At 71.0% G+C, this 43,855-nt stretch carries 59 protein-coding genes, 1 tRNA gene and 2 pseudogenes; 28 read left to right on the top strand and 34 right to left on the bottom strand.

Translation table 11 applies throughout. The features are described 5' to 3' along the window. Positions 1 to 902 (bottom strand): EamA family transporter (locus EDM22_RS12460; RefSeq protein WP_122937395.1); only part of this gene is annotated, 902 nt, incomplete at its 3' end. 92 nt (positions 903 to 994) lie between these two features. Between EDM22_RS12460 and EDM22_RS20175 the strand changes: the two are divergent. The 10 genes and pseudogenes from EDM22_RS20175 to EDM22_RS12415 form a co-directional block, all read left to right on the top strand. Continuing rightward, positions 995 to 1,147: pseudogene (locus EDM22_RS20175) on the top strand (helix-turn-helix domain-containing protein); the annotation flags it as partial. A gap of 39 nt (positions 1,148 to 1,186) precedes the next feature. Further along, positions 1,187 to 1,855: a LysR family substrate-binding domain-containing protein gene (locus tag EDM22_RS12455; protein WP_281274084.1), complete on the top strand. Its 669-nt coding sequence runs from the start codon at positions 1,187 to 1,189 to the stop codon at positions 1,853 to 1,855. A gap of 16 nt (positions 1,856 to 1,871) precedes the next feature. Beyond that, the gene (gene murI, locus EDM22_RS12450) at positions 1,872 to 2,720 is read left to right on the top strand and encodes a glutamate racemase (RefSeq protein ID WP_122937393.1); all 849 of its coding nucleotides are present in this window, start codon (positions 1,872 to 1,874) and stop codon (positions 2,718 to 2,720) included. A 79-nt stretch (positions 2,721 to 2,799) separates the two neighbouring features. Further along, the gene (rph, locus tag EDM22_RS12445; protein ID WP_122937391.1) at positions 2,800 to 3,576 is read left to right on the top strand and encodes a ribonuclease PH; all 777 of its coding nucleotides are present in this window, start codon (positions 2,800 to 2,802) and stop codon (positions 3,574 to 3,576) included. A gap of 11 nt (positions 3,577 to 3,587) precedes the next feature. Then, positions 3,588 to 4,220 carry an RdgB/HAM1 family non-canonical purine NTP pyrophosphatase gene (gene rdgB / locus EDM22_RS12440; RefSeq protein ID WP_122937405.1) on the top strand — a complete coding sequence of 211 codons (633 nt, stop codon included), beginning with the start codon at positions 3,588 to 3,590 and terminating at the stop codon, positions 4,218 to 4,220. Positions 4,221 to 4,399: 179 nt separating this feature from the next. Then, positions 4,400 to 5,316: pseudogene (locus EDM22_RS12435) on the top strand (ABC transporter ATP-binding protein). 35 nt (positions 5,317 to 5,351) lie between these two features. Next, a complete protein-coding gene (locus tag EDM22_RS12430) occupies positions 5,352 to 6,206 on the top strand; it encodes an ABC-2 transporter permease (protein WP_122937389.1) in 855 nt (284 codons plus the stop codon). Further along, positions 6,206 to 7,507, top strand: coding sequence for a sensor histidine kinase (locus EDM22_RS12425; protein WP_122937388.1), 1,302 nt, complete (start codon positions 6,206 to 6,208; stop codon positions 7,505 to 7,507). Before EDM22_RS12430 ends, EDM22_RS12425 begins: the two co-directional genes overlap by 1 nt. Continuing rightward, positions 7,500 to 8,330 (top strand): response regulator transcription factor, encoded by an 831-nt coding sequence (locus EDM22_RS12420; protein WP_122937386.1) that lies wholly within the window; start codon positions 7,500 to 7,502, stop codon positions 8,328 to 8,330. The genes EDM22_RS12425 and EDM22_RS12420 overlap by 8 nt, the downstream gene beginning before the upstream one ends. 60 nt (positions 8,331 to 8,390) lie before the next feature. Next, positions 8,391 to 9,308 carry a cation diffusion facilitator family transporter gene (locus EDM22_RS12415; RefSeq protein WP_122937384.1) on the top strand — a complete coding sequence of 306 codons (918 nt, stop codon included), beginning with the start codon at positions 8,391 to 8,393 and terminating at the stop codon, positions 9,306 to 9,308. Positions 9,309 to 9,368: 60 nt separating this feature from the next. Here EDM22_RS12415 and EDM22_RS12410 read toward each other — a convergent pair whose 3' ends face one another. The 3 genes from EDM22_RS12410 to EDM22_RS12400 are packed head-to-tail and all read right to left on the bottom strand — an operon-like array spanning position 9,369 to position 11,693. Continuing rightward, the gene (locus tag EDM22_RS12410) at positions 9,369 to 9,908 is read right to left on the bottom strand and encodes a hypothetical protein (protein WP_138708086.1); all 540 of its coding nucleotides are present in this window, start codon (positions 9,906 to 9,908) and stop codon (positions 9,369 to 9,371) included. A gap of 53 nt (positions 9,909 to 9,961) precedes the next feature. Then, positions 9,962 to 11,332, bottom strand: coding sequence for an FAD-binding oxidoreductase (locus EDM22_RS12405; RefSeq protein WP_122937381.1), 1,371 nt, complete (start codon positions 11,330 to 11,332; stop codon positions 9,962 to 9,964). A 1-nt stretch (position 11,333) separates the two neighbouring features. Continuing rightward, the gene (locus EDM22_RS12400) at positions 11,334 to 11,693 is read right to left on the bottom strand and encodes a Rid family hydrolase (protein WP_170964118.1); all 360 of its coding nucleotides are present in this window, start codon (positions 11,691 to 11,693) and stop codon (positions 11,334 to 11,336) included. A 112-nt stretch (positions 11,694 to 11,805) separates the two neighbouring features. Here EDM22_RS12400 and EDM22_RS12395 point away from each other — a divergent pair, with 112 nt between their 5' ends. Further along, positions 11,806 to 12,939, top strand: coding sequence for a helix-turn-helix transcriptional regulator (locus tag EDM22_RS12395; protein ID WP_170964117.1), 1,134 nt, complete (start codon positions 11,806 to 11,808; stop codon positions 12,937 to 12,939). A 21-nt stretch (positions 12,940 to 12,960) separates the two neighbouring features. Here the strand turns inward: EDM22_RS12395 and EDM22_RS12390 are convergent, their stop codons facing one another. The 4 genes from EDM22_RS12390 to EDM22_RS12375 form a co-directional block, all read right to left on the bottom strand. Continuing rightward, complete coding sequence (locus EDM22_RS12390) at positions 12,961 to 13,773, bottom strand: DedA family protein (protein ID WP_122937400.1); 813 nt, start codon at positions 13,771 to 13,773, stop codon at positions 12,961 to 12,963. 232 nt (positions 13,774 to 14,005) lie between these two features. After that, on the bottom strand, positions 14,006 to 14,776 hold the full coding sequence (locus EDM22_RS12385; protein ID WP_138708085.1) for a type 1 periplasmic-binding domain-containing protein: 771 nt from the start codon (positions 14,774 to 14,776) through the stop codon (positions 14,006 to 14,008). A 117-nt stretch (positions 14,777 to 14,893) separates the two neighbouring features. Then, complete coding sequence (locus EDM22_RS12380) at positions 14,894 to 15,601, bottom strand: response regulator (RefSeq protein ID WP_122937377.1); 708 nt, start codon at positions 15,599 to 15,601, stop codon at positions 14,894 to 14,896. Then, positions 15,594 to 17,309: an ATP-binding protein gene (locus EDM22_RS12375; RefSeq protein WP_122937376.1), complete on the bottom strand. Its 1,716-nt coding sequence runs from the start codon at positions 17,307 to 17,309 to the stop codon at positions 15,594 to 15,596. The genes EDM22_RS12380 and EDM22_RS12375 overlap by 8 nt, the downstream gene beginning before the upstream one ends. Positions 17,310 to 17,502: 193 nt before the next feature. On the opposite strand from EDM22_RS12375, the gene EDM22_RS12370 reads away from it, so the two are divergent. The 4 genes from EDM22_RS12370 to EDM22_RS12355 all read left to right on the top strand — a co-directional run bounded on the left by EDM22_RS12370 (position 17,503) and on the right by EDM22_RS12355 (position 22,095). Then, positions 17,503 to 18,930 (top strand): cation:dicarboxylate symporter family transporter, encoded by a 1,428-nt coding sequence (locus tag EDM22_RS12370; protein WP_122937375.1) that lies wholly within the window; start codon positions 17,503 to 17,505, stop codon positions 18,928 to 18,930. After that, positions 18,920 to 19,822: an HpcH/HpaI aldolase/citrate lyase family protein gene (locus EDM22_RS12365; RefSeq protein ID WP_245989349.1), complete on the top strand. Its 903-nt coding sequence runs from the start codon at positions 18,920 to 18,922 to the stop codon at positions 19,820 to 19,822. The genes EDM22_RS12370 and EDM22_RS12365 overlap by 11 nt, the downstream gene beginning before the upstream one ends. 125 nt (positions 19,823 to 19,947) lie before the next feature. Next, positions 19,948 to 20,922 carry an acyltransferase family protein gene (locus tag EDM22_RS12360; RefSeq protein WP_122937373.1) on the top strand — a complete coding sequence of 325 codons (975 nt, stop codon included), beginning with the start codon at positions 19,948 to 19,950 and terminating at the stop codon, positions 20,920 to 20,922. Positions 20,923 to 21,024: 102 nt separating this feature from the next. Beyond that, positions 21,025 to 22,095, top strand: a complete 1,071-nt coding sequence (locus tag EDM22_RS12355; protein ID WP_122937371.1) for a pentapeptide repeat-containing protein — start codon at positions 21,025 to 21,027, stop codon at positions 22,093 to 22,095. A gap of 244 nt (positions 22,096 to 22,339) precedes the next feature. Here the strand turns inward: EDM22_RS12355 and EDM22_RS12350 are convergent, their stop codons facing one another. Next, positions 22,340 to 22,564: a DUF2188 domain-containing protein gene (locus EDM22_RS12350; protein ID WP_122937369.1), complete on the bottom strand. Its 225-nt coding sequence runs from the start codon at positions 22,562 to 22,564 to the stop codon at positions 22,340 to 22,342. Between the two features lie 214 nt (positions 22,565 to 22,778). Further along, the gene (locus EDM22_RS19595) at positions 22,779 to 22,952 is read right to left on the bottom strand and encodes a hypothetical protein (protein ID WP_170964116.1); all 174 of its coding nucleotides are present in this window, start codon (positions 22,950 to 22,952) and stop codon (positions 22,779 to 22,781) included. A gap of 554 nt (positions 22,953 to 23,506) precedes the next feature. Between EDM22_RS19595 and EDM22_RS12345 the strand changes: the two genes are divergently transcribed. Then, positions 23,507 to 23,704, top strand: coding sequence for a hypothetical protein (locus EDM22_RS12345; RefSeq protein WP_122937368.1), 198 nt, complete (start codon positions 23,507 to 23,509; stop codon positions 23,702 to 23,704). 29 nt (positions 23,705 to 23,733) lie between these two features. On the opposite strand, the gene EDM22_RS12340 is transcribed toward EDM22_RS12345, so the two are convergent. The 17 genes from EDM22_RS12340 to EDM22_RS12265 form a co-directional block, all read right to left on the bottom strand. Beyond that, entirely contained in the window at positions 23,734 to 24,225 is a 492-nt protein-coding gene (locus EDM22_RS12340) for an N-acetyltransferase (RefSeq protein ID WP_122937366.1), read from the bottom strand. Further along, positions 24,209 to 24,373, bottom strand: coding sequence for a hypothetical protein (locus tag EDM22_RS19590; RefSeq protein WP_170964115.1), 165 nt, complete (start codon positions 24,371 to 24,373; stop codon positions 24,209 to 24,211). Before EDM22_RS19590 ends, EDM22_RS12340 begins: the two co-directional genes overlap by 17 nt. Positions 24,374 to 24,484: 111 nt before the next feature. Further along, positions 24,485 to 24,952, bottom strand: a complete 468-nt coding sequence (locus EDM22_RS12335) for a hypothetical protein (RefSeq protein ID WP_122937363.1) — start codon at positions 24,950 to 24,952, stop codon at positions 24,485 to 24,487. 3 nt (positions 24,953 to 24,955) lie between these two features. Continuing rightward, positions 24,956 to 25,138, bottom strand: coding sequence for a hypothetical protein (locus EDM22_RS12330; RefSeq protein WP_122937361.1), 183 nt, complete (start codon positions 25,136 to 25,138; stop codon positions 24,956 to 24,958). Between the two features lie 18 nt (positions 25,139 to 25,156). Continuing rightward, positions 25,157 to 25,627, bottom strand: a complete 471-nt coding sequence (locus EDM22_RS12325; RefSeq protein WP_122937359.1) for a hypothetical protein — start codon at positions 25,625 to 25,627, stop codon at positions 25,157 to 25,159. A gap of 51 nt (positions 25,628 to 25,678) precedes the next feature. Then, on the bottom strand, positions 25,679 to 26,236 hold the full coding sequence (locus EDM22_RS12320) for a hypothetical protein (RefSeq protein ID WP_138708084.1): 558 nt from the start codon (positions 26,234 to 26,236) through the stop codon (positions 25,679 to 25,681). A 111-nt stretch (positions 26,237 to 26,347) separates the two neighbouring features. Beyond that, the gene (locus EDM22_RS12315; protein WP_122937355.1) at positions 26,348 to 26,722 is read right to left on the bottom strand and encodes a hypothetical protein; all 375 of its coding nucleotides are present in this window, start codon (positions 26,720 to 26,722) and stop codon (positions 26,348 to 26,350) included. A gap of 455 nt (positions 26,723 to 27,177) precedes the next feature. After that, positions 27,178 to 27,993: a hypothetical protein gene (locus tag EDM22_RS12310; RefSeq protein ID WP_122937353.1), complete on the bottom strand. Its 816-nt coding sequence runs from the start codon at positions 27,991 to 27,993 to the stop codon at positions 27,178 to 27,180. Continuing rightward, positions 27,993 to 28,187, bottom strand: coding sequence for a hypothetical protein (locus EDM22_RS12305; RefSeq protein ID WP_122937351.1), 195 nt, complete (start codon positions 28,185 to 28,187; stop codon positions 27,993 to 27,995). Before EDM22_RS12305 ends, EDM22_RS12310 begins: the two co-directional genes overlap by 1 nt. 1 nt (position 28,188) lies before the next feature. After that, positions 28,189 to 28,566 (bottom strand): NAD(P)-dependent oxidoreductase, encoded by a 378-nt coding sequence (locus tag EDM22_RS12300; RefSeq protein WP_122937350.1) that lies wholly within the window; start codon positions 28,564 to 28,566, stop codon positions 28,189 to 28,191. A 130-nt stretch (positions 28,567 to 28,696) separates the two neighbouring features. Further along, positions 28,697 to 29,059, bottom strand: a complete 363-nt coding sequence (locus EDM22_RS12295) for a hypothetical protein (protein WP_138708083.1) — start codon at positions 29,057 to 29,059, stop codon at positions 28,697 to 28,699. Positions 29,060 to 29,070: 11 nt separating this feature from the next. Continuing rightward, positions 29,071 to 29,313: a WhiB family transcriptional regulator gene (locus EDM22_RS12290; RefSeq protein WP_170964114.1), complete on the bottom strand. Its 243-nt coding sequence runs from the start codon at positions 29,311 to 29,313 to the stop codon at positions 29,071 to 29,073. Continuing rightward, positions 29,310 to 30,065, bottom strand: a complete 756-nt coding sequence (locus EDM22_RS12285) for a helix-turn-helix domain-containing protein (protein WP_122937345.1) — start codon at positions 30,063 to 30,065, stop codon at positions 29,310 to 29,312. The genes EDM22_RS12290 and EDM22_RS12285 overlap by 4 nt, the downstream gene beginning before the upstream one ends. Before the next feature lie 3 nt (positions 30,066 to 30,068). Continuing rightward, positions 30,069 to 30,251, bottom strand: coding sequence for a hypothetical protein (locus EDM22_RS12280; RefSeq protein ID WP_122937343.1), 183 nt, complete (start codon positions 30,249 to 30,251; stop codon positions 30,069 to 30,071). After that, positions 30,251 to 30,844 carry a hypothetical protein gene (locus EDM22_RS12275; protein WP_122937341.1) on the bottom strand — a complete coding sequence of 198 codons (594 nt, stop codon included), beginning with the start codon at positions 30,842 to 30,844 and terminating at the stop codon, positions 30,251 to 30,253. Before EDM22_RS12275 ends, EDM22_RS12280 begins: the two co-directional genes overlap by 1 nt. Further along, positions 30,841 to 31,029 (bottom strand): HPF/RaiA family ribosome-associated protein, encoded by a 189-nt coding sequence (locus EDM22_RS12270; RefSeq protein ID WP_122937340.1) that lies wholly within the window; start codon positions 31,027 to 31,029, stop codon positions 30,841 to 30,843. The genes EDM22_RS12275 and EDM22_RS12270 overlap by 4 nt, the downstream gene beginning before the upstream one ends. Next, complete coding sequence (locus EDM22_RS12265) at positions 31,029 to 31,235, bottom strand: helix-turn-helix transcriptional regulator (protein WP_122937339.1); 207 nt, start codon at positions 31,233 to 31,235, stop codon at positions 31,029 to 31,031. The genes EDM22_RS12270 and EDM22_RS12265 overlap by 1 nt, the downstream gene beginning before the upstream one ends. Positions 31,236 to 31,337: 102 nt before the next feature. Here EDM22_RS12265 and EDM22_RS12260 point away from each other — a divergent pair, with 102 nt between their 5' ends. Continuing rightward, the gene (locus EDM22_RS12260; protein WP_122937338.1) at positions 31,338 to 31,883 is read left to right on the top strand and encodes a hypothetical protein; all 546 of its coding nucleotides are present in this window, start codon (positions 31,338 to 31,340) and stop codon (positions 31,881 to 31,883) included. Continuing rightward, positions 31,876 to 33,045 carry a site-specific integrase gene (locus EDM22_RS12255; RefSeq protein WP_122937337.1) on the top strand — a complete coding sequence of 390 codons (1,170 nt, stop codon included), beginning with the start codon at positions 31,876 to 31,878 and terminating at the stop codon, positions 33,043 to 33,045. The genes EDM22_RS12260 and EDM22_RS12255 overlap by 8 nt, the downstream gene beginning before the upstream one ends. A 1-nt stretch (position 33,046) precedes the next feature. On the opposite strand, the gene EDM22_RS12250 is transcribed toward EDM22_RS12255, so the two are convergent. The 4 genes from EDM22_RS12250 to EDM22_RS12235 form a co-directional block, all read right to left on the bottom strand. After that, a tRNA-Leu gene (locus EDM22_RS12250) sits at positions 33,047 to 33,127 on the bottom strand. Between the two features lie 91 nt (positions 33,128 to 33,218). Then, the gene (locus EDM22_RS12245) at positions 33,219 to 33,614 is read right to left on the bottom strand and encodes a hypothetical protein (protein WP_122937336.1); all 396 of its coding nucleotides are present in this window, start codon (positions 33,612 to 33,614) and stop codon (positions 33,219 to 33,221) included. Positions 33,615 to 33,736: 122 nt separating this feature from the next. Continuing rightward, positions 33,737 to 35,416 (bottom strand): alkaline phosphatase D family protein, encoded by a 1,680-nt coding sequence (locus tag EDM22_RS12240; protein WP_122937335.1) that lies wholly within the window; start codon positions 35,414 to 35,416, stop codon positions 33,737 to 33,739. Between the two features lie 82 nt (positions 35,417 to 35,498). Next, positions 35,499 to 35,696 (bottom strand): hypothetical protein, encoded by a 198-nt coding sequence (locus EDM22_RS12235; protein ID WP_138708082.1) that lies wholly within the window; start codon positions 35,694 to 35,696, stop codon positions 35,499 to 35,501. 136 nt (positions 35,697 to 35,832) lie between these two features. On the opposite strand from EDM22_RS12235, the gene EDM22_RS12230 reads away from it, so the two are divergent. Genes EDM22_RS12230 through EDM22_RS12205 form a run of 7 tightly spaced genes read left to right on the top strand, consistent with a single transcriptional unit; the run spans position 35,833 to position 40,362 of the window. Beyond that, on the top strand, positions 35,833 to 37,074 hold the full coding sequence (locus EDM22_RS12230; protein WP_122937333.1) for a TadA family conjugal transfer-associated ATPase: 1,242 nt from the start codon (positions 35,833 to 35,835) through the stop codon (positions 37,072 to 37,074). Next, positions 37,071 to 37,931, top strand: a complete 861-nt coding sequence (locus tag EDM22_RS12225) for a type II secretion system F family protein (RefSeq protein WP_122937332.1) — start codon at positions 37,071 to 37,073, stop codon at positions 37,929 to 37,931. The genes EDM22_RS12230 and EDM22_RS12225 overlap by 4 nt, the downstream gene beginning before the upstream one ends. Continuing rightward, positions 37,919 to 38,866 (top strand): type II secretion system F family protein, encoded by a 948-nt coding sequence (locus EDM22_RS12220; protein ID WP_122937331.1) that lies wholly within the window; start codon positions 37,919 to 37,921, stop codon positions 38,864 to 38,866. Before EDM22_RS12225 ends, EDM22_RS12220 begins: the two co-directional genes overlap by 13 nt. A 42-nt stretch (positions 38,867 to 38,908) precedes the next feature. Continuing rightward, positions 38,909 to 39,076, top strand: a complete 168-nt coding sequence (locus tag EDM22_RS19585; protein ID WP_170964113.1) for a hypothetical protein — start codon at positions 38,909 to 38,911, stop codon at positions 39,074 to 39,076. Next, positions 39,070 to 39,462 (top strand): TadE/TadG family type IV pilus assembly protein, encoded by a 393-nt coding sequence (locus EDM22_RS12215; RefSeq protein WP_342768522.1) that lies wholly within the window; start codon positions 39,070 to 39,072, stop codon positions 39,460 to 39,462. The genes EDM22_RS19585 and EDM22_RS12215 overlap by 7 nt, the downstream gene beginning before the upstream one ends. 55 nt (positions 39,463 to 39,517) lie before the next feature. Beyond that, positions 39,518 to 39,913 carry a hypothetical protein gene (locus EDM22_RS20045; protein ID WP_138708081.1) on the top strand — a complete coding sequence of 132 codons (396 nt, stop codon included), beginning with the start codon at positions 39,518 to 39,520 and terminating at the stop codon, positions 39,911 to 39,913. Beyond that, positions 39,910 to 40,362: a pilus assembly protein TadG-related protein gene (locus EDM22_RS12205; RefSeq protein WP_122937329.1), complete on the top strand. Its 453-nt coding sequence runs from the start codon at positions 39,910 to 39,912 to the stop codon at positions 40,360 to 40,362. Before EDM22_RS20045 ends, EDM22_RS12205 begins: the two co-directional genes overlap by 4 nt. 40 nt (positions 40,363 to 40,402) lie before the next feature. Here EDM22_RS12205 and EDM22_RS12200 read toward each other — a convergent pair whose 3' ends face one another. The 3 genes from EDM22_RS12200 to EDM22_RS12190 form a co-directional block, all read right to left on the bottom strand. Further along, positions 40,403 to 40,642: a DUF1653 domain-containing protein gene (locus EDM22_RS12200; RefSeq protein ID WP_122937328.1), complete on the bottom strand. Its 240-nt coding sequence runs from the start codon at positions 40,640 to 40,642 to the stop codon at positions 40,403 to 40,405. A gap of 24 nt (positions 40,643 to 40,666) precedes the next feature. Continuing rightward, on the bottom strand, positions 40,667 to 41,347 hold the full coding sequence (locus tag EDM22_RS12195) for an HdeD family acid-resistance protein (RefSeq protein ID WP_122937327.1): 681 nt from the start codon (positions 41,345 to 41,347) through the stop codon (positions 40,667 to 40,669). Positions 41,348 to 41,466: 119 nt separating this feature from the next. Next, a complete protein-coding gene (locus EDM22_RS12190) occupies positions 41,467 to 42,108 on the bottom strand; it encodes a hypothetical protein (protein ID WP_122937326.1) in 642 nt (213 codons plus the stop codon). Between the two features lie 301 nt (positions 42,109 to 42,409). On the opposite strand from EDM22_RS12190, the gene EDM22_RS12185 reads away from it, so the two are divergent. From EDM22_RS12185 to EDM22_RS12175, 3 genes are all read left to right on the top strand, one after another. After that, a complete protein-coding gene (locus EDM22_RS12185) occupies positions 42,410 to 42,802 on the top strand; it encodes a PPOX class F420-dependent oxidoreductase (protein ID WP_122937325.1) in 393 nt (130 codons plus the stop codon). Beyond that, on the top strand, positions 42,799 to 43,077 hold the full coding sequence (locus EDM22_RS12180; protein ID WP_122937324.1) for a hypothetical protein: 279 nt from the start codon (positions 42,799 to 42,801) through the stop codon (positions 43,075 to 43,077). The genes EDM22_RS12185 and EDM22_RS12180 overlap by 4 nt, the downstream gene beginning before the upstream one ends. A gap of 70 nt (positions 43,078 to 43,147) precedes the next feature. Further along, positions 43,148 to 43,855: hypothetical protein (locus EDM22_RS12175; protein ID WP_138708080.1), on the top strand; the 708-nt coding region annotated here is incomplete at its 3' end.

The raw sequence follows: 43,855 nt of genomic DNA, 5'->3' as shown, positions 1-43,855 counted from the left end.
CGGCGACCGGGGCGCGCCCCGGCGGCGACAGGGCGGTCGGATGCCGCGGCCCCCTGCCCGGCGGCCCGGCCGGCGCGCCCGACGGCGACCACGTTGCCCAGCGTGATGAGCGCGAGCCCGACGACCTGCCACGCGCCGAGCGTCTGCCCGAGCACGACGAGCCCGGCGAGGGCCGCTGCGGCGGGATGCACGCTCTGCAGCACGCCGAAGAGCTGTCGCGGGAGCCGGCGCAGCACCAGCAGGTCGATCGAGTAGGGCACCGCCGACGAGAGGATGCCGGCGGCGAGCCCGACCAGGACGACGTGGAGGAGTTGCCGCGGGTCGAGTCCGAGCAGGGCGACGACGAGGAGCGGCGACGTGAGCACCGCCGCGACGAGACTCGCGATGGCGGTGCCGTCGACGCCGGGCAGGTCGCGGCCCGCGCGCTGGCTCAGGACGATGTACGCCGCCCATGCCGCGGCCGCGGTGAGCGCGAGCAGGACCCCGATCGGGTCGAGCCCGGGCACGGTGCCCGTGAGCAGCGCCACGCCGATGCCCGCGATCGCCGCGCAGGCGAGGTCGAGCCTGCGGCGCGAGCCGACGAGGGCGAGCGTGAGCGGTCCGAGGAACTCGAGTGTCACGGCGAGCCCGAGTCCGATGCGCTCGACGGCGCCGTACACGGTGAGGTTCATCACGACGAGCACGAGCCCGAGCAGCAGCGCGGGCCGAACGCGCGCCCAGCCCAGGGACCTGAACGACGGGCGGGCGACGGAGAGGAGCGCCGCGGCCGCGACCGCCTGCCGGAGGGCGACGACGCCGCCCGGGCCGACGAGGGGGAAGATCGTGGCGCCGATCGCGGCGCCGGCCTGCACCGAGACGGCGCCGCCGACGGCGGCACCCGCTGCGATCCGCTCTCGTGTCATGTCCCCGACGCTACGACGGTATTGGTGCAATCAGAAATGCAATGGGTGCGGATTGATACGCTCTACGTATGGACATCTAGCTCCGCCAACTCCGGGCCCTCGTCGCGATCGACGACGAACGTTCGTTCACGGCGGCCGCCGACGTGCTGGGGATGTCGCAGGCGTCGGTCTCCCGCGCGCTCGCCGCGCTCGAGCACGCGCTCGGCACGCCGCTCATGCACCGCACGACCCGCCGAGTCGAGCCCACCGACGCGGGCGCCGACTTCGCGGGCACCGCCCGCCGGGTGCTCGCCGAGCTCGACCGCGCCGTCGCCCAGGTGCGCGGGGAGCGCTCGGTCATCCGCCTCGGCTACGCGTGGGCGGCGCTCGGCGCCCAGACGACGCCGGTGCTCCGCGACTGGAATCGCCGACACGAATCGACCCCCATCCGCCTCGTGCGCGTCAACCTGCGCGATGCCGGGCTCGTCGACGGCCTCGTCGACCTCGCGGTGGTGCGGCACCCGATCGACCGTGCCGACCTCGACTCGGAGGTCGTCGGCGTGGAGCCGCGCTTCGTCGTGCTGCCCGTCGACCACCCGCTGGCCGACGATGACTCGGTGGGGCTCGCCGACCTCGTAGCCGACGTGGTGGGCGTCGACCGCCGAGCCGGAACGACCACGCCGGAGCTGTGGACCGCGGCCGGACTGGCCGCCCCCCGCATGACCGAGACGGGCGACGTCGAGGAGTGGCTCGACCTCATCGCCGCGGGCGACGCGGTCGGCGTCACGGCCGAGGCGACGGCCCACCACTATCCCCGTCCCGGCGTGGTGTTCGTGCGGCTGCGCGACGCGCCGCCCATCGAGGTGCGCCTCGCCTGGCACCGCCGGTACCGCCACCCCGCCGCCGGACGCATCGCCCGCGCGATCCGGGCCGCCTACGAGGGCGGCGGATCGGCGCCGACGACGGCGGCCTGATCTAGGCTGGGTTCCCGTGGCAGACGCACCGATCGGGATCTTCGACTCCGGAGTCGGCGGGCTCACCGTCGCCCGCGCGGTCAAGGACCAGCTGCCCAACGAATCGATCCTCTACGTGGGCGACCTCGAGCACTCGCCGTACGGACCGAAGCCCATCGCCGACGTGCGCCGCTACGCGCTCGCCGTGCTCGACGACCTCGTCGACCAGGGCGTGAAGATGCTCGTGATCGCCTGCAACACCGCATCGGCGGCGATGCTGCGCGACGCGCGCGAGCGCTACGACGTGCCCGTCGTCGAGGTCATCCAGCCCGCCGTCCGGCGTGCCGTGGCCACCACGCGCAGCGGCCGGGTGGGCGTGATCGGCACCGCCGGCACGATCCAGTCGCGCGCGTACGACGACGCCTTCGCCGCCGCGCCGCACCTGCGGCTCTTCTCGCAGGCCTGCCCGCGCTTCGTGGAGTTCGTCGAGGCCGGCGTGACCACGGGCGACGAACTGCTCGCGATCACCGAGGAGTACCTCGCGCCGCTGCGGGCGGCGGACATCGACACCCTCGTGCTGGGCTGCACCCACTATCCGTTCCTCAAGGGCGCGATCTCGTACGTGATGGGCGAGCGCGTCACGCTCGTCTCGAGCGACGTCGAGACGGCGAACGACGTCTACCGGGTGCTCGTCTCGAGCGGGCTCGAACGCCGCACGCCGACGCCGCCGACCACGCACTACGAGGCCACGGGGGAGTCCACGACCGCGTTCCTCGACCTCGCGCACCGGCTCCTCGGCGGCGGCGTGTCGGCCGTCGAGCTCGTGCAGACCGGAGCCGTCACCCTGCCGCACCGAACTCCGGCGCACCGCGCGCCGTCCCGCTGACCGCGGGGGCCCACGCGGCATCCGCCCACCCGAACACCACCGCCGACCACCACCGACCGCCCTTCCGACAGGAGACCACGTGACCGAGACATCCGCCCCCGACCTGGTGCGCGCCGACGGCCGCACGCCCGACGCCCTGCGCGAGGTCACCATCGAGCGCGGCTGGAGCGCCCACGCCGAGGGCAGCGCCCTCATCTCGTTCGGCCGCACGAAGGTGCTCTGCACGGCGTCGTTCACGAACGGCGTGCCGCGCTGGATGAACGGCACGGGCAAGGGCTGGGTCACCGCCGAGTACGCGATGCTGCCGCGCGCCACGAACACCCGCAACGACCGCGAGGCCGTGAAGGGCCGCATCGGCGGGCGCACGCACGAGATCAGCCGCCTCATCGGCCGCAGCCTGCGCGCCGTCGTCGACACCAAGGCGCTCGGCGAGAACACCATCCAGATCGACTGCGACGTGCTGCAGGCCGACGGCGGCACCCGCACGGCCGCCATCACCGGCGCCTACGTCGCGCTCGCCGACGCGATCGAGTGGTCTCGCACGAAGAAGTTCATCGGCCAGAAGGCGACGCCGCTGCTCGACACCGTCTCGGCCGTCTCCGTCGGCATCGTCGACGGCACGCCCATGCTCGACCTCGCCTACACCGAGGACGTGCGCGCCGAGACCGACATGAACGTCGTCGCCACCGGCCGCGGCCTCTTCGTCGAGGTGCAGGGCACCGCCGAGGGTGCGCCGTTCGACCGTCGCGAGCTCGACCAGCTGCTCGACCTCGCGCTCGCGGGCACCGCCTCGCTCGCCGAGATCCAGCGTGCGGTGCTCGCCGAGGCGCGGGCGACGGCGACGGCGACGGCCTGAGCATGGCCGCGATGCCCCTGGAGGTCGTGCTCGCGACCCACAATGCGCACAAGGTCGCCGAGTTCCAGCACATCCTCGGCGAGCGGATGCCCGGGCTCACCGTGCTGCCCTACGACGGCCCCGAGCCGGTCGAGGACGGCACGAGCTTCGACGAGAACGCGTTCATCAAGGCCCGCGCCGCGGCATCCCACACCGGACGGATCGCACTCGCCGACGACTCGGGCATCGCGGTCGACGTCATGGGCGGGTCGCCCGGCATCTTCTCGGCACGGTGGGCCGGGCCCGGCCGCGGCGCCGAGGCGAACCTCGAGCTGCTGCTCGCGCAGCTCGGCGACATCCGCGACCCGCATCGCACCGCGCGCTTCCACTGCACGATCGCAGTGGTGGTGCCGGATGCCGCGGGCACGCCGCTCGAGTACGCCGCCGTGGGCGAATGGCCCGGCCGCGTCGCCACCGAGCGCGCAGGCATGAACGGCTTCGGCTACGACCCGATCTTCCTGCCCGACGGATTCGACGTGTCGGCCGCGGAGCTCGCGCCCGAGGTGAAGAACGCGCACAGCCACCGAGCGCGGGCGTTCCGGGCGCTCATTCCGCAGCTCGAGCGGCTGCTCGACGGAGTTGCGGGATCGGGCGCACCCGCCTGAGCGCCGCACCCGGTCGACCTCGCCGTCGTCTCGGGGACTCGTACCACGGTACGAGCCGGCCGTCCGAGGTCGGCACCACGGTCTGACGACGCCGGTGGCGCGACTGCCTACCTTCGACTCATGCACTCCCGCCGGAACCTCCGGCCGGGGCACGAGATTCGAAGGAATGGTCGATCACCATGATCGAAGCAGCACATCTCACCAAGCGATTCGGGGCGACCACCGCGGTCGACGACCTCTCGTTCACGGTGAAGCCGGGAACCGTCACGGGGTTCCTCGGTCCCAACGGCGCGGGCAAGTCCACGGCCATGCGCGCCATCGCCGGCCTCATCCGCCCGACGTCGGGCACCACCCGCGTCAACGGCCGGGCCATCGCGGAGCACGCCGCCCCGCTCACCGAGATCGGCACCCTGCTGGGCCGGGCACGATGCACCCCGGGCGCTCCGCGCGATCCCACCTGCTCGCCCTCGCCGCGACGCACGGCATCGGCCGCGCCCGCGTGCAGGAGGTGCTCGAGCTCACGGGGATCGAGGCGGTCGCGGGCAAGCGGGTCGGCACGTTCTCGATGGGCATGGGGCAGCGCCTCGGCCTCGCCGCCGCCCTGCTCGGCGACCCGCAGACCGTGATGCTCGACGAGCCGATCAACGGGCTCGACCCCGACGGCATCGTGTGGGTGCGGCACTTCCTCCGCAGCCTCGCCGCCGAGGGGCGCACCGTGTTCCTCTCGTCCCACCTCATGAGCGAGATGGCGCAGACCGCCGACCACCTCATCGTCATCGGCCGCGGCCGGCTCATCGCCGACGCGCCCATGGCCGACGTGCTCGCCGGTGTCGGGACGACCCGCGTCTCGGTGAAGACGCCTGATGCCGATCGGCTCGCGGCCGCGCTCTCGGGGCCCGGTGTCACGGTCACGAGCGTCGCGCGCGACGAGCTCGAGATCACCGGACTCGACGCGGAGGCGATCGCCGTCGCCGCCCGCGACCGGGGCGTGCTCCTGCATGAGCTCGCCACGCACACCGCCTCGCTCGAGGAGGCGTACCTCTCACTCACCGACACCGCGCTCGACTACGCGGCGGTGCCGGCGGCGACCCGCTGAGCCGGGCGCACCGACTTCCGAAGGGATCCTCCACCATGTCCGCACTCACCACCACCGACCCCGCCGCCGACGCGCGCGAGCGCACGTCGGCGCCCCGCGTCACGTTCGCCCGGGTCGTCCGCTCCGAACGGATCAAGGCCACCTCCGTTCGTTCGACCTACTGGACGGCCGCCGTCACGGTGGCGTTCACCCTGCTGTTCGCCGGCGGGATCATGTTCGCGGTCGCGTTCGCGCCCACCGCCGACGTCCCCGATCCGGTCGCCGTCATCACCGACAACTACGGCGCCACGCCGAGCCTCGGCGTGCTCGGCATCGCGTTGCTGTTCGCGTACGCACTGGTGGCCGTCTTCGGCGTGCTGCTCATCGGCCCCGAGCGATCGTCGGGGCTGCTCACCGCCACGCTGGCCGCCGTGCCGCGGCGCACGCCCGTCTACGCGGCGAAGCTGCTCGTGTCGGCCATCGCCGGCGCCGCGATCGGCCTCATCGGTTCCGTCGCCTCGTTCCTCGTCGTGCAGCCGGTGCTCGCGGGATTCGGGCTCGGTTCCACACTCGCCGACCCGGAGGTGCTGCAGGTGCTGGCGGGTGGCACCGTGTTCCTGGCACTCATCGCCGTGCTGTCGACCGCGATCGGCTCGCTCTTCCGCAGCACCGCGGCGGCCATGGGCGCCGTGCTCGGGCTGCTGCTCGTGGCGCCGGGGCTCCTGCCGATCATTCGCGGGATCGGCGGCCAGCTCGCCGGATTCCTGCCCAGCACCGCCGGTATGATGCTGGTGCAGTCGGCCGCCCAGTCCGGCTGGCAGCCGATCCTGACCGGCGGGCTCGTGCTGGTCGGGTGGACCGCCGGGGCCGTCGTCCTGGGCGGGGTGCGCTTCACGAGACGAGACGTGTGATGGCTGAGCGGGGACCCTCCACCGGCCGGGCGGTCGACCCGGTCGACGCCGGGTCCCCGCCTGCCGCCGCTCCACCGCTCCGCCGCCTGCTCGGGTCCCGCCCGTGGCTCGTCGACGTGGCGGTCTCGGTCGTCTTCACGACCATCGTCCTGGTCACGCTGGCCTCCGAGGTCATCACGGGCGACACCGAGTTCTCGCCCTGGCAGCTGCTCCCCATCGCCGGCACGGCGATCGCGCTGCTGTTCCGCCGGCGCGCTCCGGTCACGGTGCTCGTCGTCGTGACGCTCCTCACGACCGTGCTGACGTTCGCCGCCGAATCCAACCTCGTGCTCGCGGTGCCCATCGCCCTGTACGCGGTCGCCGCATTCCGGTCTCCGACGGCAGGGTGGATCGCCGGAGCGGCCGCATTCGCCGCCACCGCCGCGAGCCTCTTCCTCTGGCTTCCCGAGCTCGAGCGGCGCCTCGGCAGCCCGTCGGCACTCGACGTGCCCCTCGTGCTGCTCACCCTCGGGATGGCCGACGCCGTCGGTGTGCTGCTCGGCGCGAACACCTGGCAGCGCGGCGAACGGGTGCGGGCGCTCACCGAGCGGGCCGAGCAGCTCGCGCGCGAGCGCGACAACCAGGCGCAGATCGCCACCCTCGCCGAGCGCGGCCGCATCGCGCGCGAGATGCACGACATCGTGGCGCACAGCCTCTCGGTCATGATCGCGCTCGCCGACGGGGCGAGCGCCTCGCTCGACCGGGACCCCGCGACGGCGCGGCGCGCGCTCGACCAGCTGGGCGAGACCGGCCGGGGCGCCCTGCACGACATGCGGCAGCTGCTGTCGGTGCTCGGTGAGACTTCGGATGCCGCTCAGGCACGTGAGCCCGCGCCGGGCCACTCGGACCTCGCCGAGCTCGTCGCCCGGTTCCGCGACGCCGGACTCCCGGTGCGGTTCTCCGTCACGGGCGCCCCCGTCTACGACGCGGCACTCGAGCTCGCCGTGTACCGCATCGTGCAGGAGGCGCTCACGAATGCGCTGCGCTACGCGCAGGAGCCGAAGCTCGTGACGGTCTCGGTGGCCTACGCCGGCGACGCCACCGTGATCACGGTCACCGACGACGGCCGTACGGCGCCGGGCGTCGCATCCGGCGCGCCCTCGGTCGGAGCGGGTCGCGGCATCATCGGCATCGGCGAGCGGGCAGCCGTGTTCGGCGGCACCGTCGAGGCGGGGCCGCTCCCGGCGGGCGGGTGGCGCGTGCGAGCGGTGCTGCCGGTCGGGCGCGACGATGCGCAGACGGGCGGGCACGACGATGAGTGACGACTCGGGGCGCGGCGCGCGGGGCGACGAGCAGGCGTCGCCCCGCGGCATCCGCGTGCTGCTCGTCGACGACCAGTCGCTCATCCGCATGGGGTTCCGGATGGTGCTCGAGAGCGAGGACGACCTTATGGTGGTCGGCGAGGCCGACGACGGCGCCGAGGCGGTGGCCCTCGCCACCGAGCTCCGGCCCGACGTGGTGATCATGGACGTGCGCATGCCCGGGATGGACGGCATCACGGCCACCGAGCGCATCGCCGAGCTCCTGCCCGGCGTGCGGGTGCTCATCGTGACCACGTACGACCTCGACGAGTACGCGTTCGCGGGGCTGCGGGCGGGTGCGAGCGGCTTCCTGCTCAAGAACGCGCGGCCCGCGGAGCTCGTGCGAGCGGTGCGGACGGTCGCCGCCGGCGACGCGATCGTCGAACCGCGCGTCACGCGGCGCCTGCTCGACCTGTTCGGCGCGCAGCTCCCGGCGGGCGGCACGGCTGCCTCGGCGGGGCCCGGGTCGGTCGGGGCGTCGGATGCCTCGACCGCGACTGCGACACCGCCCGTCGCGGACCCCTTCGGCGACCCCCGCCTCGCGTCGCTCACCGAGCGCGAGGCGGAGGTGTTCACGGCGATCGCCCGCGGCATGAGCAACGCCGAGATCTCCGCGGCGTTCTACCTCTCGGAGTCCACGGTGAAGACGCACGTGGGCCGCATCCTGCTCAAGCTCGGGCTCCGCGACCGCATCCACGCCGTGGTGCTCGGCTACGAGACGGGCGTCGTCACCCCGGGCGAGCACGGCGAGCACGGCGAGCACGGCGGGCGCGGCGCGCGCTGAGAACGCGACTCATTCCCGTCAGCGGCGGCCGGGCGGCATCCGGCCTACCCTTGAAGTGACATGGGACACGGACACGACCACGCCCGCCAGGCGGCGGGCGACCGCCGGCGCCTCGGCATCGCGATCGCGATCGTCGCGTCGGTGCTCGTGGTGGAGGTGCTCGGGGCCTGGCTGAGCGGATCGCTCGCGCTGCTCGCCGACGCCGGCCACATGCTGAGCGACCTCATCGGGCTCGTGATCGCGCTCATCGCGGCGTTCGTCGCAGCGCGGCCGGCGACCGACCGGCAGACCTACGGCTACCAGCGGGTCGAGGTGTTCGCGGCGCTCATCAACGGCGTGATCCTGCTCGTCGTCGCGGCATCCGTCACCGTCGAGGCGGTGGGCCGGCTCGTCGCGGCTGCGCCTCCCGAGGTGCAGAGCGGTCCGATGCTCGTCATCGCGGTGATCGGCCTCGTGGCGAACTTCGCGGCGCTGCTCGTGCTGCGCGGCGGGTCGCGCGACTCGATGAACCTCCGCGGCGCGCGGCTCGAGGTGTTCGGCGACCTGCTCGGCTCGATCGCCGTGATCATCGCCGCCGTCGTGCTCATCGTGACCGGCTACGAGCAGGCCGACTCGATCGCGTCGCTCGTGATCGCCGCCATGATCGTGCCGCGCGCACTGCTGCTGCTGCGGGACGTGCTGCGGGTGCTGAGCGAGTCGGCGCCGGCCGAGACGGATGTCGCCGAGATCCGCGAGCACATCCTGCGCACCCGGGGCGTGGTGGCCGTGCACGACGTGCACGTGTGGGCGATCACCTCGGGGTCGCACGTGTTCAGCGCCCACGTCGAGGTCGAACCCGAGGTGTTCGAGTCGGGCCGCACGGGCGAACTGCTCGACGAGCTCGGCGGATGCCTCGACGCGCACTTCGACGTCGAGCATTCGACGTTCCAGCTCGAGCCCGCGGGTCGCGGCGAGCACGAGCACGCGGCGCACCCGTGAACGCCGACGGCGGCCCCGCTGCTCGCGAGGCCGCCGACGGACGGGGACCGGTGACCCGGCTCAGCAGGACAGGCTCGGGTTGAACGGTGCGTAGAGCCCCGCGGGGTTGTGCTTGCCGATCCAGACGTGCAGGTCGTAGTGCTCGGGCATGCCCGGTTCGTGACCGGCCATCGGACCGTCGAACGGTTGCGTGCCGAGCATGGGCCGGGCCTGGCCGATGTCGGGCTCGAAGAACTCGGCGCTCCACAGCTCGAGCTCGCCGGAGGCCGACGGGCCGTAGGTGAGCACCTGCGGCTGCGTCGGGTCGACGGGCGCGCCGGGGGCGATGAGCGCGGGGTTGACGAAGTGGTAGCCCATGGCGCCGTCGGGGCTGCTCGAGCACTCCGCGCTCGGGAGGTAGCCGGCGGCGATCGCGGCATCCACGTCGTGGAAGCTCGCGGTCGCGGCGCGGACCTCGGCGATCAGCGCGGCCTGGGCGGCGCGGTCGGGACGGTCGACAGCGGTCGGCGCGGCCGATGCGGGCGCAACCGAGCCGGTGAGGGCGAGTGCGGCGATGAGGCCGGCGGTGGCGGCGGTCGCCGCGGTGCGGTGGGTGGTCATGGAGGTCTCCTCGGTTCGATTCGGGTTGGGGCGTGAGCTCGCGCGGGTGCGCATCAGCGGGGTTCGATCTCGTGTGCCGCGACGAAGACGCGGTGGGGATCGAACGACCGGCGCACGTCGCCGAGCTTCGCCCAGGCCTCGGCGTCGAACGCGGTCGCGACGTCGACCGTGCGGTCGGCGAAGTTCAGGAAGGTGCCCGTCGACGCCCACGGGCGCAGCGCGGCGGCGACGGACGCGGTGGCGGCGGAGCCGGCGGCCGCCATCTCGGGGGTGGCCGCGACCGCGATGGCGTAGAGCGCGTAGGCGCCGTCGAGCCGGCCGAGTGCGCCGTCGTGCGGCCGGTCGAGCGCGCCGCCCAGGTGGCGAAGTTCGGCGAACATCAGGGGCACGTCGACGTCGGGGCCGGCGACCGCGAGGAACGCCTCGATCGCCGCATCCGGGAGTTCGGCGATCATCGCGTGATCGCTCACTCCCGGCACCGGTCCGGGCGGGTCCATGTGCACCGGGATCAGCTCGGCCGCCGGGATGCGCGCGAAGGTGTCCATCTCCGGCGCCAGGGCACGCAGCGGGGCCAGGAGCTCGGCCGCCCGCTCGTCGTCCTCGAGGACGGCGCCGTCGATGACGACCAGTCGTCGCCCGCTGAGGAACGGGGGCAGCTCGGGAAGGGGCGGGAACCGCATCAGGCGCAGGGAGGTCGTCACCGACTCGGGCAGGTCGGCGGTCCACTCCGCCCACGCTCGGACGACCTCCGGTGCGCGCTCGAGATCCCACAGGAGCATGCCGGCGACGACATCGGCGATCGCCAGCAGGTCGATCTCGAGGGCGACGACGACGCCGAAGTTGCCGCCCGTGCCGCCGCGCAGCGCCCAGAACAGCTCGGGGTGCTCGTCGGCGCTGGCTCGCACGATCGAGCCGTCGGCCGTCACCAGCTCGACGGCGCGCAGGTGCGACGCGGCGAGCCCGTGCTTGCGGCCGTAGAACGAGAGTCCGCCGCCGAGCACGTAGCCGGCCACCGCCACGTCGCCCGCGCTGCCGTGCAGGGCGGTCAGGCCGTGCGGCGCCGCGGCGGCGACGACGTCCTGCCAGAGCGTCCCGCCGAGCACGCGGGCCGTGCGCGCCTCCGGGTCGACGACGACGCCGGTGAGCTCGTGCAGCCGCATGAGCAGCACGTCGTCGAGCGGGCGCTCGCCGAGCGGGGCGGCGCCGTGACCCGTGCTCTGCGGCGCGATGCGCAGGCCGAGACCGACCGCCGCGCGCACGATGCGCGCGACCTCGTCGATGGACCGGGGGACGGCGACGGCCGCGGGCAGCTGGTTCACCGCCAGGTTCCACGGCGTGCGGGTCGCGTCGTACCAGGGATCGCCGGGGAGGTGCACGGTACCGGCCGCGCGGAGCACGGAGAGATCGGTGAGGAGGGGGTTCATGTCAGTCCTTCGGTTCGTGGTCGGATTCGTCGGGTTCGCGGTCGAGGGTGGTGTCCGTCACGTCGGCGGAGAGCGCGACGAGCATGCCCGGCGAGGTCATCCGCCCCACGTGCAGGCAACGGATCTCCGGCGCCGCGCCGATGGGCTGGAAGCGCTCCAGCGCGAGGTCCGCGAGCTCGGCCGCCTCGTTCGGGTCGACGGCGAGCACGCGCATCCGCACGACGTCGGACAGGCCGAGCCCCCGTGCGGTGAGCTCCGCCTCGAGGCGCACGAGCGCCAGGCAGAGCTGCGCGACCGCGTCGTCGGCGTGGACGAAGCGGCCGCCCTCGTCGACGGACGCGGTGTCGATCGTGATGGTCACGTCGGCAATCCTGCGGACGGTCGCGTCGCCGGGGAATCCCACGGGACTGGGGACCTGTCCTCCCAGTGTTCTGGGATACCCGCCGCCGGCCGGCCCAACGCATACTGGACGCGTGACGTCTTCGCTGACCCTCGCCCGCGTGCAGGGCGACCTCGATGTGCTCTCCCGCGCCGGGCTCGACCTCGACGACTTCCTCGCCGAGGCGACGGCGTCGGTGGGACGCGCAGTGCCGTGGGTCGGCGCGTGCGTGGGCACGCACGACCCGGCCACGATGATGCTCACGAGCGCCCGCAAGTACGGCGTGCTCGAGGCCGACAACGAGCACGACCGGCTGTTCGGCATCATCGAGTACGGCACCGACGACGCGACGTCGTTCCGCGCGCTCGCGACCTCCGATCATCGCGCCGTCGGCGTGCACGTCGTCACGGCGGGCGACGTCGAGCGATCCGAGCGGATGACGCGGCTCATGCAGCCGGTCTTCGGCTTCGCCGACGAGGCGCGCCTGCTGTTCCGCGACGGCTCGGGCGTCTGGGGCTGCATGGCGGTCTTCCGCGGGGGCGACGAGGCGCGGTTCGGCGAGCAGGAGGTGGACTTCCTCGGCACGCTGTCGGCGTCGTTCGCGCGGGGCGTGCGCGCCGGCATCCTCACCCGCCTCGCCGCCGCGCCGGCGCCGGCCCTGTCGACCGGCGGTCCGGCGGTCGTCATCGTCGATGCGCACGACGACATCGCCCAGATCAGCCTGGGCGCCGAGGAGCGGCTCGCGCAGCTCGGCGGCGACGCCCATCGGGGCGATCCGCTCAGCCTCGTGACCTCGCTCGTGGGCGCGGCGCGTCGCTCGGCGAGTGCGCCCGGCGCCGCGTTGCCGCGCGCGCGGGTGCGCACCGCGTCAGGGGAGTGGCTGCTGTTGCACGCCTCGCCGCTCTCGGGTGCGCGCGGCGCGGTGGGCGACGTGGTCGTGACGATCGAGGAGGCGCGCCCGCCCGAGATCGTCGCGCTCGTCGTCGCCGCGTTCGGGCTCACGCCGCGCGAGCGCGACGTCACGCGGCTCGTGCTGCAGGGCGTCGAGACGAAGGAGATCGCCGCGGGCCTGCACATGTCGGCCTACACCGTGCAGGACCACCTGAAGTCGGTGTTCGAGAAGGCGGGCGTGCGCAGCCGCCGCGAGCTCATCTCGCGGGTGTACTTCGACCAGTACGTGCCGAGGATGGGCGACGACGTCGGCCCGCTGGGCTGGTTCGTCGGCTGACCGTCGGGTGGCCCCGGCGGGCTACTTCTGGTCGGGCTCGCCGCCGTGACCGTCGTGGCCGTGGTGCGGGTGCTCGTGGCCGTCGAGGTGCGGGGGGCGATCGAACACGTCGGGGTCGAGCACGAGCTCCTCGGCCTCCTCGTGGTCGGTGACGACGTCTTCGCCGGCGGCCTCGGCCTTGCGGGCCTTGTTCCGCTCGCTGAAGTAGTGCCACACCGTGACGAGGGCGGTGCCGCCCACCGCGATGAGCAGGATGATGTCGATGTAGTTCCGAACGAGGTCGGCGACCGGTGGAATGAAGCTGACGGCGTAGCCGAACATCGTGAGCCCGAAGCCCCACAGCAGGGCGCCCGCGAGGTTGTACAGCGTGTACCGGCTGCGCTTCATGTGGCCGACGCCGGCGGCCACCGGGGCGAACGTGCGCACGATGGGCACGAACCGGGCCAGGATGATCGTGAGCCCGCCGAACCGCTCGAAGAACGCGTTGGTGCGCTCGACGTTCTTGCGACTGAACAGGCCGCTCTCCTTGCGCTCGAACACGGCCGGGCCGCCACGATGGCCGATCTCGTACCCGACCTCGCCGCCGATGAACGCGGACAGGCCGATGAGGAACGCCACGATCCAGACGGAGACGCCGAACACCCCGCTCGGCGGCACCACCTCGGAGTTCGACAGCAGGCCCGAGATCACGAGCAGCGTGTCACCCGGCAGGAGGAACCCGACGAGCAGGCCCGTCTCGGCGAACACGATGAAGCAGACCACGAGCAGCGCCCACGGCCCGGCGCTCTGGATGATCGTCTCCGGGTCGAGCCACGGAATGAGCGCGGTATGGATCACGGGGAGCTCCTGTCGTCGTCGGACACGGCGGACACCGGGTCGCTGGCGGCGTGGTGTCCGTGAAGTCTACCGAGCCGATGTCGCGCCTCGCTGGGTTCCCCCTCCGAAATCAGCCCGGCGGATGACGCGACTCGGCGTCATCCGCGGACGACGCTCGCCTGCCGTAGTCAACCTTGGCCGGCTCGGGCTGCGGAGTGGGTGTTGAGAGCACCCCGCGACGAGGTGCCAATCAGTAACCGCTACCCGTTCGCGGATCCGGACGCATCAGTTGACCTCGGAGGGCGATCTCCACGTTCCGCACCTTGTCCGCCATACGGGGCCAGAAGTCGTCGCCGCTCAAGAAGCGCTGCGTCGCAGGCAGTCCGTGGAGGCTTGCGCCGTCGGTCGCCAAGGCAACCGTGTTGCGATGTGTCTTGTACTCGTCGAGGACCCCATTCAAGTAGTCCTCGACGGAGCCGAACAGTGCGTGCAATGGAACCTTCTTTCCTTGGATGTCTATCGAGACACCCGAGAGAAGTGGAACCGATCGACTCATCCGCTTGAGTCGCTCAAACTCCAGTTGTTCGTTCATGAGCACGTCGATGTACTCGTCGTACACGCCGAGTCTCATTGTCCCGTCGCCGGCGTCGTAGGTCTTGGCGTACATCAGACGGCGGGCGCGTTTGACTCGGTTGTATGACTGAATGGTGTTCGTCAGGACATCGCGCACGGCGTCGTCTTCTTTGGCTTGGAGATCTCGCGCGAACGCCTCGCTCAGCCGTTTGTCGGACTGTCGCTCTTGGAGGTAGGAGGTAACCAGGGAGATCACCGCACCGATCACGGCAACCGAGAACACTTGGAACGAACTCTTCGCGACCTCGAATCGGAGGGTATCGGGGGCCGCGCCGGTACCGACCGTGAACGCGACAAGCAAGGCGGCGCCACCGATGACGGCGAGGCAGAGCACGACAGTCACTGCTGGTCGGCGCCAGAATCCCGCACTTTCCTGACGATTCTTCACACCCCGAATATGGCCCCGTCGGTTCGCGACAGCGTATCGCCACGCCGAGACATCGTTCCCTCGCGTCTTGTGCCTCACGTGGCGTCCGCCCCGGGGAAGGCGCGAGCGTCGCCCTTGTCAGCGTCGCCGGTACTCGACCTCGGGACGGCCCGGGGTGCCGTAGCGGCTGGCGCGCTCGACGATGCCCGCGTCGGCGAGGTGCTCGAGGTAGCGGCGGGCGGTGACGCGGGAGAGGTCGAGGTCGGCGGCGAGCTCGGCCGCGGAGACGCCATCGCGCGGGCTCGTGCGGATCGCCGCGCGCACGCGCTCGAGGGTGTCGCGCGTGAGGCCCTTCGGCAGGTCGCCGCTCGCCGAGGTGCGGAGGGCGGCGAACGAGGCGTCGACCTCCTGCTGGTCGGTGACCACGGCGGTGCCCACGCGCGAGTGGTACTCGCGGTACGCGCCGAGCTTCTCGGCGAACGCGGCGAACCCGAACGGCTTGATGAGGTACTGCACGATGCCGAGCGACACCGCCGATCGCACGACCGCCGCGTCGCGCACCGCGGTCACGGCGATCACGTCGATCTCGATGCCCGCGGCGCGCAGCGAACGGCACAGCTCGATGCCGGTCGCGTCGGGCAGGTTCACGTCGAGCAGGATGAGGTCGATCGACGGCTGGGCGGATGCCGCGCGGAGCAGCCGGATCGCCTCGGATCCCGTGTGGGCGATGCCGGCCACCTCGAACCCGCCGACCCGCTCGAGGTAGGCGGCGTGCGCCTCGGCGGTGACCGGTTCGTCCTCGACGATGAGCACCCGGAGCGGCGCTGCGGCGTGCGGCTCAGTCATCCGTCGCGGCTCCCGTCGCAGCGCTCGCCGGGCCGGCTCCTGCCCCCGCCCCGGCCCTCGCGGCCGCGGCCGTCGCGAGCGGCAGCTCGACGTCGAACCGCGAGCCGGTGACGCGGATGCCGCCGCCCAGGCGGGCGACGCTCTGGCGCACGAGGGCGAGCCCGATGCCGTGGCCGTGGGTCGGGGCGGCCGGATCCGCCACGCCGTCCGGCCCCGCGGCATCCGCCTTCGTCGTCACGCCGAGGTCGAACACGCGTACGCCCTCGCGCGGGCCCGGGCCGCTGTCGGCGACGCCGATGCGCAGCAGGCCGTCGCCCGTCGCGATCGACACGTCGACTCGGGGCGCACTCGTGGCGGCGGCCGCGTCGAGGGCGTTGTCGATGAGGTTGCCCACGATCGTGATGAGGTCGCGCGGGTCGAGGTGCGTGGCCGCGAGGCGGTCGGGCAACTCGACCTCGAACGCGATGCCGCGCTCGCCGGCCTGCGCGGCCTTGCCCAGCAGCAGCGCGAGCAGCACGGGCTCCTCCACCGCCGACAGCAGCCGGTCGGCGAGCGCCTGGCTGAGCGCGAGCTCGCTCGACGCGAGCTCGACGGCCTCGTCGCTGCGCCCGAGCTCGATGAGCGCGATGATCGTGTGCAGCCGGTTCGCGAATTCGTGGGCCTGCGACCGCAGCGCGTCGCTCAGCGTCGTCATGGTGGCGAGCTCGCCCGTCAGTTCCTGCAGGCGGGTGTGGTCGCGCAGCGTCGTGACGGTGCCCACCCGGCGGGCGCCGCGGTCGCCGGGCCGCTCCCGCGAGACGATCACGTCGCGGTCGACGACGAGCACGTGCGTCTCGGTGATGACGATCTCGTCGACCACCGCGTCGGAGCGCGCGAGCACCTCGGCGACGGGTGCCGGGAGCCCGAGCTGCGCGAGCGGGATCGGCGCACCGTCGCGGCTCGTGCTGCGGGGGAGCTGCGGGGGCAGCCCGAGCAGCTCCGCGGCGCGGTCGTTCGCGAGCACGATCGCGTTCGCGGCATCCTGCAGCACGAGGCCCTCGCCGATGGAATGCAGCACGCCCTCGTAGTAGGCGAACATGCGGCTCATCTCCTCGGCGCCGCGACCCCACGTGACGCGGCGCAGGTAACGGCTGAGCAGCCAGGCGCCGAGCGCGCCGAGCGCGATCATCACGGCGGCCGCGGCGATGACCGTGGCGATGCGGCCCCCGAGCGCGACCTGCGTGTTCGAGACGGTGATGCCGGCCGACACGAGCGCGATCACCTCGCCCGCGGCATCCTCGATGGGCACGACCGCGCGCACAGACGGGCCGAGCGTGCCCGTGTAGGTCTCGGTGAACGCCTCGCCGGCGAGCGCCCGGTCGATGTTGCCGAGGAACTCCTTGCCGATCTGCGACGGGTCGGGATGGGTGTACCGGATGCGGTCGGGCGCCATGATCGTGATGAAGTCGACGCCCGCCTCGCGCATGATGTCGACGGCGTACGGCTGCAGCTCGGCCGTGGGGTCGTCGGTCGCGAGCGCGTCGTGCACGAACGGGTCGACGGCGATCGTCTCGGCCACCGCGAGGGTCTTCGCGGCGGCGTCGTGCTCGACGTCGGCGCGGGCGTCGGCCCAGATCCACGCGACGGCGATCACGGCGAGCGTGACGATCACGACGAGCTGCAGGGCGAACAGCTTCCCGGCGATGCTCCAGCTCCGGATGCCTCGCATGCCGCCTCCTCTCGCCGCGTCGCGTCGCCCTCAGCCTAGACACGCGAGCGCGTGCCGCGGCCGGCGGTGCGGAACCCCGTCGCGAACAGTATGAACACAAGCGGATGCCGCGGTATCCGCCCCTGCAGTCTTGGCGCACACCCCGCAGTTCGTCGCCGCCGGCGATGACCGACCAAGGAAGGCAGGGACGGCAATGGCGCTCCAGTCTCGCATCGAGGGCACGAAGCCCCGTCGCAGGATCGACTCCTCGCACTACCTCTACATGGCGGTGATCTTCGCCGTGCTGGCCGGCGTCGTCGTCGGCCTCGCCGCCCCCGAGTTCGCCGTGGGCCTGAAGCCCATCGGCGACGCGTTCGTGCTGCTCATCAAGATGATGATCGCCCCGATCATCTTCTGCACGATCGTGCTCGGGGTCGGCTCGATCGCGAAGGCCGCGACCGTCGGCAAGGTCGGCGGGCTCGCGCTGCTCTACTTCATGGTGATGTCGACGTTCGCGCTCGGCATCGGCCTCGTGGTCGGAAACCTCATCCACCCGGGCGAGGGCCTCAACATCGCGAACTCGACGTACGACACGAGCACGCTCGAGCCGAAGACGACGAGCGAGTTCCTGCTCGGCATCATCCCCACGTCGCTGCTGTCGTCGCTCGTCGAGGGCAACATCCTGCAGGTGCTGTTCGTGGCGCTGCTCGTGGGCTTCGCCCTGCAGAAGATGGGTGCGAAGGGCGCTCCGGTCCTCGGCGCGATCCGCCAGATCCAGGCGCTCGTGTTCCGCATCCTCGCAATGATCATGTGGGTCGCCCCGATCGGCGCGTTCGGCGCGATCGCCGCGGTCGTCGGCAACACGGGCGTCGCCGCGATCTTCGCGCTCGGCACCCTGATGGTGGCCTTCTACATCACGTGCGCGCTGTTCATCGTGGTCGTGCTCGGCTCGCTGCTGTGGTTCGTCGCCCGCGTCAACATCTTCCGCATGATGAAGTACCTGGGCCGCGAGTACCTGCTCATCGTCTCGACCTCGTCGAGCGAGGTCGTGCTGCCGCGCCTCATCGCGAAGATGGAGCACGCGGGCGTCTCGAAGCCGGTCGCCGGCATCACGATCCCCACGGGCTACTCGTTCAACCTCGACGGCACGGCGATCTACCTCACGATGGCGTCGCTGTTCATCGCCAGCGCGATGGGCACGCCGCTCTCGATCCCCGAGCAGGTCTCGCTTCTGCTGTTCATGATGATCGCCTCGAAGGGCGCCGCGGGTGTCACCGGCGCCGGCCTCGCGACGCTCGCGGGCGGCCTGCAGGCGCACCGTCCCGACCTCGTCGACGGCGTGGGCGTGATCGTGGGCATCGACCGGTTCATGTCGGAGGCGCGTGCGCTCACCAACTTCACCGGCAACGCGGTGGCGACCCTGCTCATCGGCACCTGGACGAAGCAGCTCGACCGCGAGCAGCTGAGCGGCGTGCTCTCGGGCGAGCGCCCCTTCGACGAGGCCACGATGAGCGTCGACGACCACCTCTCGGCCGACGAGCAGGCCGAGGTGGCCCGCGAGGAGCGCCCGTCGACGGCGACGATCGCCGCCATCGTCGGCGAGCTCGACGACGACAAGGCGGGACAGCGCGGTGGCCGCTGAGCAGGTCCTGGCGACGAGCGTCCCGGTGGGCACCGCAGCTGCGGTGCCCGCCGGGCTCGCCCGCTCGTGGCTGCTCGTGCCGGGGTCGGCGCCGGCGCTCCCGGGTCGGCTCGCGACGTCGGCGGCCGACGTGGTGGTCGTCGACCTCGAGGACGGGGTCGCGCCGGCCGACAAGCCAGCGGCGCGGCGTGCGCTCGCCGGAGCGAGCGACGGCGCTCGGAACGGGTTGCGCCCCTGGGCGCGCATCGCCGACGTGTCGAGCGATCACTGGCGAGCGGATGTCGCGCTGCTCGGCAGCGCCGACCTCGTCGCGGGCGTCGTGCTCGCGAAGGTCGAGTCGCCCCGCGACATCCGCGTGACCCTCGAGGCACTCGGGGGAGAGGTGCCGCTCGTCGCCCTCATCGAGAGCGCCCGCGGCGTGGAGTCGGCCCTCGAGATCGCCGAGGCGCCCGGCGTGACCCGGCTCGCGTTCGGCAGCGGCGACTTCCGCCGCGACACCGGCGCCGCCGACGACTCGATCGCCCTGCTGTTCGCGCGCTCGCGCCTGGTGACGGCGAGCCGCGCGGCGGGCCTTCCCGGGCCCATCGACGGGCCCACGGTGCCCCGCGACGCGGCCGTGCTTGCGGAGGCGTCGCGCCACGCGGCATCCCTCGGCATGACCGGCCGGCTCTGCCTGCGCGAGGAGCAGGCGCCCGTGGTGAACGCGGCGCTCAGCCCCTCGGCCGCCGAGCTCGCGTGGGCGCTCGACGTGCTCGACACCCTCGAGCGCCACGGCATCCGCGACGGCAGCGACCTGCCCCGCATCGCTCGCGCCCAGGCCCTGCTGGCCGCGGCCGGGTCCTTCGGCATCGACGCCCATACCGCGGGGCCGCACGTGTCGGACTACGCCTGAGCTGTAGGTGCTTTCGCCGCGCGACTACGGCACTGATGCGATTCCAGCATCAGTGCCGTAGTCAGCGGAGAGCAGCCCGATGACGGCGGTACGTGCGCGCGTGAGCAGGTCAGTAGACTTCGCGGATGCAACCCGGGGACCGACACCGCTGGATGGACGCGCTGCGCGGCGCGGCCGTACTGCTCGTCGCGCTGTGGCATGCGTTCGAGATCCCGTATCCGACGGTCCCTGCCGGGATCGAGTGGGCGAGCAACTTCCTGTCGGTGTATCGGATCCCGCTCCTGATGTTCCTCTCGGGTCTCCTGCTCGACCAGTCACTCTCGAAGCCCGCCCCGGCCTACGTCGAAGGGAAGCTGCGTCGCATCGCCTGGCCGCTGCTCGTCTGGTCGGCCGTCCTGGTGCTGGTGGCCTGGCCCACCGCCCGCCCTTCCGACGTCTGGTTCTGGCTGGGCGACGGGGCGCACCTCTGGTACCTCGGCGTGCTGCTGGCCTGCTACGCCGTCGGGTATCTCACGAAGTGGATCCACCCCGTCGTCGTCCTCGTGGGGGGCCTGATCGCCATGGAGTCGGTGCACTCCGACATCGCGTTCGTGAACAACACGCTCTGGTTCGGTCTGTACTTCTTCGCCGGGGCGACGATGTCGCGTTGGCTCGAGCGCTGGCTCCGGCTCGGCCCGATCATCCCCGTCCTGTGCCTGGTCGCCGCGTCGGCGTGGGGTGCCTACTCGGCGACCGTCAACGGGTACGTGCCGATCGCTCACTGGCGACCGTTCGCCTTGTCGATCCTCGGCGTCGTGGGCGTCGTCTGGTTCGCGACCCGTCTTCGGCGTGCGAGGTGGCTCGAGTGGGTGGGGCAGCGGTCGATCGTGTTCTACGTTGCGCACGTGCCGTTCATCTGGATCACTGCGCTGCTGATTGCAGGCGTCGTCCCGGCCGCAGTGACCTACGCGGTCGCCCTGGTCGTCACGCTCGCCGGATGCTTCCTGCTCGCGCGCTACCTCAACGGCACGCTGCTGTTCGAATTCCCGCGGATCCGGATGCGACGGGGTGCCGTCGACGGCCGAGAGCCGGTTCCAGGGGAAGCGGCGCCGTTGCGCTGACGCTGCGAGCCGTGCGGAGGCATCAGAAGAGGTTGAGTGCGCCGAGCATGGCGCCCGTCGAGAGGATCTGATGATCGAACGCTTCCAGGGGCTGTGTATCCAATGAGACCGAGTGACCTTCGTGCGCGATGGCAGACGCCGCGCGGGCGTCCCCTCCAAGTCGCCGCCGTCGGGTGGCTTCTCGGGAGAACCAGCCGGCCCATCGGCCTGGGGAACGTTGAAGGGCGGGTAGACCTTCGGGGGCTCACCTTTCCGGGTGCCGAGCCGGGCGGAGTCGTCGGATCAGGGGGGCTGTCGGCGATCACTCGCGACTGGGTCCCGACTATTCGGCGCGGTCGATGGAGGAAGCTCGATCTCTCCTACTCGCGCCTCTCGCAGATCAGGTTCTTCGACAGCGCGATCTCCGACTGCGTCTTCGATGGCGCGGAGTGCCGGGACTGGCGGATGTGGCGGACCAAGCTCACCGACTCTTCGTTCACGAGAACCGACCTCCGGGAGTCCGCCCTGGGAACATGGCAGCAGGGAGCTGGGAACACCTGGCGCGGGATCAGGTTCGACGGAGCAGATCTGCGCGACGGCGTGTTCTGGGGCGCGGCGTTCACGGACTGCGCTTTCATCGATTGTCGGCTCCGTGGTGTGCAGTTCGAGCAATGCGAACTCCATCGCTGCGAGTTTCAGGGGGACCTTCGCGACGTCCTCTTCGATTGTCGGCAGCTCCCGGGGAAGCGAGAAGTCGGACCGCTCAAGTCGGTTGATTTTCGCGAAGCACGCTTCGAAGATGTCGAGTTCCGGGGTTCCCGGTTCGAGCCGGCGCTGCTACCGCATGACGTGAAGCCGATCCGGAACTACCCGAGCGTTGCGCGTCAGATCGTGGCGCTGTTGGCGAACGAGTCGTCAACAGAAGCGAGGATCGCCGTCGCCATTCTCGTCGAGAGTCTGAGGATGCCGGGTCGAGAGGACTCAGTCGCTGTCTACAACCGAGGCGACTATCTCCGATACGGCGGTGAACCACTCGCTGCACTGATGGATGATGCACTGGAGCGGGTCGGCGCGGACACGAGCGTCGAGGGCAGACGGTGGAAGCGCCCGATCGGGAGAAGATCGAGGGCCGATCGTTCAGTAGCGAGGCCCGGTGCGGAAGGTGGGACTCGAACCCTACTCGACCACCTGTGAACACACGTCGGAGGCCCTAGAACCGCGGAATCATGCGGATCTAGGGCCCTCTTCGATTAGCTGAATCGGCGTGGATTGGCACCGAGTGTTGCCAAATTGTTGCCACGCCGCAGTGCGTCGCTAGACCTTCACGCGGTGGTTGCAGTCACCGCACGACGCGTTCGTGTCGAGGCCCAGGCGCGGGTCGTGGGACAGCTTCCCGCCGCACTCAGGGCACGGGGCAGTGATCGGGGCCAGCACCGGCTCAGCCCTTCGGCGGGTGGGGGTCATTGCCGTACGAGTTCTTCTCGCCGACAGTCCCGTCCAGCTTCGTGATGATGTGCTCGACGCCTCGCTCCTGGGCCATTCGCTGGCCAGTCGCAGACTGCTCGGCCTTCGTGCCGCCGGTATGAGCGGCACGCGAGCTGCCGTCCACCTTCGACTTCCACACGCCGTCTTCGTTGTACGTCCTGATGTCGCCCTTGGCCATGGCGTCCTACTTCCTGAGAGGTGCGCGGTCTCAGAACCGAGCCGCGCCTCATGATCTCCCGAACGACTGACATCTCCAATCAGCGTCAATCCGCAGTGCACGCTTATTCGCGCGGGGATATCAGCGCCAACCCGCGGGCGTGGTGGGCGATCCCCGCGGTGATTTCGGCATTGTTGAGGGGCTCGAACGCGCCAGCAGATCAGCGTGGAGGGTGCTACTGCCGGGACCGACGCCTCCGACGACTGAGCGCGCCGAGCACAGCGAACGCTGCGACCATCGCTGCCACGATCAGCCATGGTCCTGGATCGCGCACAAACATCGTCCAGAGCTGGGCGGGCACGCCAAGCAGCACGTTCAGGATCATGTCGCCGACACCGGGAGCTTCCATGGCCGGAGCCTACGGGAAGCCGCCCACACGGACTCAGCGGCGTCGCCCTAGCCCGGGAAGTCCACCCTTGACGGTGCTGTAGCCATCGGTTGCGTAGATCCGCCGGTCGAGCCCGGACGCAGAGGGCTTGCGCCGCTCGTGCCGCTCCGTATTCGCGAAGTCGACCGCCCGTTGGAACTCGCTGTCCCGAGGCTCGTCGTCTCGACGTGCGGGCTGACGAGGCGCGCGCTCCGGGGCTCGGCCGGCCCGTCGGCTCGGCTTCGGCTGCGGGGGTGCCTTCAGCTCCGGCTCGACGCACCGCTCGCCGGTCGCGTTCGAGTGGATCGACATGCGGCCATCGCGGCGCAGGGCGTGGGATTCGCCGCACTCTCGGCAGTCACGGAACTGAAGCATCGGACCCCCTATTGCTGTGGAGGATACACGCCCCCGGTGGCACGGCGTGGCATCGAACCGCGCGAGCCGGTGCGCCGTCAAGCACCCCGGAACCCTACGCCCGACCACTGACATGCCGCCGCCCTCTCGTGCGTACCGGCCTGATCGACTAGCCTCCGGGCATGGTGACGCGCTACACGCTGCAGTACGGGCCTCAGACCTACCACGTCTGGCCCGAAGACCTCGACGCGGTCAAGCACGCGTTGCGTGAACGGCAGAAGCATGGCCGGACCATCATGGTCCACACCGAGCAGGGCGACGAGATCGCCGTGCTCATCAGCCCAGCCATCCCGGTTCGGTTGATCGCCGTGGACAGTTGAGAGCAACCCGTCGTCGTTCTCCCCAGGGTCTACGGGTAGAGCCGTGCCCACCGTTCGCAACCGTTCCGATACCCGGAGTGCTCGAATCCGTGGCGGCCGAAGGCGCTCTGTGCCGCGATGTTGTCCCGGTCGATCAATCCCTCGACAATGAAGTCGCGGCTGATGTCGTACCTCGCGAGAAGGATGGGCGCGCGATCGATCGCTTCGCCTGCGATTCCTCTTCCGCTGACGCGGTGCGCCACGGCCAGTGTGTGGATGAAGCACCCACGATCGAACTCGCTGACGGTCATCTCGACCACCGCCGCTAAGCCGTCCTCATCGAAGCCGAGGTCCAGAAACGAGGGCGCGTGAAGGGGCGGGATGAGTTCGGTGTTGATATGGTCCTGGACCCTCAGTTCCCACGGGAAGTCGTGACACTCGAAACCGCGTTCCTCATCGAATGAGACGGTTGCTGGATCAGTGCAGCGGAACAGGCTCAGATCGTTGCGGTGATCCTGCGTGGCACTATGCCAGTCGAGCACGTCGCTCGAGCACGGCGCGGAGCTCGGTCCACTCCTCGCTGCTGGGCGGCTGACCCTCGCGCGTGTTGTACGGCTCGCGGTTCACAATCCGCGGGGCGTTGGCATCACGGCGCCGTCTCTCGGCCTTCAGTACGAGCGGCTTGGTCATGCGTCCAAGATACGACACATCACCCGAGGATCCCCAGAGGGCCGACTGGATCGTTATGTCCCATCTTTTGGGGACACGGCGCGCAATGTTCGGCCACGCGAGCCGAGGACATCACCTCACCGGGTGCGTATATCGCCTCTGCTCGCCGGCTTCGGTCCAGTGGACCGTGACCGTCCTCGTCGACGGGGAAGAGAGGCGGCGGATGAACGTGAACCCCACTGCCTCTCCGGCCGGCACATCGACCGCGGCGCCGATGTCGGGCACGATCCACTGCTCGCCGGCGCCGTCCGGCGTCAACAGATGTACATCGGCGGCATCGAACCCGGTGCGGTTCACTGCCCGCCACCTCTGGTCCATGTCCGCCGGCGAGAGGGCCTCGAATACCCATGGCACGGGCGGCCTTGCGGCCTCCTCGGCGAGCTGCGTCTGCCGCTCGAGCGCATCCGCTACCCGCCGTTGAGCGTCCCACGCACCCTGCTCATGCGCAGAGGCGTCCCGGTTCGCTCGCCGAGCCTCCCATGCCTGCCAGACCGCGGCTGTGGCCGCCAGGAAAGCGATCGCGACCGCAACCCACTCCACGGCCTACTCGTCGTCCGAGCGGGTCGCGTACACGGTGCGCGCCGGGAGCTCAGGCGTGGGTGCGACGCCGTCCTGGCTGCGGTAGCCCTCGAACAGAGCGACGTACGCGGAAGGCTCGATCACCGGTGCCGGCGGAACGATCACAGCGGGCGGCGGCGGGGTCTGGTAGTTCGCATCGTTCGACATGGGATTGGCTCCGATCAGTTAGGCGGTGAGGGTCAGGAGAGCTGAGATCAGGATGAACAGCACCGACGCCGCGAACGTCGCGAACCCGAACCGGAGCAGCACCGCACCATTCGTCACACGCACCTCATTCGCGTTGAGCTGGTTGATCTTGTGGTCGATGAGCCACAGCAGGCCCCCGCCCTTTGTCATGCCGTAGACACGTTGCCGGATATTCCACAGGTCCATCGACGCCGAACGCATCGGCAACAGCGCCAGAGCGCCGAGCACGGCGGCCGCGAACGCGAACACGATCGCCATGATGGTCGCCCAGTTCAGCGATGTGCTTGACGCGAGGGAGCCGCCGATCGACGCACCAGCGACGAGCACGCCAGCACGGGACTGCATCGACTGGAACCGCTGCGCGTACGACTGCAGCTGCGCCTCAACCTCGGCATGGATGAGCTCAAGCTGATCGATGCGCTCGTCTGGTTGCCCCACGGTCTCGGTCACGAGATGATGCTACGGCCGCCCACCCACACCGCCGCGCGGCGTGCTTTGAGTTCACGTCGCGCGTGTGTTCGTCGCTCCAACGAGGTGCCAGTCGCCCACCGCGCGTACGCCCCTGTGCCTCAAGATCCCCAGCTGGTCGTACGTGTAGACGACGTCTGGATCCTCAGGATCCATCCTCCGCAGCGCAGCGGTGGTGAAATCATCCGGGCGGAGCAGCTCGGTCGTCCCATCGAGAGGTCCGCCGCGGAAGGTGACTTCTACCTCTGTGATGTAGGGCGCGAAGGGCGATAGATCGCTCAGATCGTTCATGGGCGGCCGAGGGTCGGGCCGCGACGGTCCGAGGATCGTCACAGCGTGCGCGGCGGGGATCGGCCCGTACGTCTCATCGTTGCCTCCGTAGACGCCGGGATGGTGCAAGCGGAGCGCAAAGCCCGGGCGGCGCATGTTGCCGCGCATGTAGTCCTGCTGCTCGACACCCAAGAGGTTGCCCTTGACGACCACCCGGCCGATGTCGATCGTGCCAGGACGGCGGAACGTGATGCTGTAGCCCACGTAGTCCCGAAGGTCCTGCGCCTTCACGTCGACAGGTTGGAATCGTTGAGTGCTCACCGCAGCAACGTATCGGCAGCCACCGACACTTCGAGCGGGGCTCGACGGCGATTCGCTGCGAGCGGTCGCCCCGTGAGCGGCGGGTCTAGCTCGACGCGCGGAGCCGGGCTCTCACACTTCCGCGTCCGCCCGCTCGACGCTCGCCCGGTCTTCCTCCGACCGCGGCCGCGCCCGGTCCTCAGGCCGCACACGCCACCGCCGCATGAACGCCTCGAGCTTGTTCGGAGGCTGCTCACGCACCGACTCGTCGCCGGTAGCTCGCCGCGGTTTCGCAGACCCCTGTGCGGCCGCCACACGCGTCAGCCGGCCCACCGCCGACTGATACGCATTCACCACCGAGATCGGCGGATCACCCTCACCAGCGGAATCCATGCGTCGCGCGAGATTCCGGGCCAGATCCACCAACGCAGCATGCTCACCCCGCTCCGACAACCCCGAGGCGACGATCTGCCGATTCACCGCGACCAGATGCTTCCGACTAGCCATCAGAACGCCTCCAGAGTGATGATTTTCTGAGCCGGGGAGAGCGGAACACTCCTCCGGGCGGTGGTCCCCCTCCGGGTGGGGCGCTGGATTTTATGGCCGTTCCGTGGGGTGTTGCGGGTCTCGCGGCGGCTGGTGGCCGCGTGGTAGCGTGCGACGTCGATCGGGTGGCCGGCGTCTGCTCCCTCTCCCCAGGGATCGCGTGGTGCGTGCCTGTTCGTGGGAGTGGGGTCGCAGCACGGGCGTTCGGGTGTCGTGCTGGTGCCGGCCCCACTCCGCTTCGAGGTCGAGGGCGGCGCCGCCGGACCGCTGATGCTGCGTGAGGGTGATGGGGGGCTCGCCTGCTCGTGTCGTCTGGGTCGCGAGCAGCAACCGAGCGAGCCCCCCGCAAGTCCCGTGAGCGCCGCCCACCGAGCAGGAGTTGCTCTTTTCCGGTCGTCCACGGGAGTCGATGACCTCTAGCCGGCCCAGGTCGCTTCAGCGCTCGGGACGGCGATGGCCGGGATGCCTTCGCGCCGGCGCTTGACGAGCTTGGCGCGCACCTCGGCCGGGGTGTTGAGCCGGAGGCCGCCGGCTGCGAGGGCGAGCCAGTTGAGTGCGCCGTCGATGCGTTCGTGCAGGTAGTAGTTCCCGGTGGTCGACCAGTTGTCCCCAGCGGCGAAGCACACGCTGTAGTCGACGTGGGCTCCTGAGCCGCCCATGATCAGTGAGAACGGGTCGTTGATCTCCTGCAGGGTCGGGCTGACGTGGAACGCCGTCGAGATCGCCTTGCGGAGCTTCACGATCCGGCTGAGCGCGCCGATCGCCGCTCCTGTTGCTCGCCATGCGGCGGAGGCCTTCTCGTTGGCCATGTCGATGACCTGGTCACTGGTGGTCTGCCAGGTGAATCCGAAGTCGCGGGCCGCGACCTCGAGCGGCTTGGAGAGCTCCGCGAAGGTCGGCTGCAGCTGCTCCACGATGCTGTCGAGCTCGGGGAGCATCGCCTCGCGGATCTCGCTGAGCAGCTGCTCGTGGAACAGCTCCACGCCGGTCTTGAGGCCGATGCTCGAGTGGGCGCCCTGGTGGCTGCGGAGCGCGAGAACGTCGACGCGGCCGCGAGCCTGCTCGTCCGTCATCGAGAGCAAGTCACCCGTGGGAGTGGCCTGGTGAGCGCGGATGACCTCGAGCAGCTCGAAGCCACGCTCGATCGGCTTCGGCAGGGCGATCCCATTGGCGGACAGCTGCGCCTGAATGACGTACAAGTCGGCGATGTTGACCGCGTACTCGCCGGCCATCACTCGCTCCCCTCGATCCGCCTGATCAGGTTGACGTCGAGGAGGTGTTCGACGTGGCTAGGCATCGCGTCGACAGGCACCCATTCGTTCTTCTTGAGGTCGCGCCACTTGCCGTTGATGAGCTGGACCGACACGCCCTCGCGGAGCACCTGATAGCGGGTGTCGTGCATCTTGCCGAGCAGGTACATGTTCACGTCAGGCGCCCTTCTCGTCGTCGCCCCACGCCTTCGCGTACAGCGACTGATCGGCGGCTTCGAGGGGCTGCCGCGGCTGCCGCGTCTGCCGCTCCCCGCCCCACGCGAGGTCGTAGAGATCGGCGCCGGGGCCCGCCGGCGCCGCGATCTTGGCAGGGTCCACCGGATCCGAGTTTGAGCCGCCAGCGCCGTCGAGCGCGGCGAACACCGCTTCGTTCGATGCGTCGGCATCAAGGCCGAGGCGAGCGGCGACGCGCTCGCGAAGGTCCGGTACGGCGCCCGGGTCGCGGGCCGCAGCAGTCGCGTGGCCGCGTTCGAGCGCGGCCTGCACACGAGCCGGGTTGGCGTCGCTGAGCGGGTTGAACGGGTGGAAGGTCATGATCTGCTCCCGGGTCTAGGTGAGTGACACGCGATGGCTCCGCCTACCCGCGTGTGCCCGCCCGGGGCTTCCGACTGCGACTGAGCGGCCTCCGGCTCCTTCTCAACCCGTCCGAATCAGTGTACGACGATCAGGCATGAATGCGCGCATCACTGTCGGCGTTTTGTCCGAGGGACGGATGCTGCCGCACCAGCGCGTCGACGCGGACCCTCAGCTCGACCATGTCGAGCCGGCCGTCATCATCCACCACCGCCTCGAGGCCGACGAACCGGTCGAAGACCGCCGGCTCCGTCAGCCTCGTCGCGACGTACTGGCGCACGAGCAGGCCGGCGTACTCCAATGCGACTCCGAGGCGCCGAGCCGATCTCTTCTCCTCGGCGCGCAGCTTCACCCGGTAGTCGCCGGCCTCCTTGGCTGCGGCCAGGGCTCGTCGCTCGGCGATCGCCTCGGCCGCGGGATGCATGTCGTTCATCGCCTCGGCCGCGGGATGCATGTCGTTCATCGTCAGTCCTTCCGAGGGCGCCCGAGCGGGCGCGGGTACTTGATGCCGGCCCAGAACCCGGCCGCGGGTCGCTCAGCGGCCGCGTACGCCGCGCACGCAGCCCGGAGCGGGCAGAGCGCGCACAGCTCGGCCATCTCGCGCTGGTCGACGGCCTCGAGCTCGTCAGCGACGAACCGGTCATCGTTCCGGCATGCAGGGCTCCTGCGCAGCATCTGCTGCTTCAAGGCCTGGAACGCGACGCTCATGCGCGATACATCCATTCCTCGACACCGAAATCCGGGACGTCGGGGGCCACGACGCGTCCACCGCGAATCACCTTCCGGTCGTCGCTGGCCTGCGTCGCTGACTCCGGCAGATCGTCGTTCCACCGCTCGCCGTTCAACCAGGTCGCCGGGTAGGGGATGAACTGCTCCTCCGGGAGCCCCGGGTTGTCCCGATACGCGACGGCCGCAGCGAGGATCTCCTCAGCCGGACACTTGGTCACGGCCTTGTCCCACGCGCGTCGAGCGGCAGGCTTGTTCACCTTCTTCGGCCAGATCGCATAGAACTCATCGAAGAGATCCCCGCTGGCGTTAACTGGATGATCTTCTGGATGATCTATCTGGATGATCTCTTCTGCGCCTGCACCGTGCCCGGTAGGTGACGGCTGTGCGCCGGTTAGGTTGCGGCGCTCTGCCTTGTAGGCGCTCTGCCTACTAGGTGCTCTGCCTACTGGGCTGTGTGCCGTGAAGGTAGGGTCCACCACCGTGAGATCTGACGTCCGATACCCGCCCGCGCCCGCCCGCCTCGACCGACTGATGGCGCCCATCGCCTCGAGCTCACGGAGCGCCCGCCGTACCGAGTCGACGGACGCCCCGGTCATTGACGCGATGCGACCCTGACCGACGATGGTCTCGTGCGTCTTGTCGTCGGTTGCGAAACACACGGCCGCGAGCACCACCTTCTGCATCATCGGCAGCGCGAGCCCGTAGGCCCAACTCGCGTCCTTGAATCCCACGGGTCATCCCTTCGAATCAGCTCGCAGCATCGCGGCCGCCTCGGCGATCGACGCCGCCTCACCATCGACGACCAGCTCAGCGAGCGCGGCCGCCAGGGCAGCCTCTTCGTCCTCCCGCAGGATCCGCTCCGCGATATCGAGGAGGATCTCGGCCGCGCGCTCGAAGCGCTCCTCCCGGGTGGCCATCACGCACCGCCCACAGCGAGCAGCTGCCGAGCCTGAGGCACCGCGGCCGACAGCTCCTCGAGCCTCGTGGCGGCGAATCCGAGCTCGCACCACCCGTGGCCGCCCTCGTATCGGAACTTCGGCGGGAACCGGCGCACCTCAGCGGTGCGGGCATCGACGACGAACTCCTGCCGCACCTGCGTACCGTCGACGACGTCCGACATGAACGCCACCAGGACGCTGCGGTGGCGCCAGTCGTGCTCGACAGACGCAGCCCACGCTGGCGCCGGCACTGGAGGGACGTCGAGCGTCGGGCCGACGAACACCGTGAAGTACGAGTCCTGAAGAGCCCGGCGCGACCACCCGCGGAGCGACTTGAACGCATTCGGGTAGCGCTCGAACACCTGCTCTGCGCGCGGGTCATCCTGCGGGATCGGACCCACATCCTTGTGCGCCTGGCGCACCCGCGCGCACCACTCGCGAAGCTCCGGGCTGTTACTGAGTTCGTCGACCTCGTAGCCTGCGATGATGGTCTCCATGGTCGTTCCTTCCTGGTAGTTGGTTTCGATCTCGCCCCGGCCAGGCGTGGCCGGGGCGTCCCGCTGTCCGGTCACTGCGTCTGCTCCTCGCGCGACTGGATCCGCTCCAGCTGCCGCTCGATCGACGCGACGGCCGCCGGCAGCGCCTCGCGCATCGTCGACGCCGACACTGGACCCCTCGCGATCCGCACGGTCGTCACGAACCGGCTCGATCCCGCCTCGAGCGTCAGGCGCGCCTCGCCGGCGCCGACGCCCGCCATCAGGCGCTCGCCTTCGCCCGGTCCGTGATGGTCTGCTCGCTCGCCTCGAGCCACTCGAGAATGTCCCGCTCACGGTAGACCACGGTGCGAGGCGTGGGCTTCAGAAACTTCGGGCCCTTCCCGGTGAACCGCAGCTGCGCGAGGTTCGTCTTCGTCATGCCCGGGATCAGGTCACACACCTGCTCCGGCTTCAGGTACTTCTCCATCGTCTCCTCCTCTGGGTATGCACTGGTGACGCCACTACGTAATCACACTGATTGTGTTGCGTCAAGCGTGCATAAGGTAATCGCGTCACATATGCTTCGCTTATGGCAGTTGGGTATGGGGGAGCGCTCGTCGGTGACCTCGTGGAGAGCGCACCGGACCTCCGTGTGCACGCCGAGGTTGAGCTCTACGTGGACGACCCGGCCATCGACGCCCGAATCACACTCCAGGCGTCCTACGATCTTGCCGCTGGCCGATACGTGATTGATTCGGTGACGGCGGCGCGCGCGGACGGTGGTGAGGAGGTCAACGGCGCCATGCTGCGCGACCTGCGCCTGCAGGAGTACGTGCGCGACGGCCTGACGGCGCTGGGTGCCGTGGAGCTCGAGGGTTCCGGCGCATTCCGTCTTGAGGATGTTGTCGCGCGTCGCGCGGATATCGTGGCGGCTGGCCCTTCCGACCCTGACACGCTGCGCTGGGTTGCGCGCATCTACAGGGCGGCCGAGATCGTCAGTGCTCGACCGGCCAAGGCTGTGCAGGACGCGCTCGGCCTCACGCAACCCACCGCCACGGTCTGGATCCGCCGTGCCCGCGACCGTCGGTTGATCTTCCCGTTCGGATTCACGGAATGGGACCGTCCCAATGGGTAGCGTCCACTCGTACGAGAGTGCCGCCGGCCGTCGCTATCGAGTCGCGTACCGGAAGCCGGACCGCTCTCAGGGCCAGAAGCGCGGCTTCACGACCAAACGCGACGCCGAGCTCTTCCTCGCCCAGGTCGAGGTGTCGAAGGCCCGCGGCGAGTTCATCGACGCCAACGCGGCCCGCGCGACGATCGGCCAGCTCGGTGCCGAGTGGCTCGCCACGCAGACGCACCTCAAGCCTTCCTCCCTCCGGCCAGTGGAGATCGCCTGGCGAGTGCACGTCGAACCCGTCTGGGGCGACCGCGGGATCGGCTCCGTGCGGCACTCCGAAGTGCAGGCGTGGGTGTCCAAGCTCGGCACAAGGAAGAGTGCCACGACTGTCCTGCGGGCGTACGGCGTGCTCGCCGGCATCCTCGACGTCGCCGTGAAGGATCGCCGGCTGGCGTCGAACCCTGCCCGCGGCGTCAACCTCCCACGGAAGGGCAAGCGCGCCCGGGTCTACCTCACGCACGACCAGGTCGAGCGCCTGGCGGCCGCATCGGGGGAGCACGCGACGATCGTGCACACGCTCGCGTACACGGGACTGCGGTGGGGCGAGGTGACCGCGCTGCGCGTGCGCCACGTCGACGCGCTCAGGCAGCGCCTGCAGGTCGCCGAGAACGCCGTCGCGGTCGGGCGCGAGATCCACGTCGGCACCCCGAAGAGCCACGAGGAGCGCAGCGTGCCCTTCCCGCCGTTCCTCGCCGAGCCGATCGCGCGCGCCTGCGAGGGCAAGGAGCGTGACGAGCTCGTGTTTGCGGGCCCGTATGGTGAGCACCTGCGGCGCCCGAACACGAGCGAGAACACGACGTCGTGGTTCCTCCGTGCGCTCACCGCGGCCGGTCTCGAGCGGATGACGATCCATGATCTTCGGCACACCGCGGCGAGCCTCGCGATCAGCGCCGGCGCGAACGTGAAGGCCGTGCAGCGGATGCTCGGTCACGCCTCCGCGGCGATGACCCTCGACGTCTACGCCGACCTGTTCGACGACGACCTGACCGCGGTTTCGACGGCCCTCGATGAGGCACGCACCGCTGCGATTGTTGCCAAGCCGTTGTCACGCGAGGCTACGAGGGGCGGCGAGGTGGTCGAACTTCCGCGGAAATCCGGGGGAGTTGTGGTGAAATCCTGAGTGCGGAAGGTGGGACTCGAACCCACACGCCCGAAGGCACAGGAACCTAAATCCTGCGTGTCTACCATTTCACCACTCCCGCGAGTGCCCGATCAGTCTAGGCGTCGTGAGGCGGCCGGCTCCGCGGCGCGAGGCGGCGGCATCCGACGCCCTGAACCGCCGGCAGCAGCGCGTCAGACCGTGACGCTGCCCGGCAGCTGCGCGGCGAAGAGCTCGGCGAACTGCATCCAGCTGCCCGCAGAGACGGGGCCGCCCGCGGCGAAGGCCTCGAGCGCGGCCGCCGCGTTCCCCGAGGGGTCGGTGAGCACCGGGTACCACACGCGCCCCCACTCCCAGCTGGCGTGGTCGGCGTTGCGTCGCACCGCGCGCATGGCGAAGAGGTCGAACTCGCGCGCCTCGATCTCGCGGAACTCGCCGGCCCCGGACCACTCGCGCCACGCCGCCGAGAACGCGGGCTCGATGCGCGCCCGACTCGCGGGCAGCCGGTCGGTGGCGATCGCGAGGCAGCCGAGCGCGAGGCCCTGCAGCACCACGTTCCACTCGTCGTACCTGCGCGCGAAGTCCGGCATGGCCCCGACTGTAGCGGCGGCGCGGGGCGGATCTGCGGTTCGAAAGTCCTGAACGCGCCGTGTCGGCGCGCAGCCGCGGCATCCGCTCGCCGTGCCTCGAAGCCGAGCGGCACGCGCGCGGCTCAGGCCGACTGCTCCGCCTCGCGACGGGCCGAGACGACGACGGATGCCACCTGCTCGAGCCGTGGGTGCAGCTCGTCGCCGTGGTCGATCACGCCGGTGTGCCACGTCATCGCCAGACCGTCGGGGCCGTCCTGCAGCACCGCGAGGTTGTTGTCGAACCACGGCCCCTCGATCGTGTGCCAGTCGAACGGCGGATCGGGCACCTTCACCGATCGCGCGGCCGCCGCGCCGATCGGGGTGGCCACGCCGTACGACATCACGACCGCGAACCAGCGCAGGAACCGGGGGAGCGGGTTGCGCACCGGCGAGCACACGGCCTGCACGATGCGGCTCCCGTCGTCGCGGTCGACCTCGGCGAGGTAGGAGTAGTGCACGTCGCCCGAGAGGAAGGTGATGCTCTGCGGCGCGGGCCCGCGGTCGCCGTCGCCGTCGGCCAGCTCGGTGACGAATCGGGCGACCGCCTGGAAGCTGTTCTGGAACGCCGCCCAGTGCTCGAGGTCGACGGCCTGCCGCAGCCGCTCGCCGACCCACGCGGCCGGCCGGCCCCACGCGCCCTGCGCGATCGCCTCGTCCCACGCCTCGACGTTGTGCAAGCCCATCGGCAGCAGGAACGGCAGGGAGGTCGCCACGAGCACATGCCGGAAGCCCCCGCGCAGGTGCTCGTCGAACCACGCGAGCTCCTGCGCGTTCACCAGTCCGCGGTGCGACGGCGTGAGGTCGCGCGACACCCGCGAGTCGACGACGATGAGCCGCACGTCGTCGAGGTCGCGGCAGTAGCTCCAGCGGTAGGTGTTCGGGTGCGAGTCGCACCGGTCGGCGAACGCGTCGATGACCTCGGTGAGGTCGAGCTCGTCCGGGCCGTCGTACCCGCCGATCCGCTGCCACAGCTCGTCGTCCGCGCGCTCCTGCGGCGAGAGGTTGCCGAGGTGCTGGTACACCCAGTACGCGGCGAGCCCGGCGACGATGCGGCCGTGCCACCACGACGTGGCCTGCATCTTCTTCTTCCAGTCGAGCGAGGCGTTCCAGTCGTCGCGGATGTCGTGGTCGTCGAAGATCATCGCGGTCGGCAGGCACGACAGCAGCCACCGGTTCGCGGCATCCGACCACGCCAGTTGGTAGAGGTGCGCGTACTCCTCGTAGTCCTTCAGCTCCTTGCCGGGCTCCTCGCGGATGTCGCGGCGACTGCGGATGAACTCCTGCATCTCCTTCGACGTCGAGTCGGCGTACACCTGGTCGCCGAGGAAGAGCAGCAGGTCGGGTCGGATGCCGCGGTCCTCCGCCACCGCGAGCGCGAACGCCCGCAGCGAATCGACGCCGTGCGTGCGGTTGCCCGCGCGGTCGTGCGGAACACTCGTGCGGCACGACCCGAACGCCATGCGGAGCGGCTTGCCCGGCGTGCGGGTGGCGATCACCGACGGCGGGTACTCGGACCCGGACTCGGGCCACACCTGCTCGTCGTCGAGCCGCACCTCGTACGAGCGTTCGGTGCCGGGCTCGAGCCCGTCGACCGCGACGAGCGCGTAGTGGTGCCCGTGCACGCCGAACGTGCGGGCCCGCCACGACCGCCCGTCGGCGTGCACGCTCACCCGGCACGCCGAGCGCGTCTCGACCCAGACGCTCGCGGACGTCTCGTCGACGTACCGCAGCATCGGGCCGAGCAGCAGCGCCGACGTTGTCATGCCCCCTGTTCTACGCCGTCTTCCTTCGAGTTCGCCACGGGTTGCGCTGAACGCCGCGCACGCTCGGTGACGAGCCGCGGACCTACTCGACGTCGGGTCCCGAGACCTCCACGTCGACGTAGTAGATGCGCTTCCCGACGGGCCCGCCCGCCTGCGCCCTCCACCCGACGACCGTGTAGTCGCGTGGTGTGTTCGTGGTCGGCGCATGCTCGTCCAGCACCCCGGCGAACGCCTCCACGAGCCCGTCGAACGACGACCCCGTCACCTGCTTCGTTCCCATTGCGGTCCCCCCTCACGCCGACCCGACCGCGAGCCGACGCGCCGAACGCTACGCCGGTCGCGCGGCGTGGGTCAACCGTGGCATCCGAGTGCCCGATGTGGATAAGTCCGCGGCGGCATCCGGCCGGTTCTCCAAGATGGACCGCATGACCGATCCCGTGCGCACCATCGCCGAGCGCGTGCGCACGCGGGTGCTGCGGGAGGGCGTCGATCTCGCCCGAGATGAGTCGGTCGCGGCCCGCTACGCACACGAGGAGGTGCGCCGGTACTCCGAGCGGGCGCTCGGCGGGGCGCACGCGCAGCTGGGCGACGAGGCGGGCACGGCCCGCGACGTCGTGGCGTCGCTCACCGGCTACGGCCCGCTGCAGCCGTTCTTCGACGACCCCACCGTCGAAGAGATCTGGCTGAATTCGCCGACGCGGGTGTTCATCGCCCGCGACGGCGTGCCCGAGCTCACGACGCTCGTGCTCTCCGACCGAGAGGTGCGCGACCTGGTCGAGCGGATGCTGCAGCCCTCCGGTCGTCGCGTCGACCTGTCGTCGCCGTTCGTCGACGCGTCGCTGCCCGATGGTTCGCGGCTCCATGTCGTGATCCCGGATGTCACGCGCGCCCACTGGGCGGTGAACATCCGCAAGTTCCGGCAGCGCATCCGCTCGCTCCCGGAGCTCGTCGAGCTCGGATCCCTCACCCAGCAGGCGGCGGAGTTCCTGCGCATGAGCGTGCTCGCCGGCGCGAACATCCTCGTCTCGGGGGCGACGCACACGGGCAAGACCACGATGCTCAACGCGCTCATGTCCGGCGCGCGCAGCGGCGACCGCGTCGTGACGGTCGAGGAGACGTTCGAACTCGACCTGGACGTGCGCGACCTCGTGTCGATGCAGTGCCGTCAGCCGAGCCTGGAGGGCACGGGCGAGGTCACGCTCCGCCGCCTCATCAAGGAGGCACTGCGCATGCGGCCCGACCGGCTCATCGTCGGAGAGGTGCGCGAGGCCGAGAGCCTCGACCTGCTCATCGCCCTGAACTCCGGCCTGCCGGGCATGTGCACGATCCACGCGAACTCGGCGCGCGACGCGCTCATCAAGCTCAGCACGCTGCCGCTCCTCGCCGGGCGCAACATCGACGCGTCCTTCGTCGTACCGACCGTCGCGAGCTGCATCGACCTCGTGGTGCATCTCACGATCGACCGCAACGGTCGTCGTCGCGTCGCCGAGATCGCGGCACCGAACGGGCTGGTCGCCGACGCGATGGTCGACTCCGAACTGCTCTTCACGACGGTCGACGGATGCCTCTCGCCCACCGGCGCGCGACCGGCCCGACTCGGGAAGTATCGCGCTGCCGGCTTCGACCCCGACGTCGTCCTCGACGGTGCCGCCGCATGAGCCTCGCCCTCGGAGCACTGCTCGGACTCGGCCTGCTCCTCGTCGTGTCGCCGCTCCTCTGGCCCGCAGGCTCGTCACCTGCGACGCAGGCACGCATCGGGTCGCCCGTGCGCGACGAACTCGCGCTCGCCGGCCTCGGCACGGTTCCGTTGGGAGTCGTGGTCGTCGTCGCACTGTTGCTCGCCGTCGTCGGCACCGCCCTCGCGCAAGCCGTTTTCGGGGTCCCCGTGCTCACGATCGTGGCGGGCGTGCTCGGCGCTGCGCTCGTGCCGGTCGTGATCCGCGGCCGCGCGAACCGGCGGCGCACCGCGAACCGCGCGATCTGGCCCGACGTCGTCGACCACCTGGTGTCGTCGGTGCGCGCGGGCATGTCGCTGCCCGACAGCATCGGGGCGCTGGCCGAACTCGGTCCGGCCGCCACCCGGGGCGCCTTCGCCGCGTTCGCCGACGAGTTCCGGCGCACCGGCAACTTCGGGGCGAGCCTCGACAGCCTGAAGTCCGCGCTCGCCGACCCGGTCGCCGACCGGATCCTCGAGACCCTGCGCATGGCGCGCGAGGTCGGCGGCACGGATGTCACCGCGGTGCTCCGCGGACTGTCGGGCTACCTGCGCGAGGATGCGGCGCTCCGTGCCGAGGTGGTCGCGCGCCAGTCGTGGATCCGCAACGCGGCCCGCCTCGGGGTCGCAGCCCCCTGGCTGCTGCTCGTGGTGCTCGCCAGTCGTCCCGAGACGCTCGTCGCGTACGACTCCGTGGCCGGCACCGCCCTCATCCTGTGCGGTGTCGCAGTGACGCTGATCGCCTACCGGCTCATGATCGGGCTCGGTCGGCTCCCCGAGGAGCGCCGATGGTTCCACTGAACGCGGTCCCCGCGGTGAGCGTGCTGCTCGGCGTCGTGCTCGGCCTCGGCCTCTGGCTCGTCGTCGTGGCGACCCCTCGATTCGGACGACCCCGGCTCATGGCGCGCGTCGCGCCCTACGTCGCGGACATCTCCGCCGAGGCGCGCCAGCTGCTCGCGCGACGCTCGTCGGACCCGAGTCCCGTGTTCGGGGTGATGCTCGGACCGCTCGCCGCGAGCCTTCGCGCGACGGCATCGCAACTCCTCGGCGGCAACGATGCGATCGCGAAGCGACTCCGTCAGGCGGGATCCGCATCGACGGTGGAGCGCTTCCGCGGCGAACAGCTCGCCTGGGCGGCAGCCGCATTCGCCGGCACGTCGGCGCTCGTGCTGCTCGCTCCCGGCTTCGCGACGGCACCCGGCGTCGTCCGCATCGCGGCGCCCTTCATCGCCGCGGCACTCGGTGCCGCAGTCCGGGACTGGTTGCTGCAACGCTCCGCGCGTCGGCGGCTCGCTCGCGTCTCCGCCGAGCTCGCGACCGTGCTCGAGTTCCTCACCCTGAGCCTGACCGCTGGCGAGGGAATGCTCGACTCGATCCGCCGGGTCGCCCGCATCGGTTCGGGCGAGCTGCCCGGCGAGTTCGCGGGGGTCGTGGCGGCGGTCGGTGCCGGCGTGCCGCTGGCATCCGCCCTCGCCGACCTGCGCGACGGGCTCGACCACCCGGGCCTGGCACGCGCGATCGACCAGGTGCTCGGCGCTCTCGAACGTGGCGCCCCCCTCGCCGCGGTCCTTCGCGCCCAGGCGGGCGACGCCCGTGCCGAGGCGAAGCGAACTCTCATCGAGCTCGCCGGCCGCAAGGAGATCGCGATGCTCGTGCCCCTCATCTTCCTGATCCTGCCGGTCACGATCGCGTTCGCGCTGTTCCCCGGCTACCTCGTGCTGCAGGCGGGCTTCTGATGCGTCGCTCGCCGATCCTCCACCTCCACGAAAGGAACGCCGATGCCACATCGGATCGCACGCCGGCTCAGCGACGAGCGGGGCGACGTGCCCGGCTGGGTGCTCATCACGCTCATGACCGCCGGGCTCGTGATCGTGATCTGGGGGCTGGCGGGGCCAGCGCTCAGCGGCGTGTTCGACCAGGCGATCTCCCGCGTCGTGGGATTCTGACCGGGTTCATCGGCGACGAGCGCGGCTCGGCGGTTGCGGAGTTCTCGCTCGTCGGCGTGCTGCTCACGACGCTCGTGCTCGCCGTGGTGCAGCTCGCGCTCGCCCTGCACGTGCGCAACACCGTGCTCGACGCGGCGGCCGAAGGAGCGCGCTACGCGGCGCTCGCGGGATCCTCGCCCGCCGCCGGTGTGGAGCGCACACGGGAGCTCATCGGCGCCGCCGTCGCGCCGTCGTATGGCACCGACGTCAGCGCCGCGACGACGAGCGCCGCCGGGGTCCCGGCGATCTCGGTCACGGTGGTCACGGCGCTCCCGGTCGTCGGACTGATCGGTCCGCCACGCGGATTGGAGGTCACCGGCCATGCCGCGGTCGAGTCGGTCGACTGAGGCGCGGTGTACGAGCGAGCGCGGGTCTGCGTCGCTCGAGTTCCTCACCGTCGGCATGATCCTCCTCGTTTCGCTGGTCTACCTCGTGCTCGCCGTCGCCGCGATCCAGGCGGGTGCGTTCGGCGTCGAGGGCGCTGCCCGGCAGGCGGCCCGCATCGCCGCGCAGCAGGCCGCGACGGGTGAGGGCGGTGACGGCGGAGCGACGGGAGCGGTCGATCGAGCGGTGCGGATCGCGCTCGCCGACTACGGGGTCGACGCGGGCTCGGCGACCGTCACGCTCTCGTGCAGCGGGGACTGCACGCAACCTGGATCGCGGGTCACCGCTCGAGTGCGAGCCGCCGTCGCGCTCCCGCTCATGCCGGAGGTGCTCGCGATCACTCCGATCGCCAGCGTGCCGCTCGAGGCGAGCGCCACCCAGACGGTCTCGCGCTTCGGGGTCGGCGCGCCGTGAACCCAGAGCAGCCGCACCGAACCGACCCGAGCGACGAGACCGGGTCCACGCTCCTGCTCACGATCTTCTACTGCGTGCTCGGCCTCGCGCTCGTGCTCGTCGTGGTCTCGGCGAGTTCGCTCTACCTCGAACGCAAGCGGCTCTTCACGCTTGCCGACGGCGCCGCGCTCGCCGCCGCCGAGGCGTGGGAGCTCGACAGCGTGCGCATCGAGGGGGAGCGGCTCGAACTCGAACTCGACTCCGTCGCGGTCGCGGATGCCGCGGCGGACTACCTGGGCGATGCCGGCCACAGCCTCGAAGGCCTCGAGCTCGTGCGCGCGGCATCCGACGACGGACAGAGCGCCACCATCACGTTGCGGGCGGTGTGGCACGCGCCGATCAGCACCGACTTCGTGCCGGTGACCGTGCCGATCGAGGTCACGGCGACGGCTCGGTCGGTGTTCCACTGACCGGGAGCGCCGTCCGGCGGCGCGAGGCAGGGGCCTGCGGCTAGGGTTGCGGTGAGACTCGAGCGAAGCGCGGCACGATCCACCCGTCGCGCTCGACCGTCTCGGCGAACATCGCGGCCGGGCGCACCCAATGGCCGCCGTCGCCGTAGAGCTGCCGGTACACGACGAACTCCTCCTCGGTCTCGCTGTGCCGGGCGACGAAGAGCACCTCGTAGCGGGCGCCCTTGTAATGCTCGTAGACGCCGGGCTCGATCGCCGCGGCATCCGTCGGTTCGGTCATCAGGCCATCGTACGGACGCCGCGGTCAGGCGCTCGGGTCGGCGGCGGATCCGGGTTCGGGCGCGGCGCCGTCGGCGGGGATCGTGTCGATCGGTCGTGTGGGCGGATGAGGCGCCGCCTCCTCGGTTGCCGCGGGCGCCGCCGCCGGTCGCGCGACCCGCAGCGCCGTGTACCCGAGGCGCACGCCCGACACGATGACGCGGATGCCGAACCCGATCGCGAGCACCACGAGCGTCGTGAAGGGCACGAAGAACACGATGATCGCGAGCGCGATCTCGACGATGCCCCGCGTGACCGTGAGCAGGCGCGTGCGCTCGCCGCGAAGGAGCGGTGCGAGGATGCGGCCCATGCCCGCGAGTCCGAGCACGCCGGCGATCGCGTAGGCGAGCACCACCGGATAGCGCGGTCCCCAGGCTGCGGCGAGCACGCCGAACACGATGAACGAGACGCCGATGATCACGGGCACCGGTCGTGGGCGCGGCTCGTCGAGGATGAGGAGGTCGTCGAGACCGCACACGAGGAACCCGAGCGCGATCAGCAGGAAGATCTCCGGCAGCGGGGCGTTCGCGTCGAGGCACAGCGCGAGTCCGATCGCGACGGCGCCGACGCCGAGCACGAGGAGCAGCCACCAGGGTGTGCGCGCAGGCCAAGGACGCGTCAGCGCCGAGGCGCCGGCACCGGACGTCTCCCGCTCGCGGTGGGCCACGCTCCATCCTCGCACTGCGCGGCGCCGACATCGCCATACGGCGCGGTCGCGTCGCAGCCCCGGTTCGCGGCATCCGCTCGCCTGCGCGGCGGCCTCACGACCGCGCCGCGCGGGCCCGATCAGTCGGAGTCGGCCGGGCTGAGGTCGGAGCCCAGGCGCGCGAACAGTCGCATCTTGCGCTCGATCGCCTCGGAATCGGTGGGCAGGTCCCAGATGTACACGGAGTCCGACGGGGCGTACTCGAGGCGGTGCCACGAGGTCACGACCTCGACGACCTCACGTCGCTGTCCGTCGTCGCCGGTGGTCGAATGGCTCGCGGTGCTCACGATCGGGCCCAGCGAGTCGCCGCCCGGCGTGGCGAGCACGTGGCCGACGTGCTGGGCGCGCAGTCCGCGGGCCTGCAGCTTGCGCAGCGGTCGCGGCTCGCTGCCATGCACGTTGGGCCAGCAGACCTTGCAGCTGCGCACGGGGTCGAGGCTTCGGGCGTCGTCGCGGGTCAGGAGCGTGGGGAGCGGCAGCCGGTACGAGTGGTCGGCCAGGAGTCGCGCGCGGCGCGCGTCGGTCCACTGCGCACGGCGGTCGAGCTGCGGCTCGAGCACCGAGCATTCGAGCCGATGGAGCACCCGCTCGCGCTCCGAGTCCATGCGGGTGACGGCGTACTCGGCACCGGCCCGGAAGCCCTGATGCAGCACTTCGGATTCCTCCGCGATGACGCGGTCGAGCAGCACGTCGGCCACGTCGCGCACCGGGCGCACCGCCACCGGCGCAGGCGTACCGCCTACCGACTGCAACGAGCCGAAGAATTCCCTCAGTGCTCGATCGGACCGTTCCATCCGCATTCCGTTCTCTCGGTGCCTGGCGGGCCGTTCGACGACCGATCGTCCTGCCTTGAGCCTGAATGTATCGGTTTGCATGACTTCTGCGGGCTCAGCCGCGCGGTGACACGAGCGAATGGCTCCGCGCGCGAAGCGACAGGCCGACGTGGGCGGTCGGACGCGGCATCCGCTCGCCCGCCGCCCGGCTCGGCGGCGCACGGTGCCGGAGTGCGGTTGACTGGGACGCATGACCGTGGAGATCGACGAGCACTTCGCCCGCATCCTCGCCGCGCCCGTCTTCGGCCACCTCGGCACGGTGCGGCCCGACGGGAGCGTGCAGGTGAACCCGATGTGGTTCGAACGCGACGGCGACACGCTGCGCTTCACCCACACGACGAAGCGCAAGAAGTTCCGCAACCTGCAGGGCGACCCGCGGATGACGCTCGAGGCGATCGATCCCGAGGCGCCGTACAAGTACGTCGAGGTGCGCGGCCGCCTGGTCGAGGTGATCCCCGACCCCGAGGGGGCGTTCTACGTGCGCCTCGGCCGGAGGTACGGCAACCCCGGCACGCAGGCGCCCGCCGATCGGGCCGACCGCGTCATCCTCGTGATGCGCATCGAGAAGGTGACCGGGCGATGAGCGCGAACCGCACGGGCGACGGCGACGCGCAGCCGCGCCGCCTCTCGCTCGCCGCGATCGCCGGGGTGCTGCTCGCGATCGCGTCGGTGCTGCTGCCCGCCACCTGGGCGCTTCCCGTCGCGCTCATCGCGATCGTGCTCGGCGTCATCGGGTATCGGCAGGCTCGTCGCGACCCGCGCACGGGACCGCAGTGGGTCTCGGTCGTGGCGATGGTCGTGGGCGCGTTCGTCGCCATCAGCCAGGGGATCATCCTCGTGCTCGTCGCAACGGGGTGACCGGCGGGCGAAGACACGGGATGACTGGCGAGCCACGACACGGGCTGACCGACGGGCCAAGATGGACGGCATGGCGACCGACGCGCTGACCGTCGCGGCCGAGGAGCTCTACGCGCTCGTGCCCGAGGAGTTCACGGCGGCGCGGAACGCCCGGGCCAAGGCGGCCAAGCCCGGCGATCCCGAGCTCGCCGCGCGCATCGGCGGGCTGCGCAAGCCGTCGCCCGCGGCGTGGATCGCGAACGCCGTCGCCCGCGAGCACGCCGACGGGCTCGACGAGCTCGTGGCACTGGGCGCCGAACTCCGCGAGGCGCAAGCCGCCGGCGATGGCCGGGAGTTGACCCGTCTCGCCGGCGAGCGGCGCAAGCTCGTGGCCTCGTTGCTGCAGCAGGCGGCCGCACTGGGCGATGCCGCCGACCGCAGCCCGTCGCGCGCGGTGCTCGACGAGGTGGAGCAGACCCTCATCGCGGGCACCATCGACGCGGCCGCGGGGGAGGCGGTGCGCACCGGCCGACTCGTGCGGAGCCTGCAGGCCGTCGGCCTCGACGCGGTCGACCTCGACGGGGCCGTCGCCGGCGAGGCAACCGCGGGTCGGCCGACGACGGCGAGGCGCGCGCCTGCCTCGCGGGCGGGCACCGCAGACGACGGAGCCGCCGGACGCGATGCGGCGAAGGCCTCCACGGATGCCGCCGGCGAACGCAGCGCGGAACAGGGCGCCGCGGAACGGGCCCGCGCCGAGCGCGACCGCGCCGAAGCCGACGCGCGTGACGCGCGCGACCGC

Source organism: Agromyces tardus, assembly GCF_003710805.1.
Lineage (GTDB): Bacteria > Actinomycetota > Actinomycetes > Actinomycetales > Microbacteriaceae > Agromyces > Agromyces tardus.
Note: the sequence above shows the minus strand (reverse complement) of the source record. Positions and strands in the feature narration are given on the sequence as shown.

Bases quoted from the DNA above. Each gene is read 5' to 3' on its own strand.
- EDM22_RS12315 (WP_122937355.1), bottom strand. From the start codon at position 26,722: ATGGCTAGTCGGAAGCATCTGGTCGCGGTGAATCGGCAGATCGTCGCC.
- EDM22_RS12300 (WP_122937350.1), bottom strand. From the start codon at position 28,566: ATGACCTTCCACCCGTTCAACCCGCTCAGCGACGCCAACCCGGCTCGT.
- EDM22_RS12260 (WP_122937338.1), top strand. From the start codon at position 31,338: ATGGCAGTTGGGTATGGGGGAGCGCTCGTCGGTGACCTCGTGGAGAGC.
- EDM22_RS12235 (WP_138708082.1), bottom strand. From the start codon at position 35,696: ATGGGAACGAAGCAGGTGACGGGGTCGTCGTTCGACGGGCTCGTGGAG.
- EDM22_RS12185 (WP_122937325.1), top strand. From the start codon at position 42,410: ATGACCGTGGAGATCGACGAGCACTTCGCCCGCATCCTCGCCGCGCCC.
- EDM22_RS12220 (WP_122937331.1), top strand. From the start codon at position 37,919: ATGGTTCCACTGAACGCGGTCCCCGCGGTGAGCGTGCTGCTCGGCGTC.
- EDM22_RS12380 (WP_122937377.1), bottom strand. From the start codon at position 15,601: ATGACTGAGCCGCACGCCGCAGCGCCGCTCCGGGTGCTCATCGTCGAG.
- EDM22_RS12350 (WP_122937369.1), bottom strand. From the start codon at position 22,564: ATGGCCAAGGGCGACATCAGGACGTACAACGAAGACGGCGTGTGGAAG.
- EDM22_RS20045 (WP_138708081.1), top strand. From the start codon at position 39,518: ATGATCCTCCTCGTTTCGCTGGTCTACCTCGTGCTCGCCGTCGCCGCG.
- EDM22_RS12180 (WP_122937324.1), top strand. From the start codon at position 42,799: ATGAGCGCGAACCGCACGGGCGACGGCGACGCGCAGCCGCGCCGCCTC.
- EDM22_RS12245 (WP_122937336.1), bottom strand. From the start codon at position 33,614: ATGCCGGACTTCGCGCGCAGGTACGACGAGTGGAACGTGGTGCTGCAG.
- EDM22_RS12265 (WP_122937339.1), bottom strand. From the start codon at position 31,235: ATGGAGAAGTACCTGAAGCCGGAGCAGGTGTGTGACCTGATCCCGGGC.
- EDM22_RS12360 (WP_122937373.1), top strand. From the start codon at position 19,948: ATGCAACCCGGGGACCGACACCGCTGGATGGACGCGCTGCGCGGCGCG.
- EDM22_RS12270 (WP_122937340.1), bottom strand. From the start codon at position 31,029: ATGGCGGGCGTCGGCGCCGGCGAGGCGCGCCTGACGCTCGAGGCGGGA.
- EDM22_RS12290 (WP_170964114.1), bottom strand. From the start codon at position 29,313: ATGAGCGTCGCGTTCCAGGCCTTGAAGCAGCAGATGCTGCGCAGGAGC.
- EDM22_RS19585 (WP_170964113.1), top strand. From the start codon at position 38,909: ATGCCACATCGGATCGCACGCCGGCTCAGCGACGAGCGGGGCGACGTG.
- rdgB (WP_122937405.1), top strand. From the start codon at position 3,588: ATGCCCCTGGAGGTCGTGCTCGCGACCCACAATGCGCACAAGGTCGCC.
- EDM22_RS12230 (WP_122937333.1), top strand. From the start codon at position 35,833: ATGGACCGCATGACCGATCCCGTGCGCACCATCGCCGAGCGCGTGCGC.
- EDM22_RS19595 (WP_170964116.1), bottom strand. From the start codon at position 22,952: ATGGAAGCTCCCGGTGTCGGCGACATGATCCTGAACGTGCTGCTTGGC.
- EDM22_RS12255 (WP_122937337.1), top strand. From the start codon at position 31,876: ATGGGTAGCGTCCACTCGTACGAGAGTGCCGCCGGCCGTCGCTATCGA.
- EDM22_RS12240 (WP_122937335.1), bottom strand. From the start codon at position 35,416: ATGACAACGTCGGCGCTGCTGCTCGGCCCGATGCTGCGGTACGTCGAC.
- EDM22_RS12370 (WP_122937375.1), top strand. From the start codon at position 17,503: ATGGCGCTCCAGTCTCGCATCGAGGGCACGAAGCCCCGTCGCAGGATC.
- EDM22_RS12295 (WP_138708083.1), bottom strand. From the start codon at position 29,059: ATGCATCCCGCGGCCGAGGCGATGAACGACATGCATCCCGCGGCCGAG.
- EDM22_RS12420 (WP_122937386.1), top strand. From the start codon at position 7,500: ATGAGTGACGACTCGGGGCGCGGCGCGCGGGGCGACGAGCAGGCGTCG.
- EDM22_RS12310 (WP_122937353.1), bottom strand. From the start codon at position 27,993: ATGGCCGGCGAGTACGCGGTCAACATCGCCGACTTGTACGTCATTCAG.
- EDM22_RS12280 (WP_122937343.1), bottom strand. From the start codon at position 30,251: ATGGCCACCCGGGAGGAGCGCTTCGAGCGCGCGGCCGAGATCCTCCTC.
- EDM22_RS19590 (WP_170964115.1), bottom strand. From the start codon at position 24,373: ATGACCAAGCCGCTCGTACTGAAGGCCGAGAGACGGCGCCGTGATGCC.
- EDM22_RS12405 (WP_122937381.1), bottom strand. From the start codon at position 11,332: ATGAACCCCCTCCTCACCGATCTCTCCGTGCTCCGCGCGGCCGGTACC.
- EDM22_RS12225 (WP_122937332.1), top strand. From the start codon at position 37,071: ATGAGCCTCGCCCTCGGAGCACTGCTCGGACTCGGCCTGCTCCTCGTC.
- EDM22_RS12410 (WP_138708086.1), bottom strand. From the start codon at position 9,908: ATGACCACCCACCGCACCGCGGCGACCGCCGCCACCGCCGGCCTCATC.
- EDM22_RS12345 (WP_122937368.1), top strand. From the start codon at position 23,507: ATGGTGACGCGCTACACGCTGCAGTACGGGCCTCAGACCTACCACGTC.
- EDM22_RS12355 (WP_122937371.1), top strand. From the start codon at position 21,025: ATGAGACCGAGTGACCTTCGTGCGCGATGGCAGACGCCGCGCGGGCGT.
- EDM22_RS12330 (WP_122937361.1), bottom strand. From the start codon at position 25,138: ATGTCGAACGATGCGAACTACCAGACCCCGCCGCCGCCCGCTGTGATC.
- EDM22_RS12375 (WP_122937376.1), bottom strand. From the start codon at position 17,309: ATGCGAGGCATCCGGAGCTGGAGCATCGCCGGGAAGCTGTTCGCCCTG.
- EDM22_RS12415 (WP_122937384.1), top strand. From the start codon at position 8,391: ATGGGACACGGACACGACCACGCCCGCCAGGCGGCGGGCGACCGCCGG.
- EDM22_RS12200 (WP_122937328.1), bottom strand. From the start codon at position 40,642: ATGACCGAACCGACGGATGCCGCGGCGATCGAGCCCGGCGTCTACGAG.
- EDM22_RS12425 (WP_122937388.1), top strand. From the start codon at position 6,206: ATGGCTGAGCGGGGACCCTCCACCGGCCGGGCGGTCGACCCGGTCGAC.
- EDM22_RS12430 (WP_122937389.1), top strand. From the start codon at position 5,352: ATGTCCGCACTCACCACCACCGACCCCGCCGCCGACGCGCGCGAGCGC.